The following is a 57671-nucleotide window of genomic DNA, read 5'->3' as shown; positions in this document are numbered from 1 at the left end:
ATAACAGCCATACGGCGCGTGTCATTGCTGCCATCTGTACCATCATCATCTCGTTCACATATTCCATCGGCCAGTTATCAGGTTCGGGGGTGGTGATCGGCCGTCTTTTTGAAATCGATGCAAAAGTCGGGACAATGATCGGCGTTGTTTTGATTGCATTCTATGCGGCGTTCGGCGGCATGAAGGGGATAACATGGACACAGGTAGCGCAGTATATCATTTTGATCATTGCCTACCTCATCCCTGTCATATTCATGAGTCTGCAGCTGACTAACAACCCGCTGCCTTGGATTTCTTATGGAGAGCTGATTGGTAAAATGGGCGAGCTGGACCGTGAGCTCGGCATATCGGAATATTTTGCTCCATTCACGAACGGGACCAAGTGGCAGTTCATGGCCCTCATGTTCACATTGATGGCCGGTACAGCGGGGCTTCCGCATGTCATCGTCCGTTTCTATACGGTATCGACCATGAAAGCGGCCCGATGGTCAGGGGCTTGGGCTCTGTTGTTCATCGGGCTTCTTTATCTATCAGCGCCTGCCTATGCGGCCTTCTCGCGTTTTATTTTGATGACGAAGGTTGCGGGGCAAAGAATCAGTGAACTGCCGGCATGGACGACATCCTGGGTGGACACAGGCAAACTGCAGATCGCCGACAGCAACGGGGATGGCATCCTACAATGGACAGAGTTGGTCATTTCCAACGATATCGTTGTAATGGCTACGCCCGAGATTGCCAATCTTGGAGTATTTGTAATCGGTCTTGTAGCTGCGGGTGCGATGGCTGCTGCCTTATCCACTGCCGGGGGACTGATGATGGCGATTTCCTCATCCTTCGCCCACGATATTTACTACAGGGTGTTCAGGCCGAATTCCACTGACAAGAACAGGCTTGCTGTTGCCCGGTGGACAATTGTGGTTGCAACTCTTCTTGCCGGTTTGGTTGCGTTGAATCCTCCAGGTGTCATCACCCAGATCGTCGCATGGGCCTTTGCGCTTGCCTCAGGCACGTTTTTCCCTGCCCTTGTGCTTGGGGTGTGGTGGAAGCGTTCAAATGCAGCAGGAGTCATTTCCGGGCTGCTGGTGGGCCTTGGTGTTACCCTGACCTATATCTTCCTGGCAAGAGAGGGCATCTCCTTATTCGGCATCATCGATACAGGAGCAGGTGTATTCGGCGCAGTGGCTGGATTCCTGACTAATATCATTGTCTCCTTATCTACCAAAGCGCCATCCCAAAAAATCCAGGAAGAAGTTATCGATCTCCGCTATCCTGAACAAATGACGTTCAAGGATGGGGAAGTCTGGATCAATGATGATGTGACAATGAATAAATAATGAGGAATTAAAGAAGGCTGCACTCCTCCATCTTTTTTAGGGTGGAAAGGGGTGCAGTTTTTCATTTTTAACCATTGGCTCACCTCCAAAGCTTGACCAAGGAACAGCTCATTCTGCCATACAATCATCTGCATCGACAAATTTCTCGGGAAATAACTCATTTGTCCGGGATTTTGAAGCGGAGACCACGGGGGCTGCCAATAGGAGGGGCAGTATTCTTTCTTGAATTAGGTTAGATACAGCACAAGTCTACCTGGTCGGCCAGTACCCCTTTTTTATCGGAAGCTTCTTATGAGCGAGTGTAAACGAAAAAGCGGGTCCCTTCCTGCCCGCGAAGTCATTGATCCACTCAACTAAATCTGATATCCAGTCCGGGCCAAGACTTCGGAACGATGGTATACCTGCGTCACAGGGCCATCAACGATTCAATCACAACCACCTATCCCGTTTCTGAATTTCTGAAGCTTTTAGGAGGCAGCGGTGCCAGGACATGAGGAAGTTAAATTGATGAAAATTCAGAAAATAACGATTGTACCCTTGTCCTTATTCACTTTTTCTTGCATATATCTTGACCATGCTTAATAAAATGAAACAAACCTGACAAAAAAGAGAGTGTTTGAGGTGAAGAGTCGTTTATTCAGACAGGGAAAGTGCCATCATCATGTTCATATACAGTATCCGGGAAGCTGATAAGCAGTAAATAAGGCTTTCTGCCGCAAATAAGAAGCAGTGCGGCCATCCAGCAGAAGTTAAAGCGAGAGCGAGTCTCATTTCACACTTCTCCATCCAATTTAGGGAGGTAGAGTGGTGTGCACGATTACATCAAAGAGAGAACAGTAAAGATTGGGAAATATATCGTGGAGACAAAGAAAACCGTTCGTGTCATAGCGAAAGAGTTTGGCGTATCGAAAAGTACCGTTCATAAAGACCTGACAGAAAGGTTACCTGAAATTAATCCTGAACTCGCAAACGAAGTAAAAGATATTCTCGATTACCATAAATCAATCCGCCATCTCCGCGGTGGGGAAGCAACCAAGAAGAAATATAAAAAAGATGAACTCGAAATCAATTGAAAAGCACCAGGTATCAAGATGGATATGATACCTGGTGCTTTTATTTATATGGCCAAAAAGGTAAATATATTGGAATCAGGTCACTTTCATCAGCATTGTAAAAAACTTAAGCGGTGGCGGAATGATTATATAAATGTTGGAGGAATACTCAATAGTATAAATAAGTTGCTATCGGTAGATTGGAGAGGAATGGGGCAGCCCCTGAGGATCAGCCGTATTCCTCTGGCTCCCGTGGCAGCCAGGTTTCGGTTTCTGTTTTAAAAATCCTTGGCAATGAAGGTCCTTTATCCATCACCGGATGGACACTTCAATTTATATTGCCACACTGGCCGACGGGCATCTGAAACAGAATGCATTTATTTCATATTGTAATCAGGTTGCGCTAATATGTTTTTCTTGACAAAAAATAGACAATTAGTACCTGCTTTCGACATATTTATGGTAAAATAATAAATTAGGTGAAGTTTTTTCTATTCCCTATTTTAAATAATTTAAACAACCAACGATATTACTTTGATAATAAATAGGATGGCTTTGAAAAAGCGTTGAAATTGAGAAGGGAGAACAAGAAAATGTTAGCGAAAGATATTGGAATTGACCTGGGAACGGCTAATGTATTGATCCATGTGAAAGGAAAAGGAATCGTCCTGAACGAGCCTTCTGTAGTGGCAATCGACCGCACCAACAACAAAGTCCTTGCTGTCGGTGAAGAAGCCAGGCGAATGGTTGGACGTACACCTGGAAACATTGCGGCAATGCGTCCATTGAAGGATGGCGTCATCGCGGATTTCGATGTAACAGAATCCATGCTGAAGCATTTCATTAACAAGCTGAATGTAAAAGGGCTGCTGTCCAAGCCCCGCATTCTGATCTGCTGCCCTACAAACATCACAAGCGTCGAGCAAAAGGCGATCAGGGAAGCAGCTGAAAAAAGCGGCGGCAAAAAGGTTTACCTTGAAGAAGAGCCGAAAGTTGCAGCGATCGGTGCCGGAATGGATATCTTCCAGCCTTATGGGAACATGGTCGTGGACATCGGGGGAGGAACAACGGATGTAGCCGTTCTTTCCATGGGTGACATCGTTACAGCATCTTCCATCAAAATGGCTGGTGATAAGTTCGATGCGGAAATCCTCAGCTATATCAAAAAAGAGTACAAGCTCTTGATTGGTGAACGCACAGCTGAAGATATCAAAATCAACATCGGGACAGTATTCCCTGGATCCCGCGACGAATCCATGGAAATCCGCGGCCGTGATATGGTTTCCGGTCTTCCAAGAACAATCACTGTAAAATCTGCAGAGATCGAAGGAGCGCTTCGTGAGTCTGTAGCTGTCATTGTACAAGCTGCCAAGAATGTCCTTGAGAGAACGCCACCGGAACTTTCTGCGGATATCATCGATAGAGGAGTCATCCTTACAGGCGGCGGTGCACTTTTACACGGGATCGATCAGCTGCTTGCCGAAGAACTCAAAGTACCTGTCCTTGTGGCTGAAAACCCTATGAACTGTGTAGCAATCGGGACAGGCATCATGCTGGAAAACATCGATAAGATCAGCAGAAGGAAAATCAGCTGATACCAATAACAACCAATTGAAAGAAACACATAACAATCCCGAAAAGGATCCGATATAATAATTGTTAGATAAAAATGTACGGAAAAAGAGGTGCCCAACATGCTGCGCGGATTCTATACTGTTGCCTCCGGGATGCTTTCCCAGCAACGGAAAACAGAAATGCTGTCAAACAATCTGTCCAATGCCAATACCCCGGGATATAAAGCGGATCAGTCTTCAATGAAGGCCTTCCCGGAAATGCTGCTGTCATTGCAGGGACAAAAGCTGGATGTCCCGACCAAGAACGGCCTTAAAATACCTATGTCCCAACAGGTGGGGGCATTGAATACGGGGGTTTACATGCAGGAAACGATCCCGGCATTCCTACAGGGGGATCTCCAGGAAACAGAAAGATTGACGGATGTCGCGCTGGTTGACGGAACTATTCCTGTCGACCCTGAAACCGGCTTGCGGGGAGGAGTGTTCTTCACTCTTCAAGGCGGAGACGGAACACCTCGTTACACCAGAAATGGAAACTTCAACGTGGATGGACAAGGATTTTTAACATCTGCGAGCGGCTTATATGTCCTGGATCAAAATGGCCAGCGGATCCAGATGCCTTCCGATGAGTTCAAAATCACGGAAGAAGGCCGAGTCCTGGTGAATGAAATTGAGTCAGCAAGACTGGGTATAGGCTTTGCGCTCAATCCAAACAGGCTGACAAAAGAAGGGGACGGTCTTTTCAGGACAGAAGATAACCAGCCCCTTCCAGATGCATACGGCAGTGAGGCAGCATTCGGGATGCAGCAAGGTTTTATCGAGCGCTCCAATGTTGATACCGCTAAAACGATGACCGATATGATGACTTCCTACAGATCATTCGAAGCCAATCAAAAGGTTTTACAGGCGTATGACAGAAGCCTGGAAAAAGCAGTGAATGAAATTGGCCGTGTCAATGGCTAGGAGAGGGGACTGACCGATGAACAGAACGATGATCAGCGCAACCAATACATTGAACCAGCTGCAGAAGCAGATGGATACAATCGGACATAACCTCGCGAACAGTGACACAAATGGCTATAAGCGCAGGGAATCCATGTTTTCGGAACTGCTGTTCCAGCAGGTCAATAACCAAAAAGCTGACAGGGATATCAATGGCAGAATGACCCCTGCAGGCATTCGCCAGGGTGTTGGCGCAAAGCTGTCACAGTCTGAAATCAATCTTGCCCAAGGTTCTTTAAAGTCAACAGGCAGGAATCTCGATTTCGCCCTGACTGCACGCAATCAATTTTTCAAAGTCCTTGTTCAGGGGGAAGATGGAGCGAAAGTACGTTTCACAAGAGATGGTGCTTTCTATGCAAACCCGGCAGGCAATGGCGAAATGATGCTGGTGAATGGCCAGGGACATGCCATCCTTGATGAAAATGATGACTTTATCACCTTTACAGAGGCGGAAATGAACAGCCAAGACATTCGTCTTGGTGAAAATGGACAGTTGACTATCGCAGGAGTGCCATTTAACCTTGGAATAGTAACAATTGAAAAACCTCAGTTCATGGAGCAGGCCGGCCAAAACCTTTTGGGACTGCCGGACGATCTGCAGGGGCTGGGAGTCACTGAAGATGAAATTCTCACCAACATGAACGGTGCCTTGCGAAATAATATCGGCCTCGCTCAAAGCACATTGGAAGGTTCCAATGTCGACATAGGGAAAGAAATGACGGACATGCTGAATGTCCAGAGGGCATATCAATTCCAAAGCCGTTCCATCTCGATGGCAGATCAAATGATGGGACTTGTAAATGGAATCCGTTAAAGGAGTTAAAACAATGACTGAAAAGCAAATTCTGCAAGAAGAAGGCAAAACAAGGGAAGAAATCAAAGCGGAAAAAAAGAATAAGAAAAACAGAGCGGAAGAAAAGCCCGGCAAGTGGGTAAGAATCCGTGTTCTTCCGATCTGGCTGCGAATCATCCTGTTTGTTGTGCTTCTTGCCGGATGTGTCATTGGAGGCGCCATGTTCGGATATGGCGTCATAGGGGACGGCAAACCGATGGATGTACTGGACAAATCCACATGGCAGCACATTATCGATATAGTCAAAAAAGAACAATAACTAAAAATCAACCCCGGTCTCCTTACAGAAGGCCGGGTTTTTAACGCTTTAAAGCACTGGGGGACAGTCCCCGGCTGCTTTAAAGCGCTAAAGCGAAATGGCGAGCTGATCCAAAATAACTTTTTATCCAAGAAGAATTCAGGTAGAATGGATAGAAGAAAAGGTACATAAAGGATTAAGGAGGCAGTTTGATGCTCGATATTACTCAAATCAAAGAAATTATCCCGCACCGCTATCCATTCCTGCTAGTGGACAAGATCATTGAAGTCGAAGAGGGAAAAAGCGCCGTGGGAATCAAGAATGTAACGGCAAACGAAGAATTCTTTAACGGCCATTTTCCGGATTACCCTGTAATGCCGGGAGTCCTGATCGTAGAAGCGTTGGCACAAGTCGGGGCAGTGGCGATGCTGAAAAAGGAAGAAAACCGCGGACGCCTTGCGTTCTTCACAGGAATCGATAACTGCCGGTTCAAGCGCCAGGTGAAGCCGGGAGACGTTCTCCGCCTGGAAGTCGAAATGGTTCGCTTCCGCGGAGCAATCGGCAAAGGAAAAGCCGTAGCTACAGTAGACGGCGAAGTAGCCTGCGAAACAGAAATGATGTTCGCATTAGGCGAAAAACAAGAATAACAAAACAAGAAGTCCAGCTGCCGAAGCAGCTGGACTTCTTTAATGCTTTAAAGCACCAGGGGACTGTCCCCGGCTGCTTTAAAGCATTAAAGGGACCGCCCTTTCATTAACAAAAATATTGGTACTGGATGCAAGTTTCCAAAATTATGGGGCATGCTATCAAAAGACCGCAGAGATAGGTCTCAAAAATTCTTTGTAATGAAAGGAGTCATACACATGAATAAAAAACTTTTATCCATCCTTGGTGGAACAGCACTTTCCGCAATGCTTCTTGCAGGTTGTAACGGCGACCAGGAGCCGCCTCCGGAAGATAATGAAGCTCCAGTTGAAGAAGAAGTTCCTAACGACGACAACGGGGACATGAATGAAAATGGAGATATGAACGACAACGGCGACATGGATATGGATACAAACGATGGTGAAGGAAATATCTCTGAAGACAACAATGGAGACATCGACGACAATCAAAACGGCGATAATGGTAACGACCTGGAAGACGAAATGAAAGACGATGAGAAAAACAATCAGTAATATGAAGTCAAAGGCCGGTTTAGTACCGGCTTTTTATATGGTCTTTTTATGATTCTTTTCCCTTCCCCCGAGCGGCTTCCTTCTTTTCATCTCCATTAACATCGTGAAATGGATGAACTCCTCCTTGGTAAGTCCCTGCTCTATCGCTTCCTTCAGCAGGCTGATCCAATCTTCCTCAAGGGTGACCTCCAAATCCGGTTGATCAAGCAGTTTATCGAGTGAAACTTCAAGGGCTGCTGCAATCCTTTCCAGCACATTGATAGAAGGGTTTTTCTGTATATCCCTTTCAATCGAACTAATATAAGACTTTGAAATCTCTGCCTTTTGAGCTAATTCATTAATGGTCATTCCCTTTTTCTCTCTTATGGATTTGATTCTCTCCCCCACCATAGCCCGAACTCCTTCTCCATTATATAGTTAGTTATTCCATTATAACGAACAAAAAATATTTTATAAAATCAGTATAGTTAAGATAAAGACAGCATACAGTAGAAAACTAAAGAAAAAAGTTCTTTATTAAGAATATTTGGAGGATTTTAGCGTTTAGCAAATAAAAGGAAAATCCTGTATAGTAGACATAAAGTACTATATAACGAACGAGAGAGGTGGATTTATGTTTAAGAAACATTGCCAGCGATGCAGCCGTCCCTCATTCAGCTCTACTGAAACAGGGGAGTGGCTGTGCCCATCCTGTGGAAATGACCTCACTGACTTACCAGTTCATAACCCATCAAGCTTCCTTCAAATTAACCAGAAGATTGTTCCTTTAGAGAAAAAACTAAAAGCATATCGTAAATCTTTTCCACTAAGAAACATGGATATCCGACAAAAAAACCTTTCATAAACGACAAAATTAACAGAAAATTACTACAAAAGGGAAATAAATGTAAAATAAGATAGGAAAAAAGTTAGAATCTACAGCAGATTTTTACAAATTATAGGTTTTAGTAATTAGTATAATGGATATAGTTAAAGAACTGGTTAGCCAACGGGATAGTCAGACAAAGGCAAACTCATTGAAAAATGAGGACGCAAAGTCACAGATCTAAGGCAGGAAAAGGTTCTTGCTAGGATGGCTGGATTGCCTGAAATACTAAGTGTATTTTAGGAGGAGATTAGAAAGTGGTGGAAAGAGAACTGGATCTGGAGTGGATTACATTAATTAAAGAAGCAATGGCGGTAGGGGTCACCAAAGACGAAATCCTAGAATACCTACATACGAATAGAGAGAAATCAAAAGTACTTGTAAAATAATCAAAGCGATTCCCACTAAATGGGGAATCGCTTTTTTACTTTTGATTTAGTTTCCACTTGTTGAATTCGATAAACTCCCGGAACTGTTCCTTGCTGATGCCAGACTCCATCGCCTGTTCAACAATATTGACCCAGTCCGAATCGATATGCTTATCTTCAATCGTGTCATATAGTAAAGAATCGACGGGGACATTCAGCGCTGTGGAAATCTTCTCCAAAAACTGAACCGATGGATTCTTCTGCAAATTTCGTTCTATGGAACTCAAGTAAGACTTGGCAACCCCAGCCTTATCCGCAAGTTCGGTCATGGACATTTTTCTCTCTTGTCTAAGCTTCTTTACTCTTTCCCCGATCATTACCGTTCACATCCTGTACGTATAATCATCCATTATAGTGACAGTATACCACAAAACAAGCCGTTTCTTGTCATATTTTGTCTGAAAATTTATTTGGATGACTTAGCAGTTGCAGCCAGTCTTGGCTTGGAACGCATCTTATCCCTGAATTCCTGTACAAGCCCTGCTCCCTCAAATCCTTTATCCACCAGATCATCAAGCAGAAGTTCTGCGTATTCATTGCGCATCTTCTTCAGCTTTCCTTCAAAAAGAACACTCAAATGAAAATCCATCGTTTTGATGCAGCTGATCCTCGTCATAAAGGCAGCCGGGTCATTTTCAGGAAGGGAGATGACAACCTGCACCTCAATGTCATTCTCGCTCTGCTGGGCATCACGGAAGAAATCATAATAATCCTTCTTCATGCACCCCTCAATCAGCCAGGTCCCTTTTCCATCTTCTTTATTAATAATTAAACCGTCCACAATTTCAATGTCTTTAAGATCATCGTTTTCAACAACTTGAAGGGTGATTACTTTAAAGGTTTTCATGAACGATCCTCCATCTCATAGTTTGTACAAATTATAACATATGGGAGATTTAAAAACATACTGGGTCACTCTAATACTAGTTATAACATGGTTTTCGCTCCAGGTGCTCGACTCCGCGGGGCGGGCGGTGACTTAAAAAGCACAAGCGCCTTGATCAGCACCGACAGGCATAAGCCAAGCCGGCGGGAAGATGGCTCTTTCACCTTCTTGACGGCTTGGCTTATGACCCCTAGGGCCTTGGCGCTGGAGCTGGACTGGCCACCTCAGCTTTGCCTGCGGGGTTACGTTCCAGTGGGTACGTAACCTTGGTCTCACCTGTCCCGCTAGTCCCGCAGGAGGTCGAACACCCTCCGCTTCAATCAACTAGGTAAGTTATTTCTTTAATTAGTCAGCTTTTCCTTTGGATAAAAAGATAACTTAATACTCACTAACTGTCCGGTATTCACTCATATGAAAAACGCCAGCTCTAAACCAGCCAATCAGTCAATCCGTTTGGCATTAATGATATAACGCTCTACAGTGCTTGATAAGTATTCAAAGGGATAGCAGGTGGATAGGGTCAAGATCTCATCAGGTGATGTGGATAGGACAACCGACATGTCGTCTTCCTTCACAACGAACATTTCATAAATCTCATATGTGAAAGTTCCATTGCTCATTTCAACTTTCAACTGGTCACCTTCCTGAAGATCGCCCATCTGTTTGAAGACTGTGTCCCGATGGCCGGCAAGGAAGATGCGGTCCTGCTGGTTCGGCAGCTTGGTTGAGGAGTAATGCCCAACGCCTTTTTCCAGTTCGTCTTCATCTGTTCCTTCTATAATGGGGAGTTCTCTATTGAGGGCAGGAATCTGGAGGATGCCGACTACATCTCCTTTTTCAAATGAATAAGTTGATATTTCCTCCTTTGTCTCAGGCTCTTCATTTGATACAACCTGGGCTTTTGCTTCTTGCAAAGCATTGTCCTGTTCCGTTTTCTGTTTGAATATATGATAGCCCGCATATCCGATTAATCCAATACCTGCGGTAAGCATGAGAATACTTATATATTTAAGAAACTTATTGAACAAGCGAAATCCTCCTCAAGGGTTTGTACCTTTATTTTCTCGCAAATGAGATAATTTGTCATTAGTTATTAGAAATATTAACGAGAGACTGAACACTACCTTGTTCATTATAAAATACAAAAAGTTCATTATAATTTACAAATTAGTAAGAAAACAGGAGTTATTAGAAGATAATGGTAGAATAATGTTCGTTTTAACGAAAAAACGGAGGTTTTTCAAGTTTTTCAAGCTAGGACTTATGGAATATACTTACATTGTAAGTTCGTTACAGAGAACAAATAAAAAGACCTGTAACGAACGAAAACAAAATTCGAGGAGGAATTATAAGATGGGTATTAAGCAAAAATTAGGTTTGGGAGTAGCATCTGCAGCACTAGGTTTGTCATTAGTTGGTGGGGGTACATATGCTTACTTTAATGACGTAGAAACAACAACAAATACTTTTGCAGCTGGGACATTAGATTTATCAATAAGTCCAGATGTAATTATTAATGTAGATGATATTAAACCTGGTGATTGGATGAACAGAACATTCAAATTAAAAAATGAAGGATCACTGGATATTTCAAAAGTATTACTGACAACTGATTATTCAGTAACAGATGCAGGAAATGATAATAGTGACGATATGGGTAAACATATTCGGGTGAATTTCCTTCAAAATTTAGATAAGAGCGGCCTAGTAACACCGAATGACATTATTTATTCAACAACTCTCCATGACTTAAAAGGAACTGCACCAGATGCAGTTCAAAAGAAAATATGGTCATTCTTTGGCGAAAGAAGTGGTTTGAAATCTGGAACTTCAGATAATTTCTATGTTCAATTTGAATTTGTAGACAACGGTGAAGATCAAAATCAATTCCAAGATGATTCCCTTTCTCTTGTGTGGAAATTCGATGCTAAACAAACAGCAGGCGAGAGTAAATAAGAGGAGTGTTACTGGGGAAGGTAAGCATTACGCTTACCTTTCCTCAAATTTATTTTATGTCGTGTAGATAGAATGGATTTTAATTAGACGAGATAAAATAAATGTTCATTTTCTATCATATAGTGATGGAAATGAGGAGGGCTTTTATTGAGGTACTTAAGAATAAAAAAATATGCCAAACGTAACCAGAAACTACTATTATGCAGTAAAGTTCTGCTGACTTGCTACATATTAATATTCACTCTATCATACTTAAACTCCAACACGGCCGCTTATTTCAGCGACACAGATGAAGATAGCTTCACTATCCAAGCTGGGACTTGGTTCGATAAAAGCGATCTTGGGTTTGTAAAAAGTAATACAGAAAAATTAAAAGTATGTACTCCAACAGAGATTAGTGCAGATATAAAGAATCACGGTTTTACAATGACTGGGCCAGCGAAATATGAAGTATATTACATCGAAGAGGGCAGCCCTAAAGACAATGGCAAAAAAATTGGTGAGGGAGAAATCAAGCCAATCAAGGAAAACGAAACTATTACGCTATCTTTTCCAACAGAGTTAGAGGGATCCTTCATGTTTAAAGTCTATCAAAGGGATGGATATGAAGGGAAGAATGAAGTCATCTGGAGCCACAAGATCATGGTGAAGTGTCAAGATAAAGATGAAGAAGAGGAGAAGAAGGAACCTAAAGAAAACAAGGAATCTAAATCAGAAGGCAAAGATGAAAATCAAGAACAACCAGCCTCAGATCCTGTCACGGATAAAACAGAAGAAGTGAAGGAAGAGAAACCCGAAGAAAAAGTTGAAGAACCTGTCAAAGAAGAGCAAGAGCAGCCGAAGGAAGAAGAAAAACAGCCTGAAGAACCTGTAACACCTCCTGCACCAGAAGAACCGCAAGTACCTGTTGAAGAACCAAAAGCTAAAGCAGACGAGGCTCCTGCAGTTCCTGATCCAGATAAAAAAGATGAAAAGAAAACAGAGGAAGGTTGATCGTTATGAATGGTAAAAAGCTTATGAAGTGGGGCAGCAATATAGTAACCACAATATTATTTCTGGTATTGATCTTTATGGTAGTTGTCGTAGTTTCCTCGAAGGCATCCGGAGGCGAACCGCAAGTGTTTGGGTATCAGCTAAAAACCGTCCTATCCGGATCAATGGAACCGGGTATTAAGACGGGATCGGTCATTGCTGTTAAACCCGGCGGTGATATGACCCGTTTTGAAAAAGGGGATGTCATAACGTTCCAGCAAGAAAAAGATATGCTCGTTACCCATAGAGTGACAGAAGTAATCAAAAGCGGAGACAACATTATGTATAAGACAAAAGGGGACAACAATAACGCTGAGGACATGAATCCTGTTCTCTCTGAAAATGTGGTGGCAGAATACAGCGGCTTTACTATTCCGTACCTTGGCTACTTTATGAATTTTACAAACTCAAAGAACGGTGCGTTTCTGTTACTGGTCCCTGGAATCCTATTGCTAATCTACTCTGGTTTCACAATCTGGAAAGCCATTTCTGAAATCGATATTAAAACGAAAAAGAACGACACCATCGAAAACAATGCTTCCTGATGAATGTCCAAATGGATAAGGACGTGAGAAGTGATGAATAAAGTAAAGAGATGCCTCGCTGTTTTCAGTCTGCTGATATTAATGTTTTTTTCAGCAATCAATTTGGCAACTGCTGCACCCAATGAATCGATACCGGAAGTAGATATAGCCACTACGCCCACAAAAGTGCTATTTGATGTAGATAACATGAAACCTGGTGATTGGGCAGACAGAACAATCAAAATCAGTAACAAAGGAAAACAAGATTTTACTTATACGATGTCTACTCATTTAAAATCTGGCTCAAAAAAACTATATAACGAATTAACGATGAAGGTTTCTGATGCCAAAGGTGAACTATATAACGGAAAGATCTCAGACTTTAAAGGATTTGATGGAAGAAATCTTGCTAAAACAGCAGAAGAAGATTTGAATTTCACTGTAGAATTCCCCGCGCATTTGGGAAACGAGTTTCAAGGCCTTGAAACAGAAGTGGAGTTCAAGTTCTATGTAGCGGGCACACTTGGCGGCTTGCTGCCTGTAGATGGCCCTAAGCTGCCGGAGACTGGTACAAACACCTTTGTGTTCTTGACCTTAGGTGCGATAATGTCGGTTGCAAGTTTATTATTAATGGCTGTACAAAGATACCGCAGAAAAAGGCTGGAACCCACAAGACCATGAATTGCCTACTACAGGTAATTCATTTTTTCTTTAATTCCTCTAGGAGTGATGAATCCGATGATGAAACAATCCCTTTCTTTAAGTCTGTCAGCTATCATCATAATTATGGGGATCAATCAAAAAGAGCAGATGATCGAGTTGGTGCACGGGGGAGGAGGCTTAGCCGTAATCATAAGCATTTTTTTCGTCGCGGTCCTCGTATTTTTCCCTATCATTCCTTATCCTGTGCTGGCAGGAGTAATAGGTTCGGTAGCAGGAGTTGTGAATGGGACGTTGATTTCTCTAACAGGCATTTTCATGGGAACCACTTTGATGTTTTACTTATCAAGGTATGGCTTCCGGGATTGGTCACAAGGCGTGTTGAATAAGTATCCTAAAGTAAAAGATTATGAACGTTCATTTGAGAGAAATGCCTTTCTGGGTCTCCTATTTGTTCGTCTATTACCTGTTATCCCGTCACCAATCGTGAACATCCTTTCAGGCATGAGCAAAGTCAATTTTTTTGTTTTTTTAACTGCCACTTTAGCAGGCAAACTGCCGGCTGTTATTACGTTTACACTGGCAGGGAGTGTATTTGCTGGAGACAGATTGTTATCCATTTCTATATACGGGGTATACTTTCTACTAATCGTTAGCGGAGCGTCCATTTATTTTTACAAAAAGAAATATTCTACTATCACTCCTACTAACGAGCAGGTGAATCCATGAAAGTGGTCCTTCATATATTGGCTGCACTCAATTTAATTGACGCGTTTGTCACGTGGTATGGAATCAAAAATGATTTCATTAAAGAAGCCAACCCCATCATGGACTCTATCTATTCTGCTCATCCGGCATGGTTCCTCTCTGTAAAAATTTTGTTATCCGTCTTCCTATATGCGCTAATCCTTTATGGAGAAATCCCAAGGAAAAAATGGTTTGCCTCGGTAGCTTATACGGCTATCGCAGTGTATTTACTAACATTTCTATTGCATGGATTATGGATTTCCAAGTTATTGTTGAATTAAGCCGGGCAAAAAAGATTAAATTTCTTGAGTTTCGGATTATTAGCTTTTCTTTTTATGAAAATCCTGTTTTCCTCTTAGTGAAAATGGGATTTTTAAGTTGTTAATGAGATTGAAAGAGGCACTTTCCCCATTTTACAAAGATGAATCCTGCTTATATCCTATACTTACCAACGAAAGAAAAGAGGTGAGAGAACATGATAAATCAGGTCACGTTGGTAGGCAGGCTGACGAAGGATCCGCAGATGCGTTACACAGCTGATGGGAAGGCAGTGTTGAATGTCACTTTGGCGGTCAATCGTCAGTTTAAAAATCAGGGAGGGGACTATGAGGCTGATTTTGTGCTTTGCACGATGTGGAAGCGGGCGGCTGAAAACACGGCAAAGTACTGTAATAAAGGATCCGTTTTGGGTGTGGTAGGACGCATCCAGACAAGGAATTATGATAATGAGACCGGGAAGAAGGTGTATGTGACGGAAGTAGTGGCGGAACAGGTGAAATTCCTGGATGGAAGGCCGGTACAGCAACAGCCATTTCCAGCCAAGCCGCAGACACAGACCGTGCCGCAAGAGCAGAGGCCTGCACAGCAGCCTCAGCAAAGATCTTCGGAAGTCGATCAGACGCTGCCGGTTTTCTAAAGTAAGACACGTTTGGTTTATGACTAAATATGGAGGGCGTCCATAATGAACAAAAGCGAATCAATGGAAAGATTGATTGAAGACCTGATAAGGAAATTGGCAAGAGCCAATGTGGAGCTGTATTATCTTTCACAGCGGGTGACGCTGCTGGAGAAAGAAGTATCCTCGGATAAGCCTCAAGATCCCGCAAACAAAAGAATGACCTTTATCACTACACCTGCAAAAGTAAATTAAATTTCTTAAGTCTTGTTTTATTTCATAACCTGAACCCCGTAACAACCTTCTGCTGTACCTCTTAAAGAAAAACTCAATAGCTATACTTCGCTTTCCACCTCACTATTGGCCGGTTCATCACGAATCGGCATTTTCTTATGCGTGGGGACTTTAGCGCTTTAAAGCAGCCGGGGACTGTCCCCGGCTGCTTTAAAGTGCTAAAGGATTTCCAAATCAAAAAACCGCAAGCTCTGTCAGATGCAGGACTTGCGGTTTATAGACTTTAATCCAGCGACAACAAACTATGCAGGTCGCGGTCTGAAAGCTCGGTCATCCATTGGTCGCTCTGGATGATTTCGTCGTTCAAGGCCTGTTTCTTCTCGAGCATCATATCGATCTTCTCCTCGAGAGTTCCGGAGGCGATCATTTTATGGACATGGACGAACCGGTTCTGGCCGATACGGTAGGCGCGGTCGGTTGCCTGGTTTTCGACAGCCGGGTTCCACCAGCGGTCGTAGTGGACGACATGGTTGGCTGCTGTGAGGTTCAGCCCTGTTCCGCCTGCCTTCAAAGAAAGCAGGAACACAGGGAACTCTCCATTCTGGAATCGCTCCACAAGGGTATCACGCTGGACTTTCCCCATGCTTCCATTCAGGAATGGAACATCGATGCCAAATTTTTCTTTCATGACATTCTGGATCATTTCACCCATTGAGATGTACTGAGTGAAAATCAAGCATCCCTCGTTGGATTCCAGGACGGCTTCTATGATCTCAACAAGCTTACGCATTTTCTCCGAACGTTTCTCTATATTGGCCGGCTCTGGCTCTTTCAAGTAGAGGGCCGGGTGATTGCAAAGCTGTTTCAGGCGGTTCAGCATCTGCAACACAAGCCCTTTTCGTTCAAACCCGCTCAATGTTTCCAACTGTGCAAAGGTATCTTTGATGAGCTGCTCATAGAGTGATGCCTGTTCAGCCGTCAACGCGCAATACTCTTTCTGCTCGATTTTATCAGGCAGGTTGAGTTCGACTTCCGGATCCTTCTTGGTACGGCGGAGCAGGAACGGCCTGATCTTCGCCTGCAGTTCTTTTACTTTTGCCTCATTTTCTTCTTTTTCAATCGGCACGATGTACCGCTTCTGGAACTGCGTGAATCCGCCGAGATAGCCGTGATTCAGGAAATCAAAGATCGCCCACAGTTCGGACAGGCGGTTTTCCATCGGGGTCCCTGTCAACGCGATATGATGCTTGCCTTCAAGCTTGCGGATGGCGCGCGACTGCTTGGTGTTAGCATTTTTAATATTTTGCGCTTCATCCAAAGCAATCGCATTCCATTCAATGGTTTCTAATTCTTCAAAATCGAGATGAGACAACCCATACGAAGTCAGGACAACGTCGACATCCAGCAGTCCTCTGGCAAAATCGATCCCTTTATCCCTGCTGGGACCGTAATGCAGCTTCACCTTTAAATCGGGTGCAAACTTTTCTAGCTCTCTCTGCCAGTTTCCAAGAACCGAAGTCGGCGCGATTATCAACGCAGGGGCTTGTGGATTCTCAACAGACTTCACTTCTTGCAGATAGGTGATCAGCTGTACCGTTTTTCCAAGGCCCATATCGTCTGCGAGGCAGGCGCCGAATCCATACCGGCGCAGGAAGAGCATCCAGCTCATCCCTTGCTGTTGATAGGGGCGCAGTTCTCCGTGAAACGATTCTGGTGTCGGCACAATCGGTACTTCTGCTGCATTGTTGAGGGTATCGATCATTTTTTTCATCGACCGGTTCAAATCGATCTGGATTTTCGCAAACTCATAAGGATCATATTCTTCGTCTTCAGGAAGTCCTTCGTCTTCATCGCGGGGCACAAGCTGCTGTTCAAGCATATCCTGGATCGAGATTCCTTCCTGTTTTGCCTTGGTCATCAATTCCTGGATGCGGCGGATCATGGCGGGATCGAGCTTCATCCACTGCCCGCGGATTTTTATCAGGCGCCGCTGGTCATCCACTAGATTTTGAAAGTCTTCTTCCGATAAATCGACACCGTTCATTGACAGGCGCCAGTCAAAGTCCAGCATGGCATTCAGCCCGACAAAAGACGGCCGGTAAGAACTGTCTGTGTTCTTCACCTTGGCCTTGACGGTCATTTGGGCATCCTTCATTGCCTGCCACCAAGCAGGAAGGAGGATTTCAATATCAAGGTCGAGGAATTTCTCGCTCAATACTGTGAGGAAATCCCATGCATCATGCTCATCCAGTGAGTTCCGGATCTCGCCGCCCTGGTCCAGAAGCGGCAGCATTTTCAGCCAGCGGTTTTGTTCCTCTTTTACACTTTCGAGATGAATTTTATAAGAAGGAGGCAGTCTGTCTTCCCCAAGCGAGTAGACTTTGCTGGCCCGTTTTTTATCACGAAGGATGGTTTCCAGCTCCCATGGATCATGTTCCTCGAGTGGTTCTGTCAGTCGCAGTCCAAGTGTGAACGGCAAATCATCTTCCTTCAGGCCGACCCATTCACTCCATTTTTCCTCGTCAAAATAAGCGTGAAGTTCTTCAGGTGTCAACGTACTGTCTTCGAGTTTTTTCAAACGGGTGAAGAGATGATCGCTGCCCCCAGAGGAAAGCGACTGGCGGACGGCCCGCTGATACCAGTCGGAAACGAACTCTTCAGCCGACTCCTCGCCGATATCCTCCTGCCAGAACTCGGCGGGAAAGTTATCCCATAGTTCATCTGGGACCTGGAAGGTAAGCCCGTTCTCCGCCATATCTTCAAACCGGGGGATCCATTTGCCTTCCTGAATCGAATCGTACATCACCGGAGCGACAGCCTGGCATTTCTGGCCAAGCTCATCCCAATGCCAGTCAATCATCCCGCTGAAAGCTTCATCGGCAAAAAGCAGGAGGAGATCCCAGCTCGACACCTCGATCCCTTTATGGGTGCCTGATTCTTTCGGAGCCACCATCGTCCCGTAATAGCTTGGTTCATGCCAAAGAAACAGCTGGCTTTTCCAATCATCGACAGGCACATCAAAGCCGCTGTCGTTCTCACAGTAAAGGAAGAAGCGGCCGTTATTCAAAGGCTCTATGTACACATGCAGCATGCGCGTCTTAAGCATCGATCAGCTTCCCCTTTCTGCACTCTTCGTGAAACGCGCGAAGTCGTCTTGTTCTGTCTAAAACCAAATTGAAATAGACTTCCCATTGGTCGGTTTTCTTCAGTTTTTTATAAAGTGTCCGCAGTCTCTTTAAATATTTGACCGCCTGCTTATAATTATCGCGGCTTCTGCCCGCAAGATAATGCTCGATTCCTTCATGGTAGAGCGGGAGGACGAACTGCGGGGCTTCCTTTGCGGCATCGCGGAGCCCCAAGTTGTCCATTTCCCTGAGCTCATGCCCGACAAAGCGCTGTAGCTCGACCCACTCTCGGTACGATTTAGTGCTGAGGAGAAAGTCGTTATACCAGTAATAGCTGTACGGCAGCAGGGCAACAAGCAGTTTCCGGAGAAGGCCATGCTCATTTTCCGTCATCCAGTCAATCGGCAGGGTCCGCAAAAACCAGCGTGTGAACGCGGCGCTGTCATAAGAAGGCAGGCTGTTGACGTAAGCAGGCACCTTCGGCAGGATGCTTTTTAAGAACACCACACCCTGCTCATTTTTTTTGTTTTGAAAAAGCTGCTCCAGCCAGAAATCGGAGTAGGGGACAATCTCGGTGCCCAGTTTCTCGATTTCGTTTGCTGCCAGCTCATTTTCTTCTAAAAGAATATATTGATGCAGCAGGGCCAGGGAGTAGAAGATATCATCAGGGTTGCGTTCATCCTGCAGCCTTTCCACTTCGGCCTGGCGCCATGCCTTTTTCTTAAAGAGAAAGTACCAAAGGAAGCGGTAGATTTCCGCTTTGGCCAATGTACTGTTATCAGTGGAAGAGGTCAGTTCCTCGGTTTTCCCTTTTAAAAATTCAATGAAGGGATCAAACCGGAACGGCATGGCATGCACAGACAACTGTTTGACGCTGTCGAACATCTCATCGATCAAAAATTCATAGTGCGAGGTATCCGCATTTTTCCCTCTGAAAAACATCATCATCCTGTCGAAGCTCTGAAAAAGAAAGAACGTTGCATAGAGCTGGTACAGCGGCTTCCACTCCCGTTCGAATGGTGCCTCTTTCATCAGTTTCCTGAAGAAGTTCTGGATGTGCAGGTCCAGCAGGTGGGAATGCCGGTGAAACGCATCTTTATCCCATTGATCAAACTGATATTGAAGGAACTCCCACCATTCTTCGGGTGTCTCTCCGCGCTGCTTGCGGTCCTTTAAAAGGTCGCTGGCTTTTTTGATGCTGCCCTCATGTTTCTTTAGGATGTCCTGCAGGTTTGCCTTTTTTTCAGGAAGAGCGGCTGGTTCTTCTTCACTTGGTGTGGTGCGCCACTTGTGGATCCAATTGGTGACGGGCTGGGCCTTGCTGTACACAGCAAAAAAAGCAGCCATGCGGTGGCGGCACCAGACCTGCGCCGGGCACGAGCACTTGCTTATCCGCGGGAATTCCAGTTCAAGCGTAACCTTGACCGGCGTGACATCCTGAACATCCGCTGTAATCGAGTCATCATGAAATTTTATATTGGAAACAAGATTCTGCCGGAAAAGCAGCAATCCCTTTTGTACAATCGTTTGTCTTTCACTGCCATACGGAAGTTCTTCCAGCAAGTAATCGCTTAGTGGTGTCAATCTTTCCTGTAATTCATGTGCATTCATAAGGATTTGCCGCCTCCTGACTGATTCCGTTCAAAAATTAACCATTCTATTATTATAACGCAAAGCAGACCGAAAATGGAGAGTGCTGGATATTCTAAATCACTTTAGTACTTTAAAGCAGCCGGGGACAGTCCCCGGCTGCTTTAAAGCGCTAAAGTGACCCGTTGCTACTGAACATGAATGAAGAAGGTGTCGCCGTTATAAACATTGACTGCCTTGAGTGCGACTTCCACGCCATTTCGAAACATTACATTTTTATTTTCGGGGAACTCCAGCTTTTCTTCTCCTTTGATGGCGATGAAAACAGGGTTATGCTTATCACTCAAATCAATGTTAGTCTGGTAGCCCATGGACTCATAATACTCCTTCGCATCCACATACAGATCTTTCAGTCCCTTCAGATCCAATCCCAGGTAATCCGAGACCGCCGCGGCAAGGTCGGTGTTTTCATGCAGACCCGTTGGCTTCCCTGGTCCATAGGCATATAAAAATACATCTTCGCCAGTATGACCGTGGGTGGTGAATCCGAGGTTTGCTCGCTTGCTGAGCATTGCCGCCATTTCATCTTCCAGATCAGTAATTGTTCGAGCATTTTCCACCTTGCAGAATTCTTTCTCCGTGTGCTCCTCCAACCCATAAGAAGCCAACACGTCCTTCAAGTTGGAACGGTCTTTTTTCAACTGAGATGATGCCCCTTTGACTGTTAATTTCGCTGCCTTCAATGGCCTGATGATCGCTTCAACAGGCTGATCATAATAAGTCTTATCCGTTGTGCCGTTTCCGATCGTCAGCCCGCTGTTCCCGTGGTCGGTCACGGCAATCACCATAGTATTGCCGTCACGCTTTGCAAAATCAACCGCAACACCAACCGCCTTATCAAACGCCAGGACTTCACTGATCATTCCGACCGGGTCATTCTTATGGGCAGCCCAGTCGACTTTGCTTCCTTCGACGAACAAGAAGAATCCTTCCTCGCTTTGATTCAATCGCTCAATCGCTGTCCCTGTCATTTCTGCCAAAGAGGGCTGCTCGGGTAAAAGCTGTGCCCGGTCAAAATCATACGCCATATCTTCATCAGCGAAACTGCCCCAAAGCTTGCCGTCAGACCGTTCTCTCATATCGGACTTCCCTTCCAGGAAGTGATACTCCTTTTCCTCCAGGATCCTCAGCAGGTTTTCATTATCTTTGCGGGCTGATTCCTTCGTCTTCAACATCCCGTCATCATTGGTCAACCGTTCATCGCCCCCATCATGAAGCCAGGAGAGGCCGCCGCCAAGTACCACATCGATCCCTTGATACACCTGCTGTTCAGCAATATCACTGAACTCATCGCGGTTCTTGACATGAGCGGAAAAGGCAGCCGGGGTGGCATGCTGGACAGGGGAAGTAGAGACGATTCCTGTGCTGTATCCTCGTATACGGGAAGCCTCCAGCAGACTGACCGCAGGCTTCGATCCCTTGCCATCGGGCACCATCCCGATGTAATCAGCATCCGTCTTGAAACCGGTGGCCATCGCAGTCCCGCCGGCAGCGGAATCTGTGATGGCGGATTGGCGGGAATAGGTCCTGACTCCCCCGGTGAGAATCCCATCCAATTCCAAAGAAGAACCCTTATACCACCGGGCAAGTGTCACGATATCCGAATTGGTCCCGTCCATCACCATAAAGATCACGTTCTTCTTCGGTGTTTGGGCAAACAGGCAGGAGGAAGGAACGGCGATAAATAATATTGAAATAAATAGCATAAGAATAAGAGCTTTTATGAGGGGTTTTTTCATGGATATCCTCCTTCTTCGGGTTCATTCATGGTTAGTATGAGGAGGGCTCATGTTTCTATACCCCCAAAAAAGCGCCGTACCCTTCGACAGGTATGGCGCTTTCGGTTATTATCTTTCAAGTACTCCAAGAAGCATATTCTTAAGGATAGTGTGTCGATCTGAACCTTTTATGTCCTTCCAGGAAAGCTCATCAACTTGAAGCGGGGTCACAAATTCTGCCTTATCTTCAATAAACAGTAAGGGTTCTCTTATATACGTTTCCCCTTTTTTAAGCCCCTTTGTTACTGCGGTTTTGCCATCGACACTAAGACCCGTTTCTATCGTCCTCTTTTCTACCTTCCCTTTTTCGGTCATTAGGAATAGATATTTCTTTTGAGGACCTTCTCGAATGATGTGTTTTTCGGAGACTGTCATAGCATCTTCAGCCTCTTTTGTAGTTATATTCATACTTATATGATAGCCCGGAAGAAGTTTTTCTTTATTCTTCTCTAACTCAACTCTGAAACGATATTCAGATAGGTTATCATTTGCAGGTTCTTTTTCCGGAAGCTCAGAAATTGAAGAAATGGTACCTTCAAGCTTCCCCGTTATTCCTGCAGAAGATATAGCAACTTCCTGTCCCTCTGTAACTTCCAGTGTTTCGGTTTCATTCAGTGTGCCTTCTGCAATGCGGGAGTTAGAGGAGATGACAATTAGTGGATTATTCAACTCCTCTGATACGCTTTTCACTATGCCTTCTGTCTCGCTTACAACTGAAATGGATGTCTCTTCTGATTCAAGGTCCGTTAATTGTCTTTCCAGATGATTGATTTTATCTTCTAGTCGGCTTATTTCCAGCTCTTTTCCTGCTATTTCCGTCTCTATAGAAGATTCAATTTCGAGGTTGCTTGCTTCAATGCTTTTATCCTCATTTTTATCATCCCCGGCACTGCTGAAAGAAGGAAGAGGGGAGTATACCGGTTTCAGCTCATCCAAATCATCAATGTGATTCTCGATACTGTCTATTTCGTCTTCCAGCTGCTGAATTTCTGATTCCACATAGGAAGCTTCCACTCCACGGTCTTCCACTTCATAGCTGAAAAGCGGTGTACCAGCCTTTACAGAATCTCCTTCTTTCACAAGGAATTCCTCAAAGGCCCCATTTCCAGCTCTATCAAAATAGATATTTTTTTCCTCGCCTGCAGCAATCATCCCTGTTTTCATCACCTGCTTTTTTAAATTGGAAGTAGTGACGTCTTTCCAGTCTTCAACATAACTGGTTCTTGAAACTTTGCTGTCCGCTTTTTCAATAAAGTAAATATTTACAGAAACAAACACTATGGAGAGGAACAGTATGATATACAACTTGAATTTTTTCATGAAATCACAGCCTTATCAGAGACTTTTCTTTACAATAGGATCAAAAAATCAATGGTTGCCAGTAAGGTAGTGACTCCCCAGAATAACAGGTTCATCACAATGATGATGATTAAAAGTATCCACGGTTTCTGGTTAGTCAGCCATCTAAGACCGATATATTGAATCAAAATACAGCCGACTTTAAACACAGAAATACAGCCGAGGAAATAAATGATCCATTCTTTCTCAGTCATCTGCTGGGCGATGACTCCCAATGAAAGAGGAGAAGAATACCAGTCTAAAGAAAAATACAGCAAGAATGGAAGATAACTGAATTTTTCGAGCAGGAGGATAATTAATGTGCAGCCTTGGACAATGGTCAGCTTCTTGTAAGGTACATCGGTAAACGTCCAGAAAAGCAAAGATGGGAAAAAGATAGTAAATGCTGCATATAGAATACCAAGTACAACCCTGCCGGCAATGAAATATAATTTATGTAATTCATACTCTGCTGGTGAGAGGGAAGTAAGTTTTGGACTCAATGGGGAGGTACCCATCCCGAAGTAAGCACTGAACCCATATATAAGTACAGTTAAGAAGAAAAGAGCCAGAATCCTTCTTTTATACCCTTTCAACAATTCTGTTTCTTTTAAATGACTGAAGTAGATGGGTGGCTCTAGAAGCCCTTTCATTAATTTGATTTCATTCATGGAAAAAGCCTCCGACATTAAATTGAATTCCTTGTACTATTTTATCGGAATATAAAGAAACTTTCCATAATTTGTTGGTCCCAATATTTGTAGAACTTATAAAAAAATAAACATACTAAGATTAGTGGGTATCATCATCGACGGATGATGATACCCACTATTTTTCTTTTAAGAGTTATAGTGAGAAGTGAAAGAAAGCTCGACCAGCCTCAGGGATCCTGAATCCGAATGATAAACCGAGCTTCTTCACTTTCATTTCTGAATCAGTTTTAAGTATGTTGGGGCCACAGAGCTCGTGTAAAGGAAATTGGAGTCGGAATGAATAAGTGAAGATCTTTCAACTTCAGTAGGAAGAGAGGAAATGGAATGGAATTTGTCGTGGCGTTAGATATTTCTATGGGAAAAAGCTATAAAGTTATCTATCATGATCAGACCTGTTTATCAGAAGGAGAAGTGCTTCACAATCGTGAAGGTTTTCAGACACTACTTGAGGAGATTCAGGCGCTTCCTACACCGCCTGTCGTGGTATTTGAATCGACAGGTGTTTACTCAAAAGTTATTGAGTCGTTCTGCCATCAACATCAATTACGCTACTGTCTGTTAAACCCTCTTGAATCTAAAAAGCAGCTGGAACAGGGAACGCTGAGAAGCTGGAAAACAGATCAATATGATGCACATAAACTCGCACAAGTTCATCAACATAACCATCGACCGGAAAGAAGCCGGCAACTAGAGATTTTTTATGAACTGCGTGATCTCTCTCGTTTTTATCAGGAGATTGAAGAGGAAATCAAGCGAACGCGTATGCACTTACACAATGCCCTTCAGCTAAGCTTTCCTGAGCTTGAACAATTCTTTTCAAGCAGGGTGACACCCTACGCATTAACGCTGATTGATTTATTCCCTCATCCGGAAATGGTACTAAAAACGAGTCAGACAAAGATTAAAAACCTTCTGATGAAAACGACCACTAAAAAAATCTCAGAAGCCAGAGCCAAACAAAAAGCCAGTCAGATCATGGACTTTGCCAGAGAATCGTATCCTGCGGTTTCTGCCACTAGTGTTCAGGCCCAAAAGGTTCAGTATTACGCAAGACAGTTACTTCAGCTGTTAGAAGAAAAAAAGCAGATCGCGGATCAATTGATTGATCAGGCAAAAACCATCCCAACATTTAATATTCGTAAGAGTTTTCCTGGAATTGGAGAGATCAGCGCAGCCCTTTTCATGGGTGAGATGGGTGACTTATCCCGATTTTCCCATCACAAGAAAGTGAATGCCTTTATTGGAATTGATATCCGAAGGTATCAATCAGGAAAATACACTGGCCAGGACCACATCAACAAACGTGGCAACCCTAAAGGAAGAAAAATCTTATATCTGATTGTGCGGAATATGATCCGCCAACAAAAAGCAGCCCCAAACCATATCGTTGATTACTATTACAAATTAAAAAAGCAACCTATCCCCAAGAAAGATAAGGTTGCCACTGTCGCCTGCATGAACAAGCTGTTGAAATGTATTTATTCCATGATCGGAAACAATACATTGTACGATTACTCGCACGCGGTCTCTAAGGACCAATAATTTTCGTTAATTATAACATATATTCTCTCAGTTAAAAAAGTTAAACTGACTGGGTTTATTTCCCTATGCCTCAATGTCGGAAAAAAATAACCTAAAGTAAGAAATCCGATAAAAACTTGACTAATCGTAGGAAAAGAGGCTGGGACGAAAGCTTTTCAGTAACTAAAAAAGCCGAACTATTTTAGAAATGCTAACTCAGCAATCTAGAATAGTTCGGCTTTTTGAATTTTATTAGATGTAAAGTGAAATGAGCATTCGACTTTGGACGCTAATAAAATAGTTATGTCTCAGCCTCTCAAGCTGTTAATATGTTATAAAAGAAATAGCCGTAATAAGGCCAACTACAGAAAAACATAAACCGATGTACATAAACTTCTTGTTACGTTCTTTTTTAGCACGAATTTCTTCGGGTGTTAAGAAATGCATTGTCTTCCTCCCTTTCGATAGCTGGCTGGCATAATATCATGCATCACGATATCGAAGCCCCTCTAGCTTTGCGTCATTATTTTTCAATAATTTTGCCTTTTCGTATGGCCACAATCTATTTATCGACAAACTCACAAAAAGTTTAATAGTTAATCAGTCACATTTTGTCGAAAAAATTATTCTTCTATTGTTTTGATTAGGGTTATCAATTTATTAATGAACCTCTCCTGTTTTTTCTGGTCATAATAAGAGGCTGTAATAAGGAGATTTTTTAGTTGAGGATATTGTATTAGCGTGTTCAACGCTCTTTCCGTCTCCCCATCTGCAAACTTTTCCCTTAAAAGCATTGCCGATTCATCATGCTGGTCGGAGTATGAATCACCTGAGATGATGGAATACAGATCCACTGGTGAGAGCTGATACAAATCCACCAGTTTTCTGAGGATGTCATTAGGTATCTGGCTTTTGCCGTTTTCATACTTGTTAAGCAGCTGTTTGCTGATGTTCAACCGTTTGGCAACCTCCACCTGACTCAGCTGGACAATTTCTTCTCTATATCTTTTAAAGGCTTCGGAAAAAATCACGCTATCACCCACAGTTCTTCAGTAGATGTAAATACCATAACCATAAATTGAAAAAAGAAATGAAAAGTAAACGAATATTTAACTATAATAAGTAAACTATTTGGTTACTTATATAAAATGGTTGTTAAATTACATATATTTCCTTTAGAATGAAAATAAGGGTGAAAAAAGTCCTATATTGTTGTCGAAAATTGAATATCAGGAGGAAACGATGAAGAAAAAGGTATTGCTGCTTGGCTGTTTAAGTGACGATGGTCGTTCAATGGATGTAAAGGATTATTATTTGTTTTTCAGAGGGAGTTATAAGGAACCCCTCCTGCTTACTTCTATAGGAAACTGTTCGGAGGCTGTGAGGAGTTTAACAAATCAGGAATTGATCTTGAATTCAAGCTTCCTGAATTTCCTGGCAATACCATTGACTAGTTCTACACAGTTTTTATTGCGAGCTGATGTGAGAGAGGAAAAGAGCATCCTGAAATTGACGGTAGATGAAAAAAAACTGCAGCTTGAGCCTTTTACTGAGTATGATGAATTGACAGAAGAAATGTTTTATCATATTGTTCAATGTTTCACCCTGAAACGAAAAGATAAGTATTTGTCTTTTTTGTTACAGCCGCGCAGAGACAGGATACTTAAACAGAGCCTTAACCCGGTTGGCGGCAACAACAATAATGTAAGAATTGCAAAAAAACCATATTTCTCCTAAAAAATACACACTTTATCCAAATATTGTATTTACGAAACTTGTAGATTTCTGGTATTGTATGTATATTACTGGAGTTTAACGTTCTATAAGATAGGAAATATAATATTATTAGATGCATATATTGGGAGGTTATCGGATTGTCCGAGGAGTCAACCAAGGAACAACAGCAATTGTTAAATTTAATGCAAAAAGCATTCGACCAGGCAAGCAGCGGTAATATGGATGCTTCGAAAATGGTCACTTGGCTTCAAAAAGAACTTCAAACGGAATATACATTCATGAAGCAAAAAGTACTTTAGGCGGAGATGCGTCGAAAGTGCTTTTTCTTTTCCCACCACTCCGGGGACTGTCCCCGGATGCGTTAAAGCACTAAAGGATTTCAAATAAAAAAGGAAATCGGCACTTGCTGGAGAATATAGGTAGTAATCTATATGTAAAGGAGTGTTCTAATGCCAAGACAACCCCGAAATTGGTTTCCGGGTGCAACATACCATGTAATGATGAGAGGAAACCGAAAATCCCCCATTTTCCACGAATCAAAGGACTTCAGCAAGTTTCTCCACTACCTGCAAACCTCATCGGAACGATACCCATTCATTCTCCACTCTTACTGCCTTATGCACAACCACATCCATTTGCTTCTCGAAACCATCGAGCACCCCCCAGGCCAGTTATTCAGGAAGGTCAATACTGCTTTTGCACTTTACTACAACCGAAAATATGACGTTGTGGGCCACCTGTTTCAGGACAGATACAAAGCAAAACTGGTTGATACCACTTCCTATCTTCTCGCTGTCAGCAAATATATTCACCTCAACCCTGTAGAAGCAAACCTTGTAAAGGATCCGGCACTATATCCCTGGAGCAGTTACTCCTCTTACTACCATCAAAAAGAAGACCCTCTAATTCACACCGGCAGAATCCTTTCCTTCTTTCCCGACTCCTCACCCGAGCACTACAATGAATTCATCCATCGAAAACTCACCTATAAAGAAGAAGAGCAAGCAAGAGAATTCCTCAGACCCTATTGAGCACTTTAACACTTCACCGCAAGTGGGGACAGTCCCTCATTGCTTTAACGCGTTAACAATCTAAGTTTCTAAAACTTTCCTATAATACGTTGACCGTCTGTATGAAAACCCATACAATGAGGGTAGTTATTAGTAAATTCAGAAATCAGAAGGTGCGGAAGCCATAAACTAGTTGATGAACACCGCATAGGCAAGAGTGCGCTTCTTCTCCTCCTAATGGACGGGACAGAAGAAGATTATACAGAGCAATTCAACCAATTGAACTGGCAGTTTTGCACAGGCAAGGTCGGTTCGATGAATGTCCAGAAGATTGTCGCTGCCATTGAGACGGCAGCCAAACGAAATGGGATTGTCAGGGAAGATCTCTACAGGGAGATGCACTCACTGTACCATGCAACGATGGAAGCCATATCCGGAGTGACCCGGGGGCAGACGCAACTTGGGGAGATCCTCAGGACAGTAGGACTGCGGTTTGCAGTGGTCAGGGGAACACCTTACAGAAATGCGGAAGAAGGCGAATGGATCGCTGTTGCGCTTTATGGGACGATCGGTGCTCCGATCAAAGGCCTTGAGCACGAAACCATCGGCCTTGGAATCAACCATATTTAATAGGAAAGAGCCTATAGTGATTAGAAATCAGGAGGCTCGATGACAAGCTTTATTTGTCGTCGAGCCTCTTTTTGTGTTCTTCAAGGAATATAGGAGCGCTTTACTACTTTAAAGCAGTGAGGGACAGTCCCCTGTTACTTTAAAGTAACAGGGGACTGTCCCTCACCACGGTGAAGCGCTAAAGCGAAAATCAAAACCAAAAAAGGGTGAATAACAATGATTGAACTGACAGGACATACATTAACAATGGAAGAAGCGAATAGGATCATTTACAAAAATGAAAAGGTCTCATTATCTCCAGCCAGCCTCCTCAAGGTCAAGCAGAGCAGGGAAGCGGTGGAGCGGATCGTCCGCGAAAAGAAGATTGTATACGGCATCAACACCGGCTTCGGCAAGTTCAGCGACGTTCTGATCGACCAGGAAAACGTCGAAGAGCTGCAGCTGAACCTCATCCATTCCCATGCCTGCGGAGTGGGCGAACCGTTCCCGGAGAAAGTCTCCAGGGCAATGCTCCTCCTCAGAGCAAATGCCCTCCTGAAAGGATACTCGGGTGTAAGGCCTGTCGTCATTGAAACGCTCATCGGCCTCCTCAACAAACAGATCCACCCGGTCATCCCGCAGCAGGGCTCACTGGGAGCTTCAGGTGACCTCGCCCCGCTGTCTCACTTAGCACTCGCCCTGATGGGAGAAGGAGAGGTCTTTTACAAAGGAGAAGCCCAGCCGACGCTGCCAGTCCTTTCAAAGGAAGACATCATGCCGATCACGCTGCAGGCGAAGGAAGGCCTTGCCCTCATCAACGGCACCCAGGCGATGACCGCGATGGGCGTCATCAATTACATTGAGGCAGAGCAGCTCGCCTATCAATCGGAGATGATTTCCGCCATCACAATCGAAGGCCTGAGAGGAATCATCGACGCGTTTGACGAAGATATCCATATTGCAAGAGGCTACCGCCAGCAGATTGAAACCGCAGAAAGAATCCGGACTCATCTCTCCGGCAGCAAACTCACCACCTCCCAAGGGGAACTGAGGGTCCAGGACGCCTACTCGCTAAGGTGCATCCCGCAAGTCCATGGTGCTTCCTGGCAGGCGCTCGATTATGTAAAAGAAAAACTTGAAATCGAAATGAATGCCGCCACAGACAACCCGCTGATTTTTGATGACGGCGAAAAAGTCATCTCCGGCGGAAACTTCCATGGCCAGCCGATTGCCATCGCGATGGACTTCATGAAAATTGCCATAGCAGAACTTGCCAACATTTCCGAGCGAAGAGTGGAGAGGCTCGTCAATCCGCAGTTGAATGACCTCCCGCCGTTCCTGAGCCCGGAACCGGGACTACAATCAGGCGCAATGATCATGCAATACGCAGCGGCCTCACTCGTGTCAGAAAACAAAACCCTCGCTCATCCGGCGAGCGTCGATTCCATCCCATCCTCGGCAAACCAGGAAGACCACGTCAGTATGGGAACCATCGGGTCGCGCCACGCTTATCAAATTTTACTCAATGCGAGAAGGGTCCTCGCAGTCGAACTGATCTGCAGTCTGCAGGCTGTCGAGTACCGCGGCATTGAAAAAATGGCGCCGGCAACACAGAATTTTTACAAAGAAGCCAGAAAAACCGTCCCATCGATCACTAAGGACCGCATCTTCGCGAAAGATATCGAGAATCTACAGCTCTGGCTGCAGGACATGAACTGGAAAGACTATAACTCTATTAAAAAAATCACCCAATAAGGGAGGAAACTTACTATGGAAAAAACTCGTCAAATCAGAGCGAAAAAAGGCTTGGAAATCGAATGCAAAGGCTGGGAGCAGGAAGCGGTCCTGAGGATGCTCTACAACAACCTCGATCCGGAGGTCGCAGAAAAACCGGAAGACCTGGTCGTCTACGGAGGAATCGGAAAAGCCGCGCGAAACTGGGAATCGTTTGATGCCATCGTCAACACGCTCCGGACCCTGGAAAACAATGAAACGATGCTGGTGCAGTCCGGAAAGCCAGTGGGTGTTTTTAAAACTCATGAAGCCGCGCCGCGCGTCCTGTTATCAAACTCGGTTTTAGTGCCAAAATGGGCAGACTGGGAACATTTCCATGAACTCGATCAAAAAGGCTTGATGATGTACGGCCAGATGACGGCGGGAAGCTGGATCTATATCGGCACGCAGGGGATTTTACAAGGAACATACGAGACGTTTGCAGCAGTCGGCCGCAAACATTTTAACGGATCACTGAAAGGAACAATCACTTTGACAGCCGGCCTTGGCGGCATGGGAGGGGCTCAGCCGCTAGCGGTCACAATGAACGAAGGCATAGTCATTGCGGTGGATGTCGACCCGGAACGAATCCAAAAACGAATCGATACAAAGTATCTGGATGTTCAGACAGATTCCCTCGATGAAGCCCTGATGATGGCTTATGAAGCGAAAGAAAAAGGCAAACCGCTCTCAATCGGTCTTCTCGGAAACGCCGCGATCGTCCATCACGACCTGTTAAAAAGAGGGGCCAAAATCGACATCGTGACAGACCAGACATCGGCACATGATCCGCTCAACGGCTATGTTCCGGATGGGTATACATTGGAAGAGGCCGATGCTTTAAGGAAAAATAATGTTTCGGAATATACGGCACTGTCGAAGAAAAGCATGGCCAAACATGTCGAAGCGATGATTGAGTTCCAAAACCGAGGCAGCATTGTCTTTGACTACGGAAACAACATCCGCCAGGTGGCGAAGGATGAAGGCGTCAAGGAGGCATTCGCATTCCCGGGATTCGTTCCAGCCTACATCCGTCCGCTGTTCTGTGAAGGAAAAGGGCCATTCCGCTGGGCAGCGCTTTCGGGCGACCCAGAGGACATCTATCGTACAGACCGCCTGATAAAAGAACTTTTCCCTGAAAACGAAGAGCTGATCAGATGGATTGACATGGCGCAGGAAAAGGTGGCATTCCAGGGACTGCCGTCACGCATCTGCTGGCTTGGGTACGGTGAGCGCGTGAAGATGGGTCTTGCCATCAACGAACTTGTCAAAAAAGGCGAACTGAAAGCGCCGGTCGTCATCGGCCGAGACCACCTCGACTGTGGTTCCGTTGCATCGCCAAACCGCGAAACAGAATCGATGAAAGACGGAAGCGATGCGGTCGGTGACTGGGCGATCCTGAACGCGCTGATCAATACGGCAGCTGGCGGCTCCTGGATCAGCTTCCACCACGGCGGCGGAGTCGGCATGGGTTACTCCCTGCATGCAGGAATGGTGGTTGTCGCTGATGGGTCAGACCTTGCACACGAGCGTCTAGAGCGCGTCCTCACGACCGACCCGGGAATGGGTGTCATCCGCCATGTCGACGCGGGCTATGAAAAAGCGGAAGAAACCGCTGATAAATGGGATATCAACGTACCGATGAAAGGAGACAAATAATGACACAACAATACGATTTACTGGTTGAAAATATCGGCCAGCTGCTGACAATGGATCACGGTGACGGACCGATCAAGGGGGAGAAAATGGCAGAAGCGCCTCTCCTGGAAAATGCAGCTCTGGCGGTGAAGGACGGGAAGATTGCCTGGATCGGGACTTCATCCGAAGCTGGCGATAAGACTGCTGCAAAAACGGTGGATGCCGGAGGGAAGCTTGTCACGCCAGGACTTGTCGATCCCCACACACACCTCGTGTTCGGCGGATCGCGTGAACACGAAATGGCCCTGAAGCAGCAGGGTGTACCGTACCTGGAAATCCTGAAAAGAGGCGGCGGGATCCTGTCTACTGTAAAAGCAACCCGCGAGGCTGCAGAGGAGGAGCTCGCGAAAAAAGCCCGTTTCCACCTCGACCGCATCCTTTCCTACGGGGTCACGACAATGGAAGCGAAAAGCGGATACGGTCTGGAAAAGGAAACAGAATTGAAGCAGCTGAGAGTGGTGAAAAGGCTAAACGAAGAACACGACATTGATTTAGTATCGACGTTCCTTGGTGCTCATGCCATCCCGCCAGAACACAAAGAAAACCCGGAGGCTTTTTTACAGGAGATGCTGAATCTTCTTCCGGAAATTCAAAAAGAAGAGCTTGCGGAATTCGTCGATATCTTCAGTGAGACGGGTGTTTTCACGGTGGAGCAGGCACGGAGCTTTCTTTTAAAAGCAAAGGAAATGGGCTTTCAGGTGAAAATCCATGCCGATGAAATTGACCCTCTTGGCGGTACGGAAATGGCCGTTGAAGTTGGAGCGATCAGCGGGGAACATCTTGTCGGTGCTTCGGACGCAGGAATCGAAATGCTCGGGAAGTCTGACACAATTGCGGTACTGCTTCCTGGTACTTGTTTTTACCTCAACAAAGACAGTTATGCGAAAGCTAGGGAGATGATTGGCGCAGGTGCGTCGGTTGCGCTTTCCACAGATTTTAACCCTGGAAGTTCACCGACCGAGAATCTGCAGCTGATCATGAATCTTGCTGCGCTGAAAATGAAGATGACACCGGAAGAAATCTGGAACGCTGTGACGGTCAATGCCGCCCACGCTATCAACAGAGGGGAAAGTGCAGGGAAACTTGCGGTGGGACGAAAAGCGGACCTTGTCCTCTGGGATGTGCCGAACTATCACTACGTTCCGTATCACTATGGCGTGAATCACGTGAACACCGTCTGGAAAGCGGGCAAAGCGGTGTACGGGAAGGAGCGGGAAGATGAGCAGGTTTACACATCTTAAAGGAGCAGGAAAGGCGCAGTTCAAAGACCGTTTCACAAAAAAAGCAAATGAACTGCTGTCGCCTTGGGAGGAAGGTCGGAAGGGGGATATCGCTCTAATCGGGGCACCCCTTTCCAAGTCTTCCATCAGTCATTCAGGTGCCAGCTTTGCTCCCGACGTGATCAGGCGCTGCCTCGGCTCCTATTCTACTTTTTCTATTGAGGACGAACGGGAGCTGTCGGATAACACCTTCGTCGATTTCGGAGACATCCTGATGCATCCGACAAGTATCGTAGAATCACAAAACAGAATCTATGAGTCGCTGTCCCAGGTGCTGACAGAAAACGCTGCTCCGTTTACCATCGTATTGGGTGGGGATCACTCCATCTCCACTTCTTCTATTGAGGCTTTTGCGGAGCATAAAGGAAGAGTCGGGGTCATCCAGTTCGATGCGCACCACGACCTGCGGAATGTAGAGGATGGGGGTCCCACGAACGGAACGCCATTTCGCCGGTTGCTGGAAAGAGGAATCCTGAAAGGCGAAGACCTGGTGCAGATCGGTATCCGGAATTACTCCAACGCAGGAGCTTACTATCAGTATGCGATGAAAAATGACGTTGGCGTCTACACTATGAAGGAAGTCCGGGAGCGGAACATCGGGGACATCATGAAGGAAGCCTTGGAAATGCTCGAAAGCAAGGTGGATACCATCTATCTTTCCGTCGACATGGACGTCCTGGACCAGGCTTTCGCACCGGGGTGCCCAGCCATCGGACCGGGAGGCATGGACAGCGCCACCCTGATGGAAGCCGTCAGCATCGGCTGCCAACATCCCAAAACCGCCGCTATGGACATCGTCGAAATCGACCCAACGCTTGACATCCGCGACATGACCAGCCGAATCGCCGCGCACCTGCTGCTGAATTGCCTGAAAGCGCGCACCTCCTAAAAATGGGGACAGTCCCCGACTGCTTTAAAGCGATAAAGCATATTGCACTAAACTCATAATCTTAATTATAAAAATTCCGCAGCTTCAATGGCGAATATCAAAACAAATACTGTCATTGATGTCAAAACAGATAATATACTTAAAGCCCATCCAAGTATCAAATGCATAAACCATAATCTTTTAATCTTCATTAACAGGACTATGTCAATGACTATCAATAAAGGGATAGGCGATACTTGCAATATGTACAAAATGTTAGGATAAAGAAAAAAACCAATTCCAAATATGATAAAAAAGACGACAGGGCCCAGACCATGGATTAAATAAAACCACATCGTCAACTTATCTCTGTCCACAGATGAGTCACCTCCAAGATTTGTATTTTTCTCTCAGTCTAACACATTACCACTTTTTTTACTCGGGGACAGTCCCCTGTTACTTTAGCGTAACAGGGGACTGTCCCCGAGTGCTTTAAAGCGTTAAAGCCCCCAGCTCCTCAACAGAGGAGCTGGGGGCTTTTCGCTAATCTTCCAATCTATTGATGCTGCAGCTGGTTCTTCCTTCTTCTAATGAAAATCATACCTGCTGCCGCCGCGGTTGTGATTAGTATTCCGACAGTAAGATAGAGGTAGTAAGCGGTACCTGTGTCAGGAAGGAGCGATCCAATTCCGTGATTGGATTCTTTTTTATCCTGACCAGAATTCGAATCGTCTTTCTCGGAACCTTCGTCATCTGCACCAGACGAATCCTGATCCGTACCTCCGTTGCCATCACCGTTACCACCGCTATCCTCGTTATCTTCCTGCTGATTATCATTGGCATGATCGGCAGGGTCCTGGCCGCCGCCATTTTCATCACCATCAGAAGGGCTGCCTGGATCATCTTCACCGCCACCATCCGAAGGGTCTCTAGGGCTGCTTGGATCATCTTCACCGCCATCATCAGATGGATCACCCGGCTCAACAGGAGGATTTTCCTCATCCACTCCCTTTGTGAATGTCCAAATATCAGAAACAACCTGGCCGGTGAATCGGTCTTCAGCTGTTACATACCAGGAATAGCTTTCGTTTTCATCCAAGCCTTCCCAGACCAGTTCAGCTGTGCCGCCGTTCTCGACTGCTTCCTGCTCACCGATGACTTCATCTGTATAAACATTGACAGAGAAGTAATCCGTAGCAACGCGCTTTTCTTCCACCGTGAGATCCATAGGCATGGTCAACTCATCTTTGCCTGGGAACTCGCCAGGCTCATAGAAATTGTAATCATCCAGATAAGGAGAATACGTGTTGATCATCACCCTGTTGTTATCCTGGTCGAAGTGCATCAGCTTCAGATAACCCTGGCCGCCTTCAGGCCCGCCCTGGTAATCGCCAAGCATCTGGTACACTTCACGGTCTGCCGTGCCGTCGCCGTCATCGTCGATTTCATCAATTAACGTCTCGGAGTCATGGTAATGTCCGCTCAAGACAGCGACCACATTTTCATTAGGCTCGACAACCTTGTTATAAATCCTGTTCCCAAGAGGGCTGCGGTTTCCTGATACTAACAGGTACTCATGGAAATTCAGGATTGCTTTGCGGTTCGGGTGTTCTTTCAGGACTTGGTCCATCCATTCAAGGTCTTCATCCTGGACGCCCCAGCCCATGTAAAGCATAATGAAATCATTTCCTTCAGAAGAAATTAAATCATAATGTCCTCTGTTGTTTTTATAAGTTCCGCCATAATGGTCTTCATCTTCAAAACGGTCTGCACCGAACCACTTAGTAAACTCAGTATAGTCGTTGGTCAATTGATTGACATCATGATTCCCTGCCAACACACCATATGGGATATTGCTGTCTTCAAGAGTGCGCATGTATTCATCCGCATACTGCCACTGTTCGACTTTATCGGCCTCATCGACTACATCTCCGGTATGAAAGACATACTTGATTTTCATCTCATCCCGCATTTGGGCAATCCACTTGGTCTGCTGATCATAAATGTATGGATAGCTCTCTGAATAATACTGAGTATCCGACATCCAAACAAATGTATAGTCATATTCTTCAGGAGAACTTGGGATTTCATCCTGTACCAATACATTGATCTTGGAATCCTTTGCATAATCACCAACAGTGATATCCGCCTTCAATTCAAAATCTTCCGTGCCTGCAATCTTGTAGGTCTGGAGGATCCACTTGCTCTTCGCATGGTTCCATGCATACATGGAAACCTTTCTGCCTTGGAGTGACTGGCCTTTCCACACCAATTCCATCTTATCACTTTCATCAATGGAAGGATCCAGTGTCACATCAAAGCGGTGATAAGGGAATCCAGTGGAAGAATCCGTTGTAAGATAGCTGCCATCCAGTTCCGATACCAATGAAATATCGTCGTTTGAGAAAGCCTCTTCGCCGTCAGGCACCATCCTGTTAGGAGGCTCTGTATCCGTGACATTTTTAAAGGCTTTCACAGAACCGGCATTCTCTGCTGTATACTGATAGCCTTCATAGAACGTCACATCCATATCATCACCGGTTGGGTCGGTTACTTTTACCTTCAAATGAGGGTCGCCGTCCACAGGGGTGGAAGCACCGTCTGAAGGTGAAATCAATTCAGGTTTATCCGGATTTTCATTATTGACTGAGAAGTGATCCACCTTCTCCGATTTGTTTCCTGCATTATCAACAGCGGTTACTTTAAATACATGTTCACCTGCTGCCAGTTGGGAAGAAGATGTTTCGTATGGAACGGCGACTTCTTCTCCATCAAGCATGGCCTGAAGCGACTCGACGCCCGCAATTGCATCGACTGCATCCGCGTCGATTGTAAAAGCACCCTTGTACGACTTATTGTCTTCAATATTCGACGTGATTTCAGGAGCGGTATTATCCACTTGGACAATAGTCTGCACTTCTTCATCATTATCTGCGGCTTTAACTGTATGACTGCCGTCTGCAACAGTCGTGGTATCCCAGGCAAATGCTTTTGATCGAGCATGCTCGTCAGTCAAGGTGAAAGTGAAATCCTCAAAAGGACGATACGTGCCATCATCACCCATATCAAAGACTTGAGAGGGATCGTTTTTGGCCGCGTCCCTGATCACTGTTCCATCAGCTAAAATCAACCTGACGTTTCTCAAATTGTAATCATCGCGGTTCTCTTCATCTTCCTCCAATTGGAATGGGGAGGCTTTGTTGCCAGCGCGGACCGTGATGACGTTTTCGCCGATCTGCAATCTGTCCGCTTCTACTGGAATCGTAAAGGTTTTCCAATGAGTCAGCCAGTCTTTATCCATAAGGTAAAGGATGTCCTCGCCCATTGTGACAGCATTTTGGAAATAGGTATTCAATCCGTTTACTTCAAGGGCAAGATAAGCTTCATTTTCCAAGGCATTGTAGCTGCTGCTTTGGACTTTAATGTCATCGATGAATAATTGGACATCCTTAGCAAAGTCCTCTTTCGATGTCCCTTTAAGCACCTTTATGCCTGAAACGATCTCCTGATTCTCCAAATTCAAGCGAAGATCTGCATCATCCAGATTGTTCTCGATATCAATTGTGTAATTGTTGCTGGTGACTTCATTGAATCCATCAGAAACCATGAAGTAATATTCAAGGCTGCTTTTTCCAATCAAGTCAGCAGCATAGATTGTGTTGTCATATAAGTGTGTTTCCGGGTTAAGTGGAAGCAGCACTTCCTGAAATTCGGTTTCACCGTTTGTACGGAAGAAAAGTCTGACAGATTTGACTTCTGCGTTGTCCAAAGCTGCTGCTTCAATCAAAATATCATCTGTCTGCTGTACTTCTGACACACTTGTTTTGTTCTCGATAACCGGATCGACCGTGTCGGCTTCGATATGGACAGGAGTTCCAGGAACCTGGAAGGATTCCACAGTACCGGGAGTAGCATCTTCAACACCTGCGCTGACCTTCACGGATTCCGTGGAACCATCCTCAGGATACTTATAAAGTATTCCCTTATCAGGCAGGGTATCGTCGGTGCCTGTCTGGTCATTGTAATAGGAAACAGTGATTTCTTCCTTGGCATTTGTAGCAACGACAAGTCCCCTCATGCTTCCATTTGCCATACCGTCACTGTAAATCCTGACAATGTCTTCATTTTCAACCAGGCTTGACCCATAATTCGTGTTGAAATCAGCGACCGTCTTGTCTCCATTTTGAGAATTGATGATCCAGAAAACAACTGTTTCCTGTGAAGGGAGCACAAAGTCATCGGGCACAGACGCCCATACGACATCGCTTGCGGTATCTGCTCCATAACGGTATTGCAGTTTGTAATCTTTGAAGTTCATGTCTTTATCGGTATTGTTATACACTTCAATGAATTCGTACCCGTCGGCTGTGCCTTCGTTCGTAGAATCAGGTACAATCTCGGTCACAAGGAATCTTGGAACCTTGCTGTAATCCACGGCTTTCTTATCCACCGCAACTTCATGCTGTTCCGTTTCGATAGTAGAATTCCCATCGGTTGCTTCGATGTAATACATAAGATTTGAACTTACTTCCGCCCCTGGTATTTCTGCTGAGTATCTGTTTAGATCCTCGGTGCCTGCCGTCATGGCAAGGGACTTGAAGTCCTCACTTTCTTCATTTTTATAAAAAAGTGTCGCTGCAGGAACGGCCATATTATCGGTAATAGTTGCCTCAATGGCAAGCGGTGCAAAAGCATCTGCCATTGTGACAGGTGTGTGTTCGATCTCTGGTGCTTCTTCATCAGTTATGAGGTCCGTATCAATCGGTGTCACCGGGACCTGAGCGCCTGAAACAGCCCCAGGTGTAGGGGCAGCAAGGACTTCGAATTTATCCATCACTGTACCGGAAGCCGGGAATTTATACTGAATATCCCCGCCATCATTATCATTGTCGCTTCCCAAGTAATCAGCATAAACCATTTCAGTTCCTTCATTATCCCTGATGATAAGCGCACGGTTTCCGCCATTGGAAAACCCCGGGAAAATACCATCGTTAAAAGGGATAAGTTCTTCGGCAGTAAGAGCTGAAGCAAATTGAGCATTAAAGTCCTCGATGGTATTTGCGCCATTGTTATACCAAAAAACCATTGATTCCTGAGGCTCGATTGTCACTTCCGGTACCTGGAAGATCTTTTCGCTTCCGGAATCCGTGTATTTGTAGACAAATGAGTAATTAATAGTTGAAATCGGCTGAGTCGTATTGTTATAGAGTTCAAAGAATTCATAGTAATCTGTTCCGCCGCCTGCAGTGTTAGGCGAAAGCTCTGTGATCAGCAGCGGAAGGTCGCTGTATGTTTCTTCCGGTACATTTACTTCTATAGTGACTTCTTCTGTTTGGCTTGTAAGCGAACCGTCAGAAGCTTGAATATAATAAGTGATATTACCGCCAACAGCCGAGGCTGGGATTTCTGCGGAGAAGCTGTCGGCATTTTCCGTATCCATCATCATTTCAATTGAAGTGAATTCTGTATCAGCTTCATTTTTATAAAAAAGCTGTGCAGATGGAACGGCCATATTGTCAGTGACCGTTGCTTCAATGGATATTGGTGCAAATGCTTCACTGGATACTACCGCTGAATGTGCGATGACAGGGGCTTCTGTATCCTCCGGCTTTTTATCTGGCACAACAGGATTTACAGGAACCTGCGCAGGATCAAAGGTGCCGGGAGTGGGGGAAGCCAGTACGGCAAACTTCTCCATCGCTGTTCCTGCTGCAGGATAAAGGTACTGAATGACTGCTCCTGTATTATTGGATTCGCCTCCTAGATAGGTTGCAGAAATCACTTCATTTCCATCATGATCCTTGATGATCAGACCGCGGTCTCCGCCATTGGCCAATCCAGTGAACCCGGTTCCGGAAAACTCCTGAACATGACTTCCCGTCAGATTCACGCCAAATTTAGTATTAAAGTCGGAAAGAGAAAGATTCTGGGAATTAAACCAGAAAACCATTGTCTCCTGAGGAGCAATCGAGACTGCAGGGACCTGAAGGGTCAAATCTTCATAAGTACCGCTAACATAATGGTAAATAAAAGAATAGTTTGCAGGGTTCATAGGCTGTGTTGAATTGTTATAAATCTCGAAATATTCATAGTGATCGGAACCCTGTGAATCAGGTGAGATTTCCGTGATGAGCATTTCACTTTCACTGTACGTTTCCTCAGGAATTTCTACTGAAATCACTGCCGGCTCTGTTGATTCTGTAAGTCCTCCGGCTTGCGCCTCGATGTAATAGGTTATGTTCCCATCGGCTTCATTGCCGGGGATGACACCATAAAACCTGGTAAGGTCATCAGGAGTTCCCGACATAGCAAGGCTCTTGAACTCTGTATCTGATTCCTTTTTGTAAAATAATGTTGCTGTCGGAACAGCCATGTTATCTGTCACATCTGCATGAATAGCAATGTCCGTGTATGGCTCGCTTTCTGTGACAGGCTCATGGTTTATTGCCGGTGCTTCTGTATCCTCGGGAATTGCATCGAGCGTCACAGGAGAGGCAGGAACTTGTCCTTCACGAAGAGTCCCGGGAACTGGAGCAGCCAATGTCTGCATTCTTGCCATTTCCGTCCCGCTTACAGGATATTTATACTCGACTACGGTCCCGTCATTCCCGGTTTCACCAGGCAGGTAATTTGCTGAAACCACTTCATTGCCTGTATGATCCGTGATGGTCAATCCGCGGTTTCCCCCGTTAGCGAAGCCGGGAGCATTGGGGTCTTTGACTTCTATAACCTGTCCGCTTGTCAGGGAAAGACCGAAGTGCGCATTGAAATCAGCAAGGGTTTTTCCGTTTTTATTCGTCCAAAAAACAAGCTTTCCCTGCGGCTCAATGACTGTTGCAGGCACGGAGAAAAGTTTGTCCGCATAACTTCCATCTGTATATGTATAGACGAAAGCATAGTTTGCGAGATTCATTGGCTGGGTAGAATTGTTGTAGAGCTCAAAGTACTCATAGTCATCTGCTCCCTCGGAGTTGGGAGAGATTTCTGTGATTAGAAGCTCAGGGAAACTTTCATAATCTTCGGCAGGCTCGGCTTCAGCAGGTGCTGCTTCTTGGTTGGCATCAGGAGCAGCATTTTGTGAAGCCTCGCTCGCCTGTTCGGCTTCGCTGATCTTTTCAACCGGCTGGGTTTTTGGAGCTGGAGCAGCTTCATTTTCGGTTGAAGGCTGTTCTTCCTTGACTTCTGTTTCTGTTTCAGGAGCGGGTTGCGGCTCTTCAGCTGGAGGGTCGGTCTGTACTGGTTCATTTGTTTCCTCAGCAACTGGCTCTGAGCTGGTGCCGTTCCCGGTTTCCGGATTGTCAGGCTGGGTTTCACCTGCTTCTTCTGCCGGATCGGTTTCAATTTGAACCTCATTGCCGGCAGGTTCGGTCTGTTCTTCAGCTTCGGCTTTGGGAACCACCGTGACGGTTCCTTCCTCAGCAGACACTTTGCCTGACACAGTCAACAAGAAATTCGACAACACAATGGAAACCATACATACATAGATGAACAGTTTCCTTAACGAGTTTTTCCATCTTCTATTCTTCATAATGCCCTCCTTATTTACTAATTCCCTTCCAATAATAGTAGGAAATTGTAAGTGAATTATTTAAAAAATGTAAATCTTGATAAAAAAACAAAATCATTTTGTCGTTTATTGTAAGAAAATTTACACTACATTTGTTTCGCCTCTGGAAATACCTCGCTGTTTTAGACATTTACTTAATATGGAATTTACAAAGTTCACACTTCTTTATAAACCCTTCATCTTGGGTTTACAAATATCCCCTAGCATAAAGCGTGTTAAACCAATCCAAGGGGGAAATGACGTGAAGAAGTTTGCTCAATTTTTTAAGCTGGTTTTGCTGTTAGTATGTTTGTCTTTCATCATCCAGCCGATCGGGGTACAAGCTCATTCCGGATCGATTGGCTACTCAGAGTTATCCATTAAAGAGAATGTAATCCATTATGATTTATATCTGCTTGCCGATCTGGTCGGCGGATTACTGGGAGTCGATGAAGATCAGGACGGGTATCTGACGGAGAATGAAGTGAACCGTTCAAAGGAAGACATCCAGCAGCTGGTCATGAATAACCTGTTCATCACAAGCAGCGGTGAAAAGCCGGCTGTAACGATAAATAAAATAGAAATGGCCGAGCGTTGGAACTATCAGATGTTCCATATAGATTTGGAATTTGGATTCGACAAACCGGTTACGGAATACGAGGTCCAATATAATATTTTTTTAACGGCATTGATATGAACCACCAGAATTTCATGACAGTTCAAGATGGTTCAGCTTCAAATGAGTACGTCATTACGGCTGACAAACAGGTGGTAAAGGGAAGTGTGGAAAGCCTGCAGAAAACAGAAGAGGGTGCAGAAGCGGTTTCGGAACCTGCAGTTAAGGAGGATAGAGTGAAAGAATCTGGTAATACGGAGAAAAGCGAGACAGTAGAAAGCGAGGAGAAAGAAGAACCCGCAACCTCCATATCCAGTGACAATGGCAGCGGAGGAAACGGTTCTACTGGATTCGCAGATTATCTTGTCCTTGGGATGAAGCACATCTGGGGCGGGATCGACCATCTGCTCTTCATTGTGGGGCTTCTGTTGATGAGAGCTTCAGTGAAGGATTATGTAAAAATTTTGACGGCCTTCACTTTAGGACACAGCTTAACACTGGGCTTGGCTGCCATGAAAATCCTGATCATCCCTCCCAGTATCATCGAACCGCTTATTGCCCTGAGCATTGTCTATGTTGCGGTTGAAAACATCTGGGCGAGGAAGAGGGGAGAAGAAGGGTTGAAATGGCGCTGGCTTGTCGTCCTTCTCTTCGGCTTCATCCATGGTTTTGGTTTTGCCGACTTCCTGGCCGGAAAATTGGAAGGTTCATTTGCAATGCCGCTGTTTTCATTCAATCTGGGAGTGGAAATCGGACAAATTGCCGTACTCTCCGTCCTATTCCCGGTCATCTGTTACATGCGGAAACTGCGATACCAAACCCAGATTATGTATAGTGCGTCGGCACTAGTAAGCCTGTGCGGCCTCTACTGGCTGATCGAACGAATTCTCTAAGAAAAGTTAGGTTGATATTTTTATTCTGCAGGTTCTAAGTTTTGAAAATATTAATGATTTCTTAACTGAAAAACCATTGTAGGTTTACGTCTTTTTAATAATGTATAGATGTAGACTTATTTGCAGGAGGGAAAGGGATGAAGCTAACTTTTTTTTCAAAGGTAATAACTCTATTGATTTGTATTCCATTGTTTGTGCATTCAATGAACGTTAAGGCATATTCTGAATCAGTTGGACATTCAGTAATAATTGTTAACGACAATTGGATGACATACGATCTTTACTTACCTGAACTGTCGGTTGGTAAAAACCTTGGCGTTGATAAAGATATGAATGGTTACTTAACGAAGGAAGAATTACGTCTTTCAGAAGAATCTATAGAAAAAATAGTTAATGAGAATCTGATAATCAGGAGTGGAGAGAAAAAGCCAGTAAGAAAGGTTTCTAATATAGAGCTGGTCAAACACTGGAATGCCCCTATGGTGTTAATAGCGTTAGAGTATAAGTTTAATGAGCCTATTCATGAGTACTCCATTGAATATAATATCTTTCTGGACCAAATCGATGGCAAACACCAAAACCAAGCAATTATTCAGAACGGGGAAATAGTAACAGAATATCTTATTACAACTGAGAATAATCACATAGATGGGAAGAGTACTAATACTGACCTTGACGAAAATCCTTCACCTGAAAATGAAGGTGAGACAAATATAGGTGCTTTTCTATTCTCAAAAATACTTCTGCATACATTTCGCCTGTTCACCTAAACAAAGAGGAGGGACAGTCCCCTGTTACTTTAGCGTAACAGGGGACTGTCCCCGACTGCTTTAAAGCACTAAAGCATCAACCACTAAATAAGTCCCTGTTCTGGCGAACAGGGACTTATTTTTCTGATTGCAATCTACAAGAAACTATTGTAATATTTGTAACAAAGCTATCACAGTATAGTAACACTATACTTATTGCTGTTACACTAAAAAACCTCCAAAACCGCGTTAAATCAACGTTTTTAAGTGTATATTTACACTTTCAACCCCGAAAAAATTAGTAAAATAATCCAAAAACGATAACTTTCTGAATAATATCTTTCTTCTAATTCTCTGAAACTCCCGTAGTATCTAAGGCTCATAGATTTCAAACCCAATATAGGCTGAATTTGGTAAGTTACAAGGTAAACATTTCCATAAAAAAACCTGTTTTTCATGCGATACAATGTTTCTCGTGATCAGATAACAAGCATTTCTGATGACAAAAAAATCTTAGCAGAGAAACAAAGGAGAACTTTTTTATGAAAAAATCACTAATTGCTTTGTCAACTGCCGCAATGTTAACAACTGGTTTTGCAGCATCAGCCTCAGCAGCGAGTCATACAGTACAGTCAGGAGACACTCTTTCTCATCTGGCTCAAAGATATAATGTATCAGTATCAGAACTTATGAACTGGAACGACCTTAACTCGGATCTTATCTATGTAAATCAAAAACTGGAAGTCGGGGGAAAAGCTTCTGCACCTGCAAGCACCTCAACAAGCGCTAAAACATATGTAGTGAAAAGCGGTGACTACTTAGGCAGAATCGCCAACAATTACGGAGTATCCGTCAGCAGCCTGAAAAGCTGGAACGGTTTAAGCAGCGACTTGATCTTCCCTGGCCAGCGCCTTAAAGTAAGCGCATCTGGAAGTACATCTACAGCAGCTCCAACCAAAACTGTGTCCACTTCAAGCGGAAGTACATACACAGTAGTATCAGGTGATACACTAAGCCATATTGCAAGGAAACACGGAACGACCGTTTCCCAGCTCAAAGCAAATAACGGACTAAGCAGTGACCTTATCCGTGTGGGACAAAAACTATCAATCTCTGGAGAAGCAGCATCTGAATCTGCAAAGCAAGTCGTAACTAAAGTGGCAAGTTCTTCAAATGACAGTGTAGGCGTAATAAATGAAGCGAAGAGACATTTGGGAACTCCATATGTTTGGGGCGGCGCTAGTCCATCCGGATTCGACTGCAGTGGTTTCATTTACTATGTTTACAAACAAGCAGGCAAAAACGTAAGCAGAACAAGTGCCCTTGGACTATGGAATGAGACAAGCCGTGTGAGCAACCCGCAGCCTGGTGACCTTATTTTCTTCAGCAACACATACAAACCAGGAATTTCGCATGTTGGTATCTACATGGGTAATAATAGCTTCATCCATTCAGGAAATGATGGAGTCGAAATTACTTCCATGAGCAACAGCTACTGGAATCCTAAGATCACTGGCTACGGCCGCAAATAAAACCATAAATATATAAACGTTCAATGACCCTTCCCCGCCAGGAAGGGTTTTTTATTTATCCTCTAAATACCCCTTTCAAATCAAGCTAAACCTCTTTTATAAATTTTTTGAGAAAAAGGCCTAATTTTAGAAATTGGGTGGTATTACCTGTAAAATAAGAATAAATCAGCTACATAAATTAATGGAAAATCCTACAAGGGGGAAAACAATGAAGAAATTCGTATTTATATCCATCCTTATGTCACTGATATTTCTGGCGGGCTGTCAGGAGAAGCCGCAGCCAGATGAGCGGCTTGAAGCATATGTAAAGCTCTGGAATGACCAGGAATTTGCTGAGATGCACAGCGGTTACCTGAGTCAGAGTGCGAAAGAGACCTACTCCGAAGAAGAATTTTCTGAAAGAGCGAAGGATCTTTACACAGACCTTGAGGTGAAAAACCTCCAAGTGAAGTTTGACAAGCCCGAAGAAGAACAGGAGTGGGACGACCAGGAATCCGCCACTTTCCCGGTGGAAATAAAAATGACGACCCTTGCAGGAGATATACAGTATGAAAAAGAAGTAGAACTTGTAAAGGAAACGAAAGAAGACCAGGAGAACTGGTATTTGAACTGGGACCCGTCACTCATCCTGCCCGACCTGGAGCAGGGGGATAAAGTCCGGATCCAGACTGTCCCGGCAGAGCGCGGGGATATCAAGGACCGGGAAGGCATAGCACTGGCAGTCAACGGCCAGGCGTACGAGATTGGGGTGGTTCCGGAAAAGTTCGACAAAGCAAACATGCAAAAAGTAGCTGATCTCCTTGAAACCACACCTGATTACATTGAGGAGCAGATGAACCAAAGCTGGGTTCAGCCGGAACACTTTGTCCCGCTAAAAAAGATACCGATGACAAACAGGGACTTGGCCGTCGAATTAACCTCCATCACCGGAGTGTTTAACCAGAAAGTAGAAGCCAGGGAGTATCCTTATGGGGAAGCCACCGCACATATCATAGGCTATACTGGTAAAATAACGGCCGAAGAATATGAGGAATTGAAAGACAAAGGTTATTCAGACCAGGCAGTGATCGGTAAAAGAGGCCTTGAAGAACTGTTTGAAGAAAAATTAAGAGGGACTGACGGGAAGGTCATCCTCATCGAAAAAGAAAGCGGGGATGCAGTAACCATCGCCACGAAAGAGGTCAAGCAGGGTGAAGACGTCAAACTCACCATTGATGCAAATTTACAGAAAGAGCTGTATGAGCAAATGAAGGACGAGACGGGAACGGCCGCAGCACTCAATCCGAACACCGGGGAAGTCCTGTCGATGATCAGTGTCCCTTCCTTTGACCCGAATGAATTTGCTCTGGGAATCTCATCAACAAAATACAAAGCTCTCCAGGACAATCCTGACCAGCCATTGCTTAATCGTGTCGTGAATGCCTACTCCCCGGGATCGACCATGAAGCCCATTACGGCCGCCATTGGATTGAACTCTGGAAAACTGGACCCGGCCAAGGCTTATACAATAGAAGGAAAGCAGTGGCAGAAAGATGAATCATGGGGCGGTTACAAAGTCACGAGGGTATTTGATAATGATACAAAAGTAGACCTGGAAAGCGCCTTGAAATTCTCCGATAATATTTATTTTGCAAGAGCAGGACTGGATATGGGCGCTGATACCTTTCAGCAAGGCTTGAAGAACTTTGGATTCGGGGAGGACATCCCATTCGCCTACCCGATCACCGCTTCGCAGATAACCAATGAAGGAGAGATCAACAAAGAGATCCTCTTGGCAGACTCGGCTTACGGACAAGGTCAAATCCTTATGAGCGTCCTGCACTTGACCAGCTCTTACGGAGCGATAATCAATGACGGCATCATGATGAAGCCCTTGCTGATAGCAGGAGCAGAACAAGAGGTATGGAAGAACGACCTATTATCTAAAGAAAATGCCGAGCTGCTGAAAACCGACCTTCGAAAAGTCGTCACGGAAGGAATCGCCGGGAAAGCGGCAGTTGAAGGCAAGGCAATAGCCGGAAAAACAGGTACAGCTGAAATTAAATCCGAACAGGGCACAACCGGTACAGAAAACGGGCTATTCGTCAGTTACGATCAGGATAACCCTGAATTTGTCCTGGCCATGCTGCTTGAGAATGTGGAAGACCGTGGCGGCAGTACGCATACAGTAGAGGTCACCAAGAAATTTTATCAAAACTGGTGATGGCAGAATAATGCCCCCAGCCATTCGGGGGCTCTCCCGTCTCAGGAAATTAATAATCAATGAGACAGTCAAGCATTATCCATCGTCTAAACACGAGAGGGGGAAAGCAGGCTCATGACCAAGGCGAAAAAGACAGCATTATTTGTACTTATTTTCTTATTACTAGGAACTGTTTCGGCAGGCTCCATCTACATTTATTTTGATGAGAATGGCGGTAAAGGCAACCTGAGCTTAGGGGACAGGACTTCAGAGGAATTCAGCGGCGAGGAAACACAAGCCGAAGGAAATACGGAGAATCCGTTTGGGGAACCTTTCATCTCACCCATTAACGAAGGAGTCATGCAGCAGTATATCCATGCAATGAGCCACCAGAAAGTCCAGGCGAAAAAGAAATGGTCCTTCTATAAAATGACGGAAGAAAGAATCCTATACCTTCTGGGAGAACTGGATAAAGGTGATTACAAACATGAGCAGGAGTACAGAGAAATCCTTGTTAAATGGCAGGAAGGGGACTTCAGTGAAGCAGATCATGATCACAATGAGATATGGTCTCTGCAGAATGGCTCTGTCGGGAGAGCGGAAGGCCTTCTTTCAACAGAGGAAGAAGAGGCGTACTTACAGAAACAAAAATCAGAAAAACGATGACCTGAACAGATATGCACAAGGTATATCTGTTTTTTCTATAAAAAAAGCGATTTCCGAAAGAAAACCGTTCTAAGTTAATATAATCAACTAAATTTAATCTTTTCTTTACTCATAGTTTCTTTAATAAGAGATCTTAACTGTTCTATCTCATCCTGGGATTTGAAAAACGTCTTAGGAATCAAAATCGCTTTATTACTGGATATGTATAGGCGAAACATATCTTTTTGTTCATGCACCGAAAGAATATCGCTCCACTGGAAGTAGCTAACAGACTTCCTTATCTTTTGCTGGATTTCTTCAGGTGAAATAGTCAGGAATATTTCATTCTTAATCAACTGGTCGCTGGTATATTCTTTGCCTGCCCTTATTCTGTTGACCAATTTAGCCCATAAAATTAAAAGGGAGGTGATGATAAAAGAAATTAATATGCCGAAGAAAAGAAGAAACCCTTTAACTCCTATACTTTCCTCGACATCCCTCAAATAATAGAGGTTTATTCCTATAAAAAGAATGAATAAAATCCCAAACATTATGCGTTGAAATTTCTTGAAGTGATAGCGGTTATGATTAATAAAATCTTTTTTCGTTATATATCCGTTTAAGTTCAATACAGCTTTATTTAAGTCCGGATCTTCCTGCAGCATTTTATGGTCCCCTTTCCTAATTCTTCTTCTTTAAGGATACCATACTAAAGTCCTTATTTTTTCCCATAATAAAAAACCTCCTCATCCAAAATATGGAAAGGAGATTTTTTCATCATTCACACTATACTTAAGCAATCAAATCCTGGGCAACCGCTGGGATTCCGATCACTTTCAAGAAATGAGAAACCTTATTCAACGCGATATATCTATACTCTTCGAGGATTTCAAGCTCTTTCAACACAGCATATTTATTCTTTCTGAATCCTTTGGGACCAGCAGTTTGCGAGTGGGAGTCTGTGAGTTTATATGTGTAAACAGTTGCTTCTCCAACCTTCATCTGTGATGTCTTGAACTCGAAGTGGAATACGATCGCCAATTCATCATCAATATAGGACGGAATCACCTTCATCTCAATTTCACTCATCTTTCGAACCTCCCTAATCATTTAGTACTTTTATCATAACAAATTCTTTAATAGCAGGATTTTGGCTGAAAATAGAGAAATTCTTTTAAAAAGAGGTATTTTAGGGGAATAACAATGTTTTTCTGCGGTTTATATAACTTGAGGCATATTCCTAAAAGAATATAGTTAGGAACTCCTGAGAGTGCTAAGCTAGAAGAAAGAGAAAAGCACCCCTGATATAAGGAGTGCTTGCATTAGAAGTTAAGATTAATATGCGTTTGGTAGTTCAGCTTGTTGAGGACCAACAGGTGCAGCGCTTACAGAAGCACCAGCAACTCCTAAAACAAGGAAAGATGCAGCTAAGATTGCGAATAAACGTTTTTTCATTATTCTTCATCCTTTCGTTAAAAGATAAAATATTTTAATGTTATAATTATTAAAACATACTTTTAGAATTTGTAAAATTCCGACCTGGGGTCTTATTGACTACAATTTGTATGAATTTTTTAGTTTTGCTATGACTTTTAAATTAAAATATAACTCTAGGCATATTTTTAGGGGAGATGTGTGATGGATTTTTCAGCAGTGGGTAAAAAGATAAAAGAATTAAGAAAGAATATAGGCTTATCCCAAGAAGAGCTGGCGGAAGGAATATGCACACAAGCTCAAATAAGTAAAATTGAAAAAGGATTGGTATATCCTTATGCCTCTACCCTTTATCAAATTTCTCAAAAACTTGGGGTGGATGTTAACTATTTCTTTGATATCGGAACAACCCCCCGACTCGACTATGTACAAGAGGTTTCCAGACAGCTGACGTTGACGAGAAGAAATCTTAAATATGATGAAATGATGGGAATTGTAAAGGCGGAGGAGGCCAACCCATTATTCGCTCAAAACAAAAAGAATATGCAGCTTCTCTTGTGGCATAAGGGAATCTATATATTTGAAGTTAAAGGAGATACAGAGGGAGCAATTAAAACTCTTAGGCAGGCAATTGACTCTACTCACCTAACCGAAAAAATTTGGTCTGAACGGGAATTGGAGATCCTTCTAACAATCGGAGCTATCTATATTAAAAGTGATCTTGAAAATGCGTTGAAAATATTTGAAGAAGCTAAGGAACATATTAATTTACTTCCATATATATATGACTACACAATCAAAACAAGGCTATACTACAATATTGCACGGGTCCTGACAAGATTAAATAATATAGATGATTCAATTTCCCATTGCCAGGATGCTATCAACTGGTGTCTGGAAAAAGATACCTTGTATTTGCTTGGTGAGTTACATTATCATATCGGCTATAACTATGAGCTTCAAGGAGAAATTGCAAAGGCGATCAAGTATATGGAAAAAGCCTTGATTGTTTTTGAACTCCAGCAAGATGATAAATATGTGAACTTTATAAGTAATAAAATACAGGACCTAACACTTGCAAAACAAAGTTAAAAGCTGGCCGACGCGGCCGGCTTTTTTAAATCGAAAGCTAAAGTTTCTTTACTCCTTCACCGAATTAACGCACCCGGGGACAGTCCCCTGTTACTTTAAAGTAACAGGGGACTGTCCCCGGGTGCCATTGGCCGTACGCCGATATTAAATTACTCCAAGGCTGCAACACCTTCATACCTCATAGAGTCCTGATACCTTGTGGGGTTATTATGTAAAATTCATATAGTTAAAGAAACAGATGATAATAGTGTTCTTCAAGAATATAAACTGGATTTTAGTGTAAAAACCTTCAGGAAAATAATAGGACAAAAAGGAGCCAATCCTAATGGACCAGCTCCTTTTCCTTATATAAATCTATATCTCCATATGTTCCTTCAACAAAGATTGTATCCGCTGCACTTCTTCCTCCGGCACAACATAATACCAGATGCCGTCAATCGTCTGTCCGCTGCCGCCGTCAATCTTGATCTGCTCCATATCTTTAGCAGCCGCTTTATAATGCTTCTGGATGTCGACCATTTCATCGAACGTAAGATTTGTCTTAACGTTGTTACCCAATGCTTCAAAGATATTATCAAATCTCCAAAGGCTTGAAACGCTGGCTCCTTCTTTGATGATCGCCTGGATGACTTCTCTCTGGCGAAGCTGGCGTCCGAAGTCTCCACGGGGGTCTTTCTTTCTCATACGGGCAAAGGCCAAGGCTTCGTCACCATTCAGTTCAATCTGCCCTTCTTCAAAGGTAAATCCGCCATCAGAAAACGCAAGGTCATTATTAACCGTTACGCCTCCTACCGCATTGACAATTTCCTCAAACCCTTCCATATTGACCTGCACAAAATAGTCAATTGGGATATCCAGGAAATTTTCCACTGTATCCATGGCCATTTCAACACCGCCAAAAGCATATGCGTGGTTAATCTTATCTTCATAGCCCTTGCCGACAATTTCCGTAAGTGTATCACGTGGTATACTTACCATCTTTACAGATTCCTGTTCTGGATTGATGGTAAGTACAATTAGACTATCTGAACGGCCGGCATCATTTGACCGTTCATCAACACCCAGCAGGAGGACTGAAAAGGGATCTTTTTCAGTAAATTTGACATCCTTCGTCCGTTTATCAGATTTCTCCCTATCAATAGGATCATGCATCGATTCGACACTTTTATTCAACGTATGATAGACATAATAAGCATAAGCTCCTCCAACGATGAGGATCAAAAGAAAGATGATCCCGGTAACTTTCAACCACTTACGCTTCTTAGCGTGTTTTTTTGCTCGCATTTGTAAATTCCTTTCAAATATAGTCCTAAAAAATAGCATATCAGATTGAGGAGAAATTACTAGATATTTGTAGAAAAAAAGAGAAATTCTTTAAAATCTGCTTGTAGATATTACCATTATTACCCACTTAAAAAGCTTGTTCTATTAATCTTTATAGGTAATTCGAAACCGGGTAAATAAATCTAGTAAAATGGATTTTTTTTCTTTATTTACTAGAAACCCCCTGATAATGACTGTATAATGGGTAACTGTGTTTTTTTAAAATAGAAGAAGGGGGTAATTTGGTGAAACAAAGCAACATAAGCAAGCTTCTCGTACTAATTGTGTTTCTCTTTTCAATCATCATGCCATTTAAGGGGAACGCTGGAGCAGAGATAAATTCACTTTATGTATCAGAAATCGATTTTAATGAGGAAGCAGGTTTTGTCGGGCTTCAATGGTCAACAGCTAAAACATTTGAGATGAAGGATGACGAGGAATCATTAATCATTTATAAAGATGGTCAGCCTTATCCGCTTGAATCTGAACAGGTGGGGTATATGGAAGACCCTGTAAATGCCATCTTTGCACGCTATAACAGCCGGGATTATAGGATTGAACCTGGTGAAGCTTATACATATCAAATGGAATTGACCATTGGGGATAATACGTTCACATCAGAAGAATTTATTGTCGAGATTCCTAAAGGTGCTGTAGTTGCCGAGCCTTCAGGTTTAGCAGATGAAGAAACAGTCTCAGAATCGGAAACAGCAGTTGAAGATGAAGCAGAACCGGAAACTGATGATGGTCAGGCACCATCGGACCCGGAAACAAAAGATTCACAGCAGAGCAGGGAAGATTCAGGTCTTTTCTCAGATGCCAATCTAGAGGAGACGATCATTCAACAGCTCGGAATTTATAATAGAACTTTAACAGAAGAAGACTTACTGGGCTTGAATCACCTGACGATTTCAAATGCGGTCGGAGAGGTTTCGGATTTCTCCGGGCTTGAAAAAGCAGTGAATATGGATAGTGTCGAGTTCCGCTATCAAAACAATATAAATATTACACAACTGAATTCAATTGAATCAATAAGTTCGCTGGAATTCGATCATTCTCCTTTAATGAATCCAGAAGAGCTTCTGTCATTTGATCAACTTGAAAGAGTTACATATATCGGAGAGTCGCCAAGTTATGAAGAGTTTGCCATCTATAAAGAACTGCTTCTGCAAGGGAAGGACGTATGGGTCAACAATGGTGAGTGGCTCGACGTTACTCCTTCTGTAAAAGGTACAGAAATAACTTTGGATATGATACATGCAGGCAATGAAGAGATTACAGATTTCGAAATCTATCTTAATAGAAACTTTTTCGAGGAAATTCCTTATCAAAAAGAGATTCAATACATGTTTGAAGACCTGGAGCCTCATTCTGCTTACAACATTATTATCATTGCAAAAAATGAGGAGGGAGTTGTCGGCATCACCCAAACGGGGGAGCAGACGTACAATGCACCAGTTGAAGACGATATTGGATACGGAAATGGATCCTATGACGAACAAGACACTGAGTGGAGAGACAATCCTACAGGTGATATCGTGGAGTTCCAAGAGCCTGCGATTGAAGCAGAGGTGCGAAATAGGCTGGACATTCCAAACAGGGCCATTTACATAAGTGATATGAAGCATTTGCAAACTGTATATGTGCCATATGCAGAAGTGTCAAGTCTTGCGGACTTGGAAACGGCTGTAAACCTGGAAGAATTGAATGTGAGCAGCAACAAAATTTCCGATCTCTCGCCACTGGCAGGGCTGGAAAAGCTGCACACGCTCGACTTGAATGATAACAGCGTCAAGGATTTGTCTTATCTAGCAGACAAGCAGGAACTGAATTATCTATACATTAATAATAACCCTGTTAGTAGTATTGACAGCTTGGATGGTCTGCCATTACTCGACCTCACAGTGAGAGGGACCGATATCGATTCGATTGACGTGCTGAAGAGCCTTCAATCCCTAACTTCGATATCTGCCGACAGGCTGCTTTATTTAGAGGATAATGAAGCAAACCAGGCGGTCATTGCAGCCCTTGAAGAAAGAGGCGTAATGGTTTATGCGGATCCAGGGACCGCTTATATGGACTTATTAGACAGCAGGGTAAGTGACACGAAAGCTGAATTCGGATTTTATGGCAGCTATAAAGGAGGGTACCATGCAGAAGCTGACAAGCTGATTCTAACTGCAGGTGACCAGACTGTTGAACTGGCAGGAGATGAGCATGAGTACACTCTCCAGGACCTGAAGCCTGCCACTGAATACAAAGTGAAAATTGAGGCCTTTAAGGAAGATGAATTGATCGGGAATTTGAGCTTTACGATTGATACGAAGGACGCTCCTACTGGAGAAGAAGTGACTTTTGCAGATCAAGAACTGGCAGAGCTGGTAAAAGAGGAGTTGCTTCTTGACCGTACTATCTACCAGAGTGATATGGAGAATCTTCAGAGCATTGGAATCGACGGACCGGATATCAAATCTCTTGATGGACTTGAATTCGCAATAAATTTAAGAAGCATTTATATTGCAAATTCTGATATCACCGACCTTTCCAGCATCAGCGGGGCAAAAGAGCTGCAATCATTGGTACTCAACAATGTACCGGTTGAAGACCTGTCCTTTGTCCAACAGCTCACTAAAGTGAATGACCTTTGGCTTGAATCGGTCAAAGTGAAAGATTTCAGCTTCTTATCAGAGCTGGAGCAGTTAAGGTATCTAACAATCAAGGAATCCAGCTTGAAAGATTTACCTGACTTGTCACAGATTAATTTGGAAGACGTGGACCTGAGCGGAAACCAGTTGATAAGTGTTAATGGTTTAAGGAATATAAATGACTTAGGAATACTAGATGTATCGAATAACAAAATCACCAATATTGACGCTCTCTCAACATTAAATCTCAGGTTCTTGGGAATCAACGGAAATCCTATTGAGAAGATTAATGGAACTTTCGAAAAGGTCTATTCCATTCGTATTGGAGAAAACCCGTTTGATCCTGCACTAATCAATGCGGTTTTCCCATCACTAGAAGAGTTGACGATCAAAGGAGACCTGTCCAACTATGACAGGCTGACAAATATGGATTCTTCCCTTAGGTCAATGACGATTCAAGATACGACAATGGATTCCATCGAGTTCTTGAAGGATTTGAGTGTATCCCTGATTCGGATTGAGAACACGAATGAAAATTTATCGTTCAAAAAGGGCACGGATGAGAGAAGAGTAAAGGAAGAATTGGAAGCAGGCGGCACCTACATTGAGATCAACAGCTACAACGAAGTGAAGGTCACAGAGGCGGTTGAAGGGGAAGATTCCCTTAAAGTCGGCTGGACCTATGACGGCTTTGAGGAGGCTGACAAATTCAGGCTCAGCTTGAATCGGGAAATTATTGATGAAGTTTCCGGGGACATCCGTTCATACACATTCACAGACCTTGAACCCGGACGCAATTATGAATTGATTATCCATGTCTTTGGCAAGGATGGTTATCTGTGGGAGACTTATGAGAATTACACTACACTGGCAGCTGGAGAGGAAACCAAAACGCCTCCGGCTGAAGATGCGGATCAGGACACACAGGAAGAACCAACTGATACTTCAGGCCCCGATGAAAATGGAAATGATGCAACGGACAATCCTGTTGAAGAGCCTGATAAAGAAGACACAGTGAAAGGTAAACCAACCAATGGAACCGTTCCTGAAAAGACAACAGTCAAAAAAGTAAAAGCAGTGAAGAAAGCCGGTAAATACGTGGTTGATTCAGCTGCTTTAGAAAATATTGAAGAAAAAGCAACCGTTTCTATTGAGGTAGCCAAGGAAGGAGCGGCCAGCATCCAGATGAGCCGCGAACAAATTCAAACCCTTCAAAAACAGGGGGCGTCAGTACAAGTCGATAATACTGACGTGAAGGTTAAAATTCCTGCGATCAATCTTCCAGAGGGTAAGACAGCTGAAATCACTGTTAAAGCGATGAAGGCGGAAGGTGCTTTAGCGGCTTATGATTTCACAATTTCCGCAGATGGAAAGACGTACCATCAATTTGATGAGGAGATGACACTGGAGTTTTCAGTGGATGTATCTAAAGTAAAGAACCCGGAAAACTTGAGAGTATTTTATTACAATGAAGATACTTCAGAGTGGGAGATGATTGCCGGCAGGTTTGTTGATGGAAAAGTAATCGCTCAAACGGACCACTTTAGTACGTATGCTGTTTTTGAAGTATCCGGCAAAGAGTTGGCATCTGGAGATTTGGCCAAAACCCCTGAAAAACCTAGTGAAAATCGGGATACAAATACACTAGTTGAACCAGCTCCAAATGGGCACAAAGAAAAAACGAAAAATCCCAACCGAGAGCTATCCGGAGAAGCTGCAGGAGCAAAACTTCCTGTAACAGGAACTGAACATTACAAACTACTTCTCCTGGGTACTCTATTGACAGCTATAAGCATTACACTGGCTGCTTTCAGAAGAAAGCAATCCTTATAACAAACAAAAGCGCAAAGGGCGAAGAAGCTCCTTTGCGCTTTTGTTAATCATTCGTAAAGTAATGTACCACTTCGTTCGACCACAGTTCAATACCATCAGGATTAACATTTCCTTCAGAATCAAGATAGTCAGTAAGCTCATCTGTGTCATAATCCGGCCAAACCTTCCACACATCGATATAGGGTATACTCTTCTCTTCAGCAAAAACCTTCAAGTCCTCAACCTGGGTTGGGTATATCGTGGCTTCATGCATCGGCTGCGGTGGATGAAGGATAAACTTCGTATCCTTGTTCAATGCTTCGAAATGTCCCATGACCTCTTCGGTATGTTCATGATTCTGTGAAACCTCAACAACGCCATTGTCATTGAAAGTGAATGGTTCATATAGGACCAAATCATACGCCTGCCCTATACTCTCCAGTCCATCCTCATCTTCCACAAAGTTGAAAGAGGATCCGTCGTAAGTGAAAGTATCGACTTGCAAGAATTGTGTTCCATACACACCTTGAAGTTTAGCTTTGATGGACTGTGCTACTCCATTTGTAGAATCCCCCATGGCATCCGAACCGAGGACAAGGAGAGAAACACTCTGATTACCTTCGAACGCATTCAGAAAAGCTTTC

Annotated in this window: 50 protein-coding genes and 2 riboswitches (2 of these 52 cut by a window edge); of the genes, 35 read left to right on the top strand and 15 right to left on the bottom strand. The window is 44.0% G+C overall.

Features of this window, described 5'->3' with window-relative positions:
- The 8 genes from D3H55_RS06555 to D3H55_RS06520 all read left to right on the top strand — a co-directional run.
- On the top strand, positions 1-1334 hold the 3' portion of the coding sequence (locus tag D3H55_RS06555) for a sodium:solute symporter family protein (protein WP_119546115.1). 334 nt of this gene lie to the left of the window's left edge; 1334 of the gene's 1668 nt are visible here — the last part of the coding sequence; its start codon lies off the left edge, out of view; it ends in the stop codon at positions 1332-1334.
- Between the two features lie 809 nt (positions 1335-2143).
- Positions 2144-2407 carry a sporulation transcriptional regulator SpoIIID gene (gene spoIIID / locus D3H55_RS06550; protein WP_006838368.1) on the top strand — a complete coding sequence of 88 codons (264 nt, stop codon included), beginning with the start codon at positions 2144-2146 and terminating at the stop codon, positions 2405-2407.
- A gap of 572 nt (positions 2408-2979) precedes the next feature.
- Positions 2980-3981 (top strand): rod shape-determining protein, encoded by a 1002-nt coding sequence (locus D3H55_RS06545; RefSeq protein WP_119546114.1) that lies wholly within the window; start codon positions 2980-2982, stop codon positions 3979-3981.
- A gap of 99 nt (positions 3982-4080) precedes the next feature.
- Positions 4081-4923 carry a flagellar hook-basal body protein gene (locus D3H55_RS06540; protein WP_119546113.1) on the top strand — a complete coding sequence of 281 codons (843 nt, stop codon included), beginning with the start codon at positions 4081-4083 and terminating at the stop codon, positions 4921-4923.
- A 16-nt stretch (positions 4924-4939) separates the two neighbouring features.
- Complete coding sequence (locus D3H55_RS06535; RefSeq protein ID WP_119546112.1) at positions 4940-5776, top strand: flagellar hook-basal body protein; 837 nt, start codon at positions 4940-4942, stop codon at positions 5774-5776.
- Positions 5777-5789: 13 nt separating this feature from the next.
- The gene (locus D3H55_RS06530) at positions 5790-6074 is read left to right on the top strand and encodes a DNA-directed RNA polymerase subunit beta (RefSeq protein WP_119546111.1); all 285 of its coding nucleotides are present in this window, start codon (positions 5790-5792) and stop codon (positions 6072-6074) included.
- 191 nt (positions 6075-6265) lie between these two features.
- The gene (gene fabZ / locus D3H55_RS06525; protein ID WP_119546110.1) at positions 6266-6700 is read left to right on the top strand and encodes a 3-hydroxyacyl-ACP dehydratase FabZ; all 435 of its coding nucleotides are present in this window, start codon (positions 6266-6268) and stop codon (positions 6698-6700) included.
- A 216-nt stretch (positions 6701-6916) separates the two neighbouring features.
- On the top strand, positions 6917-7231 hold the full coding sequence (locus tag D3H55_RS06520; protein ID WP_119546109.1) for a hypothetical protein: 315 nt from the start codon (positions 6917-6919) through the stop codon (positions 7229-7231).
- A 33-nt stretch (positions 7232-7264) separates the two neighbouring features.
- Here D3H55_RS06520 and D3H55_RS06515 read toward each other — a convergent pair whose 3' ends face one another.
- Positions 7265-7621: a helix-turn-helix domain-containing protein gene (locus D3H55_RS06515; RefSeq protein ID WP_119546108.1), complete on the bottom strand. Its 357-nt coding sequence runs from the start codon at positions 7619-7621 to the stop codon at positions 7265-7267.
- Between the two features lie 223 nt (positions 7622-7844).
- Between D3H55_RS06515 and D3H55_RS25475 the strand changes: the two genes are divergently transcribed.
- Positions 7845-8075 (top strand): eL43 family ribosomal protein, encoded by a 231-nt coding sequence (locus D3H55_RS25475; protein ID WP_119546107.1) that lies wholly within the window; start codon positions 7845-7847, stop codon positions 8073-8075.
- A 152-nt stretch (positions 8076-8227) separates the two neighbouring features.
- Positions 8228-8320: riboswitch (cyclic di-GMP riboswitch) on the top strand.
- Positions 8321-8353: 33 nt separating this feature from the next.
- Positions 8354-8485, top strand: coding sequence for an anti-repressor SinI family protein (locus tag D3H55_RS06505; RefSeq protein WP_119546106.1), 132 nt, complete (start codon positions 8354-8356; stop codon positions 8483-8485).
- Positions 8486-8520: 35 nt separating this feature from the next.
- On the opposite strand, the gene D3H55_RS06500 is transcribed toward D3H55_RS06505, so the two are convergent.
- From D3H55_RS06500 to srtD, 3 genes are all read right to left on the bottom strand, one after another.
- Positions 8521-8841: a helix-turn-helix domain-containing protein gene (locus D3H55_RS06500; RefSeq protein ID WP_119546105.1), complete on the bottom strand. Its 321-nt coding sequence runs from the start codon at positions 8839-8841 to the stop codon at positions 8521-8523.
- 89 nt (positions 8842-8930) lie between these two features.
- A complete protein-coding gene (locus tag D3H55_RS06495; protein ID WP_119546104.1) occupies positions 8931-9371 on the bottom strand; it encodes a YwpF family protein in 441 nt (146 codons plus the stop codon).
- Between the two features lie 479 nt (positions 9372-9850).
- Entirely contained in the window at positions 9851-10438 is a 588-nt protein-coding gene (srtD, locus tag D3H55_RS06485) for a class D sortase, LPxTATN-specific (RefSeq protein WP_240628501.1), read from the bottom strand.
- A 325-nt stretch (positions 10439-10763) separates the two neighbouring features.
- Here srtD and D3H55_RS06480 point away from each other — a divergent pair, with 325 nt between their 5' ends.
- The 8 genes from D3H55_RS06480 to D3H55_RS06445 all read left to right on the top strand — a co-directional run bounded on the left by D3H55_RS06480 (position 10764) and on the right by D3H55_RS06445 (position 15479).
- A complete protein-coding gene (locus D3H55_RS06480; protein ID WP_119546103.1) occupies positions 10764-11366 on the top strand; it encodes a TasA family protein in 603 nt (200 codons plus the stop codon).
- Between the two features lie 147 nt (positions 11367-11513).
- The gene (gene tapA / locus D3H55_RS06475) at positions 11514-12359 is read left to right on the top strand and encodes an amyloid fiber anchoring/assembly protein TapA (protein ID WP_119546102.1); all 846 of its coding nucleotides are present in this window, start codon (positions 11514-11516) and stop codon (positions 12357-12359) included.
- A 5-nt stretch (positions 12360-12364) separates the two neighbouring features.
- A complete protein-coding gene (gene sipW / locus D3H55_RS06470; RefSeq protein ID WP_119546101.1) occupies positions 12365-12943 on the top strand; it encodes a signal peptidase I SipW in 579 nt (192 codons plus the stop codon).
- Positions 12944-12976: 33 nt separating this feature from the next.
- Positions 12977-13603, top strand: coding sequence for an LPXTG cell wall anchor domain-containing protein (locus D3H55_RS06465; protein WP_119546100.1), 627 nt, complete (start codon positions 12977-12979; stop codon positions 13601-13603).
- Positions 13604-13660: 57 nt separating this feature from the next.
- Positions 13661-14311 carry a TVP38/TMEM64 family protein gene (locus tag D3H55_RS06460; protein ID WP_168412983.1) on the top strand — a complete coding sequence of 217 codons (651 nt, stop codon included), beginning with the start codon at positions 13661-13663 and terminating at the stop codon, positions 14309-14311.
- The gene (locus D3H55_RS06455) at positions 14308-14610 is read left to right on the top strand and encodes a DUF5658 family protein (RefSeq protein WP_119546098.1); all 303 of its coding nucleotides are present in this window, start codon (positions 14308-14310) and stop codon (positions 14608-14610) included. Before D3H55_RS06460 ends, D3H55_RS06455 begins: the two co-directional genes overlap by 4 nt.
- 194 nt (positions 14611-14804) lie before the next feature.
- Positions 14805-15245 carry a single-stranded DNA-binding protein gene (ssb, locus tag D3H55_RS06450; protein WP_119546097.1) on the top strand — a complete coding sequence of 147 codons (441 nt, stop codon included), beginning with the start codon at positions 14805-14807 and terminating at the stop codon, positions 15243-15245.
- Between the two features lie 45 nt (positions 15246-15290).
- Positions 15291-15479 (top strand): hypothetical protein, encoded by a 189-nt coding sequence (locus D3H55_RS06445; protein WP_119546096.1) that lies wholly within the window; start codon positions 15291-15293, stop codon positions 15477-15479.
- 262 nt (positions 15480-15741) lie between these two features.
- On the opposite strand, the gene D3H55_RS06440 is transcribed toward D3H55_RS06445, so the two are convergent.
- The 5 genes from D3H55_RS06440 to D3H55_RS06420 all read right to left on the bottom strand — a co-directional run bounded on the left by D3H55_RS06440 (position 15742) and on the right by D3H55_RS06420 (position 24020).
- Complete coding sequence (locus D3H55_RS06440; protein ID WP_119546095.1) at positions 15742-18564, bottom strand: DEAD/DEAH box helicase; 2823 nt, start codon at positions 18562-18564, stop codon at positions 15742-15744.
- Positions 18557-20194, bottom strand: coding sequence for an SWIM zinc finger family protein (locus tag D3H55_RS06435; protein ID WP_119546094.1), 1638 nt, complete (start codon positions 20192-20194; stop codon positions 18557-18559). Before D3H55_RS06435 ends, D3H55_RS06440 begins: the two co-directional genes overlap by 8 nt.
- 167 nt (positions 20195-20361) lie before the next feature.
- Positions 20362-21972, bottom strand: a complete 1611-nt coding sequence (locus D3H55_RS06430) for an alkaline phosphatase (protein WP_119546093.1) — start codon at positions 21970-21972, stop codon at positions 20362-20364.
- 108 nt (positions 21973-22080) lie between these two features.
- The gene (locus tag D3H55_RS06425; RefSeq protein ID WP_119546092.1) at positions 22081-23331 is read right to left on the bottom strand and encodes an efflux RND transporter periplasmic adaptor subunit; all 1251 of its coding nucleotides are present in this window, start codon (positions 23329-23331) and stop codon (positions 22081-22083) included.
- A gap of 29 nt (positions 23332-23360) precedes the next feature.
- Positions 23361-24020: a hypothetical protein gene (locus D3H55_RS06420; RefSeq protein ID WP_136035652.1), complete on the bottom strand. Its 660-nt coding sequence runs from the start codon at positions 24018-24020 to the stop codon at positions 23361-23363.
- 366 nt (positions 24021-24386) lie between these two features.
- On the opposite strand from D3H55_RS06420, the gene D3H55_RS06415 reads away from it, so the two are divergent.
- Positions 24387-25604, top strand: coding sequence for an IS110 family RNA-guided transposase (locus tag D3H55_RS06415; protein WP_119546090.1), 1218 nt, complete (start codon positions 24387-24389; stop codon positions 25602-25604).
- A gap of 439 nt (positions 25605-26043) precedes the next feature.
- Positions 26044-26137, bottom strand: a riboswitch (cyclic di-GMP riboswitch).
- Between the two features lie 69 nt (positions 26138-26206).
- Here D3H55_RS06415 and D3H55_RS06410 read toward each other — a convergent pair.
- Positions 26207-26614, bottom strand: a complete 408-nt coding sequence (locus tag D3H55_RS06410; protein ID WP_205685407.1) for a helix-turn-helix domain-containing protein — start codon at positions 26612-26614, stop codon at positions 26207-26209.
- A 211-nt stretch (positions 26615-26825) separates the two neighbouring features.
- Between D3H55_RS06410 and D3H55_RS06405 the strand changes: the two genes are divergently transcribed.
- From D3H55_RS06405 to hutG, 8 genes are all read left to right on the top strand, one after another.
- On the top strand, positions 26826-27320 hold the full coding sequence (locus tag D3H55_RS06405; RefSeq protein WP_119546089.1) for a hypothetical protein: 495 nt from the start codon (positions 26826-26828) through the stop codon (positions 27318-27320).
- Positions 27321-27457: 137 nt separating this feature from the next.
- Positions 27458-27619 carry a hypothetical protein gene (locus tag D3H55_RS24065; protein WP_168412982.1) on the top strand — a complete coding sequence of 54 codons (162 nt, stop codon included), beginning with the start codon at positions 27458-27460 and terminating at the stop codon, positions 27617-27619.
- A gap of 150 nt (positions 27620-27769) precedes the next feature.
- Entirely contained in the window at positions 27770-28351 is a 582-nt protein-coding gene (locus D3H55_RS06400; RefSeq protein ID WP_119546088.1) for a transposase, read from the top strand.
- A 144-nt stretch (positions 28352-28495) separates the two neighbouring features.
- Positions 28496-28960: a histidine utilization transcription antiterminator HutP gene (hutP, locus tag D3H55_RS06395; RefSeq protein WP_276310209.1), complete on the top strand. Its 465-nt coding sequence runs from the start codon at positions 28496-28498 to the stop codon at positions 28958-28960.
- A 216-nt stretch (positions 28961-29176) separates the two neighbouring features.
- The gene (hutH, locus tag D3H55_RS06390; protein ID WP_119546086.1) at positions 29177-30694 is read left to right on the top strand and encodes a histidine ammonia-lyase; all 1518 of its coding nucleotides are present in this window, start codon (positions 29177-29179) and stop codon (positions 30692-30694) included.
- 15 nt (positions 30695-30709) lie between these two features.
- Complete coding sequence (gene hutU, locus D3H55_RS06385) at positions 30710-32371, top strand: urocanate hydratase (RefSeq protein ID WP_119546085.1); 1662 nt, start codon at positions 30710-30712, stop codon at positions 32369-32371.
- On the top strand, positions 32371-33651 hold the full coding sequence (hutI, locus tag D3H55_RS06380; protein WP_119546084.1) for an imidazolonepropionase: 1281 nt from the start codon (positions 32371-32373) through the stop codon (positions 33649-33651). Before hutU ends, hutI begins: the two co-directional genes overlap by 1 nt.
- Positions 33629-34579: a formimidoylglutamase gene (gene hutG / locus D3H55_RS06375; RefSeq protein ID WP_119546083.1), complete on the top strand. Its 951-nt coding sequence runs from the start codon at positions 33629-33631 to the stop codon at positions 34577-34579. Before hutI ends, hutG begins: the two co-directional genes overlap by 23 nt.
- Positions 34580-35114: 535 nt before the next feature.
- Here hutG and D3H55_RS06365 read toward each other — a convergent pair.
- The gene (locus D3H55_RS06365; RefSeq protein ID WP_119546081.1) at positions 35115-42086 is read right to left on the bottom strand and encodes a lamin tail domain-containing protein; all 6972 of its coding nucleotides are present in this window, start codon (positions 42084-42086) and stop codon (positions 35115-35117) included.
- A gap of 280 nt (positions 42087-42366) precedes the next feature.
- On the opposite strand from D3H55_RS06365, the gene D3H55_RS06360 reads away from it, so the two are divergent.
- The 6 genes from D3H55_RS06360 (at position 42367) to D3H55_RS06335 (ending at position 48742) form a co-directional block, all read left to right on the top strand.
- Entirely contained in the window at positions 42367-42801 is a 435-nt protein-coding gene (locus D3H55_RS06360; RefSeq protein WP_119546080.1) for a hypothetical protein, read from the top strand.
- A gap of 14 nt (positions 42802-42815) precedes the next feature.
- Positions 42816-43613, top strand: coding sequence for a HupE/UreJ family protein (locus D3H55_RS06355; RefSeq protein WP_168412981.1), 798 nt, complete (start codon positions 42816-42818; stop codon positions 43611-43613).
- Positions 43614-43750: 137 nt separating this feature from the next.
- Positions 43751-44383, top strand: a complete 633-nt coding sequence (locus D3H55_RS06350; protein ID WP_119546078.1) for a hypothetical protein — start codon at positions 43751-43753, stop codon at positions 44381-44383.
- A gap of 521 nt (positions 44384-44904) precedes the next feature.
- Positions 44905-45894, top strand: coding sequence for a C40 family peptidase (locus D3H55_RS06345; RefSeq protein ID WP_119546077.1), 990 nt, complete (start codon positions 44905-44907; stop codon positions 45892-45894).
- Positions 45895-46102: 208 nt separating this feature from the next.
- Positions 46103-48097 carry a penicillin-binding transpeptidase domain-containing protein gene (locus tag D3H55_RS06340; protein ID WP_119546076.1) on the top strand — a complete coding sequence of 665 codons (1995 nt, stop codon included), beginning with the start codon at positions 46103-46105 and terminating at the stop codon, positions 48095-48097.
- A gap of 114 nt (positions 48098-48211) precedes the next feature.
- Complete coding sequence (locus D3H55_RS06335) at positions 48212-48742, top strand: DUF6241 domain-containing protein (RefSeq protein WP_119546075.1); 531 nt, start codon at positions 48212-48214, stop codon at positions 48740-48742.
- 83 nt (positions 48743-48825) lie between these two features.
- Here D3H55_RS06335 and D3H55_RS06330 read toward each other — a convergent pair whose 3' ends face one another.
- A complete protein-coding gene (locus D3H55_RS06330; RefSeq protein WP_119546074.1) occupies positions 48826-49386 on the bottom strand; it encodes a YcxB family protein in 561 nt (186 codons plus the stop codon).
- 127 nt (positions 49387-49513) lie between these two features.
- Complete coding sequence (locus tag D3H55_RS06325; protein ID WP_119546073.1) at positions 49514-49810, bottom strand: hypothetical protein; 297 nt, start codon at positions 49808-49810, stop codon at positions 49514-49516.
- Between the two features lie 549 nt (positions 49811-50359).
- Here D3H55_RS06325 and D3H55_RS06320 point away from each other — a divergent pair.
- A complete protein-coding gene (locus D3H55_RS06320; RefSeq protein WP_119546072.1) occupies positions 50360-51247 on the top strand; it encodes a helix-turn-helix domain-containing protein in 888 nt (295 codons plus the stop codon).
- 354 nt (positions 51248-51601) lie between these two features.
- Here D3H55_RS06320 and tagU read toward each other — a convergent pair whose 3' ends face one another.
- Complete coding sequence (gene tagU, locus D3H55_RS06315) at positions 51602-52531, bottom strand: polyisoprenyl-teichoic acid--peptidoglycan teichoic acid transferase TagU (protein ID WP_119546071.1); 930 nt, start codon at positions 52529-52531, stop codon at positions 51602-51604.
- A 284-nt stretch (positions 52532-52815) separates the two neighbouring features.
- Between tagU and D3H55_RS06310 the strand changes: the two genes are divergently transcribed.
- Complete coding sequence (locus D3H55_RS06310) at positions 52816-57048, top strand: leucine-rich repeat domain-containing protein (protein WP_119546070.1); 4233 nt, start codon at positions 52816-52818, stop codon at positions 57046-57048.
- A gap of 43 nt (positions 57049-57091) precedes the next feature.
- Here the strand turns inward: D3H55_RS06310 and D3H55_RS06305 are convergent, their stop codons facing one another.
- A protein-coding gene (locus D3H55_RS06305; protein WP_119546069.1) for a hypothetical protein crosses the window boundary here: on the bottom strand, positions 57092-57671 show its 3' portion. The gene runs 233 nt beyond the window's last position; only the last 580 of its 813 coding nucleotides appear in the window; its start codon lies off the right edge, out of view; its stop codon occupies positions 57092-57094.

The sequence above is a fragment of the Bacillus salacetis genome (assembly GCF_003581585.1).
Classification (GTDB): Bacteria; Bacillota; Bacilli; order Bacillales; family Bacillaceae_B; genus Rossellomorea; species Rossellomorea salacetis.
The sequence above is the reverse complement of the archived record's forward strand: the minus strand, read 5'-3'. Positions and strand labels throughout refer to the sequence as shown.

Bases quoted from the DNA above. Each gene is read 5' to 3' on its own strand.
- D3H55_RS06545 (WP_119546114.1), top strand. From the start codon at position 2,980: ATGTTAGCGAAAGATATTGGAATTGACCTGGGAACGGCTAATGTATTG.
- D3H55_RS06540 (WP_119546113.1), top strand. From the start codon at position 4,081: ATGCTGCGCGGATTCTATACTGTTGCCTCCGGGATGCTTTCCCAGCAA.
- D3H55_RS06535 (WP_119546112.1), top strand. From the start codon at position 4,940: ATGAACAGAACGATGATCAGCGCAACCAATACATTGAACCAGCTGCAG.
- D3H55_RS06530 (WP_119546111.1), top strand. From the start codon at position 5,790: ATGACTGAAAAGCAAATTCTGCAAGAAGAAGGCAAAACAAGGGAAGAA.
- fabZ (WP_119546110.1), top strand. From the start codon at position 6,266: ATGCTCGATATTACTCAAATCAAAGAAATTATCCCGCACCGCTATCCA.
- D3H55_RS06520 (WP_119546109.1), top strand. From the start codon at position 6,917: ATGAATAAAAAACTTTTATCCATCCTTGGTGGAACAGCACTTTCCGCA.
- D3H55_RS06515 (WP_119546108.1), bottom strand. From the start codon at position 7,621: ATGGTGGGGGAGAGAATCAAATCCATAAGAGAGAAAAAGGGAATGACC.
- D3H55_RS25475 (WP_119546107.1), top strand. From the start codon at position 7,845: ATGTTTAAGAAACATTGCCAGCGATGCAGCCGTCCCTCATTCAGCTCT.
- D3H55_RS06500 (WP_119546105.1), bottom strand. From the start codon at position 8,841: ATGATCGGGGAAAGAGTAAAGAAGCTTAGACAAGAGAGAAAAATGTCC.
- D3H55_RS06495 (WP_119546104.1), bottom strand. From the start codon at position 9,371: ATGAAAACCTTTAAAGTAATCACCCTTCAAGTTGTTGAAAACGATGAT.
- D3H55_RS06480 (WP_119546103.1), top strand. From the start codon at position 10,764: ATGGGTATTAAGCAAAAATTAGGTTTGGGAGTAGCATCTGCAGCACTA.
- sipW (WP_119546101.1), top strand. From the start codon at position 12,365: ATGAATGGTAAAAAGCTTATGAAGTGGGGCAGCAATATAGTAACCACA.
- D3H55_RS06465 (WP_119546100.1), top strand. From the start codon at position 12,977: ATGAATAAAGTAAAGAGATGCCTCGCTGTTTTCAGTCTGCTGATATTA.
- D3H55_RS06460 (WP_168412983.1), top strand. From the start codon at position 13,661: ATGATGAAACAATCCCTTTCTTTAAGTCTGTCAGCTATCATCATAATT.
- D3H55_RS06455 (WP_119546098.1), top strand. From the start codon at position 14,308: ATGAAAGTGGTCCTTCATATATTGGCTGCACTCAATTTAATTGACGCG.
- ssb (WP_119546097.1), top strand. From the start codon at position 14,805: ATGATAAATCAGGTCACGTTGGTAGGCAGGCTGACGAAGGATCCGCAG.
- D3H55_RS06445 (WP_119546096.1), top strand. From the start codon at position 15,291: ATGAACAAAAGCGAATCAATGGAAAGATTGATTGAAGACCTGATAAGG.
- D3H55_RS06440 (WP_119546095.1), bottom strand. From the start codon at position 18,564: ATGCTTAAGACGCGCATGCTGCATGTGTACATAGAGCCTTTGAATAAC.
- D3H55_RS06435 (WP_119546094.1), bottom strand. From the start codon at position 20,194: ATGAATGCACATGAATTACAGGAAAGATTGACACCACTAAGCGATTAC.
- D3H55_RS06430 (WP_119546093.1), bottom strand. From the start codon at position 21,972: ATGAAAAAACCCCTCATAAAAGCTCTTATTCTTATGCTATTTATTTCA.
- D3H55_RS06425 (WP_119546092.1), bottom strand. From the start codon at position 23,331: ATGAAAAAATTCAAGTTGTATATCATACTGTTCCTCTCCATAGTGTTT.
- D3H55_RS06420 (WP_136035652.1), bottom strand. From the start codon at position 24,020: ATGAATGAAATCAAATTAATGAAAGGGCTTCTAGAGCCACCCATCTAC.
- D3H55_RS06415 (WP_119546090.1), top strand. From the start codon at position 24,387: ATGGAATTTGTCGTGGCGTTAGATATTTCTATGGGAAAAAGCTATAAA.
- D3H55_RS06405 (WP_119546089.1), top strand. From the start codon at position 26,826: ATGAAGAAAAAGGTATTGCTGCTTGGCTGTTTAAGTGACGATGGTCGT.
- D3H55_RS06400 (WP_119546088.1), top strand. From the start codon at position 27,770: ATGCCAAGACAACCCCGAAATTGGTTTCCGGGTGCAACATACCATGTA.
- hutH (WP_119546086.1), top strand. From the start codon at position 29,177: ATGATTGAACTGACAGGACATACATTAACAATGGAAGAAGCGAATAGG.
- hutU (WP_119546085.1), top strand. From the start codon at position 30,710: ATGGAAAAAACTCGTCAAATCAGAGCGAAAAAAGGCTTGGAAATCGAA.
- hutI (WP_119546084.1), top strand. From the start codon at position 32,371: ATGACACAACAATACGATTTACTGGTTGAAAATATCGGCCAGCTGCTG.
- hutG (WP_119546083.1), top strand. From the start codon at position 33,629: ATGAGCAGGTTTACACATCTTAAAGGAGCAGGAAAGGCGCAGTTCAAA.
- D3H55_RS06365 (WP_119546081.1), bottom strand. From the start codon at position 42,086: ATGAAGAATAGAAGATGGAAAAACTCGTTAAGGAAACTGTTCATCTAT.
- D3H55_RS06355 (WP_168412981.1), top strand. From the start codon at position 42,816: ATGACAGTTCAAGATGGTTCAGCTTCAAATGAGTACGTCATTACGGCT.
- D3H55_RS06350 (WP_119546078.1), top strand. From the start codon at position 43,751: ATGAAGCTAACTTTTTTTTCAAAGGTAATAACTCTATTGATTTGTATT.
- D3H55_RS06345 (WP_119546077.1), top strand. From the start codon at position 44,905: ATGAAAAAATCACTAATTGCTTTGTCAACTGCCGCAATGTTAACAACT.
- D3H55_RS06340 (WP_119546076.1), top strand. From the start codon at position 46,103: ATGAAGAAATTCGTATTTATATCCATCCTTATGTCACTGATATTTCTG.
- D3H55_RS06335 (WP_119546075.1), top strand. From the start codon at position 48,212: ATGACCAAGGCGAAAAAGACAGCATTATTTGTACTTATTTTCTTATTA.
- D3H55_RS06330 (WP_119546074.1), bottom strand. From the start codon at position 49,386: ATGCTGCAGGAAGATCCGGACTTAAATAAAGCTGTATTGAACTTAAAC.
- D3H55_RS06325 (WP_119546073.1), bottom strand. From the start codon at position 49,810: ATGAGTGAAATTGAGATGAAGGTGATTCCGTCCTATATTGATGATGAA.
- D3H55_RS06320 (WP_119546072.1), top strand. From the start codon at position 50,360: ATGGATTTTTCAGCAGTGGGTAAAAAGATAAAAGAATTAAGAAAGAAT.
- tagU (WP_119546071.1), bottom strand. From the start codon at position 52,531: ATGCGAGCAAAAAAACACGCTAAGAAGCGTAAGTGGTTGAAAGTTACC.